This window comes from Streptomyces sp. NPDC058291 (assembly GCF_042880855.1).
Classification (GTDB): Bacteria; Actinomycetota; Actinomycetes; order Streptomycetales; family Streptomycetaceae; genus Streptomyces.
The window spans coordinates 37,422-94,557 of the sequence record NZ_JBHVYK010000015.1 but is presented as its reverse complement, the minus strand read 5'-3'; the positions used below and the strand labels follow the sequence as shown (position 1 = coordinate 94,557).

General features: G+C 71.6%; 48 protein-coding genes and 1 pseudogene (1 of these 49 running past the window's edge). 21 read left to right on the top strand and 28 right to left on the bottom strand.

All coding sequences use genetic code 11. From position 1 onward, the window contains the following. On the top strand, positions 1-634 hold the 3' portion of the coding sequence (locus ACFVYK_RS10695) for an ABC transporter (protein WP_389771276.1). It extends 38 nt beyond the left edge of the window; the window shows 634 of its 672 coding nt (coding positions 39-672); the start codon falls outside the window, past its left edge; its stop codon occupies positions 632-634. A gap of 76 nt (positions 635-710) precedes the next feature. Here ACFVYK_RS10695 and ACFVYK_RS10690 read toward each other — a convergent pair whose 3' ends face one another. The 8 genes from ACFVYK_RS10690 to zapE form a co-directional block, all read right to left on the bottom strand. Then, positions 711-899 (bottom strand): hypothetical protein, encoded by a 189-nt coding sequence (locus ACFVYK_RS10690; protein WP_389771274.1) that lies wholly within the window; start codon positions 897-899, stop codon positions 711-713. Between the two features lie 120 nt (positions 900-1,019). Then, positions 1,020-1,919, bottom strand: a complete 900-nt coding sequence (locus tag ACFVYK_RS10685) for a polysaccharide deacetylase family protein (protein ID WP_389771272.1) — start codon at positions 1,917-1,919, stop codon at positions 1,020-1,022. Positions 1,920-2,366: 447 nt separating this feature from the next. Beyond that, positions 2,367-3,734 (bottom strand): alkaline phosphatase PhoX, encoded by a 1,368-nt coding sequence (locus ACFVYK_RS10680; protein ID WP_389771270.1) that lies wholly within the window; start codon positions 3,732-3,734, stop codon positions 2,367-2,369. A 247-nt stretch (positions 3,735-3,981) separates the two neighbouring features. Next, entirely contained in the window at positions 3,982-5,064 is a 1,083-nt protein-coding gene (locus ACFVYK_RS10675) for a slipin family protein (protein ID WP_389771267.1), read from the bottom strand. A gap of 143 nt (positions 5,065-5,207) precedes the next feature. Continuing rightward, positions 5,208-6,731, bottom strand: a complete 1,524-nt coding sequence (locus ACFVYK_RS10670) for a SulP family inorganic anion transporter (protein WP_389771264.1) — start codon at positions 6,729-6,731, stop codon at positions 5,208-5,210. After that, entirely contained in the window at positions 6,728-7,309 is a 582-nt protein-coding gene (locus ACFVYK_RS10665) for a carbonic anhydrase (protein ID WP_389771262.1), read from the bottom strand. The genes ACFVYK_RS10670 and ACFVYK_RS10665 overlap by 4 nt, the downstream gene beginning before the upstream one ends. A 94-nt stretch (positions 7,310-7,403) precedes the next feature. Then, positions 7,404-7,817 carry a hypothetical protein gene (locus ACFVYK_RS10660; protein WP_389771259.1) on the bottom strand — a complete coding sequence of 138 codons (414 nt, stop codon included), beginning with the start codon at positions 7,815-7,817 and terminating at the stop codon, positions 7,404-7,406. 184 nt (positions 7,818-8,001) lie between these two features. After that, positions 8,002-9,108: a cell division protein ZapE gene (zapE, locus tag ACFVYK_RS10655; RefSeq protein WP_389771256.1), complete on the bottom strand. Its 1,107-nt coding sequence runs from the start codon at positions 9,106-9,108 to the stop codon at positions 8,002-8,004. A 37-nt stretch (positions 9,109-9,145) separates the two neighbouring features. On the opposite strand from zapE, the gene ACFVYK_RS10650 reads away from it, so the two are divergent. From ACFVYK_RS10650 to msrB, 4 genes are all read left to right on the top strand, one after another. Then, complete coding sequence (locus tag ACFVYK_RS10650; protein ID WP_389771253.1) at positions 9,146-9,973, top strand: pyrimidine reductase family protein; 828 nt, start codon at positions 9,146-9,148, stop codon at positions 9,971-9,973. A gap of 258 nt (positions 9,974-10,231) precedes the next feature. After that, a complete protein-coding gene (locus tag ACFVYK_RS10645) occupies positions 10,232-10,705 on the top strand; it encodes an indole-3-glycerol phosphate synthase (protein ID WP_389771250.1) in 474 nt (157 codons plus the stop codon). 181 nt (positions 10,706-10,886) lie between these two features. After that, positions 10,887-12,272 (top strand): UDP-N-acetylmuramate--L-alanine ligase, encoded by a 1,386-nt coding sequence (gene murC, locus ACFVYK_RS10640; protein WP_389771247.1) that lies wholly within the window; start codon positions 10,887-10,889, stop codon positions 12,270-12,272. A gap of 13 nt (positions 12,273-12,285) precedes the next feature. Then, positions 12,286-12,696 (top strand): peptide-methionine (R)-S-oxide reductase MsrB, encoded by a 411-nt coding sequence (gene msrB, locus ACFVYK_RS10635; RefSeq protein ID WP_389771244.1) that lies wholly within the window; start codon positions 12,286-12,288, stop codon positions 12,694-12,696. A gap of 196 nt (positions 12,697-12,892) precedes the next feature. On the opposite strand, the gene ACFVYK_RS10630 is transcribed toward msrB, so the two are convergent. The 3 genes from ACFVYK_RS10630 to ACFVYK_RS10620 form a co-directional block, all read right to left on the bottom strand. Continuing rightward, positions 12,893-13,894, bottom strand: a complete 1,002-nt coding sequence (locus tag ACFVYK_RS10630) for a YbhN family protein (RefSeq protein ID WP_389771324.1) — start codon at positions 13,892-13,894, stop codon at positions 12,893-12,895. A gap of 557 nt (positions 13,895-14,451) precedes the next feature. After that, positions 14,452-15,885, bottom strand: a complete 1,434-nt coding sequence (locus tag ACFVYK_RS10625) for a sensor histidine kinase (protein WP_389771241.1) — start codon at positions 15,883-15,885, stop codon at positions 14,452-14,454. After that, positions 15,882-16,574, bottom strand: coding sequence for a response regulator transcription factor (locus ACFVYK_RS10620; RefSeq protein ID WP_389771238.1), 693 nt, complete (start codon positions 16,572-16,574; stop codon positions 15,882-15,884). Before ACFVYK_RS10620 ends, ACFVYK_RS10625 begins: the two co-directional genes overlap by 4 nt. 152 nt (positions 16,575-16,726) lie before the next feature. Here ACFVYK_RS10620 and ACFVYK_RS10615 point away from each other — a divergent pair, with 152 nt between their 5' ends. From ACFVYK_RS10615 to ACFVYK_RS10605, 3 genes are read left to right on the top strand one after another with little or no spacing between them, the layout of a single operon-like run. Next, positions 16,727-18,064, top strand: coding sequence for a ferric reductase-like transmembrane domain-containing protein (locus tag ACFVYK_RS10615; RefSeq protein ID WP_389771236.1), 1,338 nt, complete (start codon positions 16,727-16,729; stop codon positions 18,062-18,064). A gap of 10 nt (positions 18,065-18,074) precedes the next feature. Next, entirely contained in the window at positions 18,075-18,494 is a 420-nt protein-coding gene (locus tag ACFVYK_RS10610) for an FMN-binding protein (protein ID WP_389771233.1), read from the top strand. A 22-nt stretch (positions 18,495-18,516) separates the two neighbouring features. Then, the gene (locus tag ACFVYK_RS10605; protein ID WP_389771321.1) at positions 18,517-19,239 is read left to right on the top strand and encodes an FAD:protein FMN transferase; all 723 of its coding nucleotides are present in this window, start codon (positions 18,517-18,519) and stop codon (positions 19,237-19,239) included. 321 nt (positions 19,240-19,560) lie between these two features. On the opposite strand, the gene ACFVYK_RS10600 is transcribed toward ACFVYK_RS10605, so the two are convergent. Together ACFVYK_RS10600 and ACFVYK_RS10595 are read right to left on the bottom strand one after the other, a co-directional pair. Next, positions 19,561-20,007 (bottom strand): hypothetical protein, encoded by a 447-nt coding sequence (locus ACFVYK_RS10600; protein ID WP_389771230.1) that lies wholly within the window; start codon positions 20,005-20,007, stop codon positions 19,561-19,563. A gap of 447 nt (positions 20,008-20,454) precedes the next feature. Further along, the gene (locus tag ACFVYK_RS10595) at positions 20,455-22,581 is read right to left on the bottom strand and encodes an ArnT family glycosyltransferase (RefSeq protein WP_389771227.1); all 2,127 of its coding nucleotides are present in this window, start codon (positions 22,579-22,581) and stop codon (positions 20,455-20,457) included. Between the two features lie 741 nt (positions 22,582-23,322). Between ACFVYK_RS10595 and ACFVYK_RS10590 the strand changes: the two genes are divergently transcribed. From ACFVYK_RS10590 to ACFVYK_RS10580, 3 genes are read left to right on the top strand one after another with little or no spacing between them, the layout of a single operon-like run. Next, positions 23,323-24,477, top strand: coding sequence for an ABC transporter ATP-binding protein (locus ACFVYK_RS10590; RefSeq protein WP_389771224.1), 1,155 nt, complete (start codon positions 23,323-23,325; stop codon positions 24,475-24,477). Beyond that, on the top strand, positions 24,474-25,190 hold the full coding sequence (locus ACFVYK_RS10585) for an ABC transporter permease (protein ID WP_389771221.1): 717 nt from the start codon (positions 24,474-24,476) through the stop codon (positions 25,188-25,190). Before ACFVYK_RS10590 ends, ACFVYK_RS10585 begins: the two co-directional genes overlap by 4 nt. Further along, entirely contained in the window at positions 25,187-25,855 is a 669-nt protein-coding gene (locus ACFVYK_RS10580; RefSeq protein WP_389771218.1) for an ABC transporter permease, read from the top strand. The genes ACFVYK_RS10585 and ACFVYK_RS10580 overlap by 4 nt, the downstream gene beginning before the upstream one ends. A 222-nt stretch (positions 25,856-26,077) precedes the next feature. Here ACFVYK_RS10580 and ACFVYK_RS10575 read toward each other — a convergent pair whose 3' ends face one another. The 4 genes from ACFVYK_RS10575 to ACFVYK_RS10560 are packed head-to-tail and all read right to left on the bottom strand — an operon-like array spanning position 26,078 to position 31,019. Continuing rightward, entirely contained in the window at positions 26,078-26,677 is a 600-nt protein-coding gene (locus tag ACFVYK_RS10575) for an ATP/GTP-binding protein (RefSeq protein WP_389771215.1), read from the bottom strand. Further along, positions 26,664-27,107 carry a DUF742 domain-containing protein gene (locus tag ACFVYK_RS10570; RefSeq protein WP_389771212.1) on the bottom strand — a complete coding sequence of 148 codons (444 nt, stop codon included), beginning with the start codon at positions 27,105-27,107 and terminating at the stop codon, positions 26,664-26,666. The genes ACFVYK_RS10575 and ACFVYK_RS10570 overlap by 14 nt, the downstream gene beginning before the upstream one ends. 31 nt (positions 27,108-27,138) lie before the next feature. Beyond that, a complete protein-coding gene (locus ACFVYK_RS10565) occupies positions 27,139-27,615 on the bottom strand; it encodes a roadblock/LC7 domain-containing protein (RefSeq protein WP_389771209.1) in 477 nt (158 codons plus the stop codon). After that, entirely contained in the window at positions 27,612-31,019 is a 3,408-nt protein-coding gene (locus ACFVYK_RS10560) for an ATP-binding protein (RefSeq protein ID WP_389771206.1), read from the bottom strand. The genes ACFVYK_RS10565 and ACFVYK_RS10560 overlap by 4 nt, the downstream gene beginning before the upstream one ends. 401 nt (positions 31,020-31,420) lie before the next feature. Between ACFVYK_RS10560 and ACFVYK_RS10555 the strand changes: the two genes are divergently transcribed. Both ACFVYK_RS10555 and ACFVYK_RS10550 read left to right on the top strand, forming a co-directional pair. Then, positions 31,421-32,380, top strand: coding sequence for an ABC transporter substrate-binding protein (locus tag ACFVYK_RS10555; protein ID WP_389771203.1), 960 nt, complete (start codon positions 31,421-31,423; stop codon positions 32,378-32,380). Between the two features lie 171 nt (positions 32,381-32,551). Beyond that, positions 32,552-34,588, top strand: coding sequence for an aromatic amino acid ammonia-lyase (locus tag ACFVYK_RS10550; protein WP_389771319.1), 2,037 nt, complete (start codon positions 32,552-32,554; stop codon positions 34,586-34,588). A 28-nt stretch (positions 34,589-34,616) separates the two neighbouring features. Here ACFVYK_RS10550 and ACFVYK_RS10545 read toward each other — a convergent pair whose 3' ends face one another. Next, entirely contained in the window at positions 34,617-35,993 is a 1,377-nt protein-coding gene (locus ACFVYK_RS10545; RefSeq protein ID WP_389771200.1) for a glycoside hydrolase family 43 protein, read from the bottom strand. Between the two features lie 211 nt (positions 35,994-36,204). Between ACFVYK_RS10545 and ACFVYK_RS10540 the strand changes: the two genes are divergently transcribed. Further along, positions 36,205-36,621: an ankyrin repeat domain-containing protein gene (locus ACFVYK_RS10540; protein WP_389771197.1), complete on the top strand. Its 417-nt coding sequence runs from the start codon at positions 36,205-36,207 to the stop codon at positions 36,619-36,621. Positions 36,622-36,695: 74 nt separating this feature from the next. Here the strand turns inward: ACFVYK_RS10540 and ACFVYK_RS10535 are convergent, their stop codons facing one another. From ACFVYK_RS10535 to ACFVYK_RS10505, 7 genes are all read right to left on the bottom strand, one after another. Continuing rightward, entirely contained in the window at positions 36,696-37,313 is a 618-nt protein-coding gene (locus ACFVYK_RS10535) for an ATP/GTP-binding protein (protein WP_389771194.1), read from the bottom strand. After that, positions 37,300-37,656, bottom strand: coding sequence for a DUF742 domain-containing protein (locus tag ACFVYK_RS10530; protein WP_389771191.1), 357 nt, complete (start codon positions 37,654-37,656; stop codon positions 37,300-37,302). Before ACFVYK_RS10530 ends, ACFVYK_RS10535 begins: the two co-directional genes overlap by 14 nt. A 1-nt stretch (position 37,657) precedes the next feature. Beyond that, a complete protein-coding gene (locus ACFVYK_RS10525; protein WP_389771188.1) occupies positions 37,658-38,092 on the bottom strand; it encodes a roadblock/LC7 domain-containing protein in 435 nt (144 codons plus the stop codon). Between the two features lie 11 nt (positions 38,093-38,103). Beyond that, entirely contained in the window at positions 38,104-40,848 is a 2,745-nt protein-coding gene (locus ACFVYK_RS10520) for a nitrate- and nitrite sensing domain-containing protein (RefSeq protein ID WP_389771185.1), read from the bottom strand. A gap of 65 nt (positions 40,849-40,913) precedes the next feature. Beyond that, positions 40,914-41,927 (bottom strand): substrate-binding domain-containing protein, encoded by a 1,014-nt coding sequence (locus tag ACFVYK_RS10515; protein ID WP_389771182.1) that lies wholly within the window; start codon positions 41,925-41,927, stop codon positions 40,914-40,916. Between the two features lie 687 nt (positions 41,928-42,614). Further along, positions 42,615-43,112 (bottom strand): DUF6114 domain-containing protein, encoded by a 498-nt coding sequence (locus tag ACFVYK_RS10510; RefSeq protein ID WP_389771181.1) that lies wholly within the window; start codon positions 43,110-43,112, stop codon positions 42,615-42,617. Next, entirely contained in the window at positions 43,112-43,777 is a 666-nt protein-coding gene (locus ACFVYK_RS10505; protein WP_389771316.1) for a DUF6230 family protein, read from the bottom strand. The genes ACFVYK_RS10510 and ACFVYK_RS10505 overlap by 1 nt, the downstream gene beginning before the upstream one ends. A gap of 678 nt (positions 43,778-44,455) precedes the next feature. Here ACFVYK_RS10505 and ACFVYK_RS10500 point away from each other — a divergent pair. Beyond that, positions 44,456-45,097, top strand: a complete 642-nt coding sequence (locus ACFVYK_RS10500) for a Tat pathway signal sequence domain protein (RefSeq protein WP_389771178.1) — start codon at positions 44,456-44,458, stop codon at positions 45,095-45,097. A 180-nt stretch (positions 45,098-45,277) separates the two neighbouring features. Here ACFVYK_RS10500 and ACFVYK_RS10495 read toward each other — a convergent pair whose 3' ends face one another. Next, the gene (locus tag ACFVYK_RS10495) at positions 45,278-46,231 is read right to left on the bottom strand and encodes a lytic polysaccharide monooxygenase (RefSeq protein WP_389771175.1); all 954 of its coding nucleotides are present in this window, start codon (positions 46,229-46,231) and stop codon (positions 45,278-45,280) included. Between the two features lie 653 nt (positions 46,232-46,884). On the opposite strand from ACFVYK_RS10495, the gene ACFVYK_RS10490 reads away from it, so the two are divergent. Then, positions 46,885-47,535, top strand: a complete 651-nt coding sequence (locus ACFVYK_RS10490; RefSeq protein ID WP_389771172.1) for a ScbR family autoregulator-binding transcription factor — start codon at positions 46,885-46,887, stop codon at positions 47,533-47,535. A gap of 46 nt (positions 47,536-47,581) precedes the next feature. On the opposite strand, the pseudogene ACFVYK_RS10485 reads toward ACFVYK_RS10490, so the two are convergent. Next, a pseudogene (locus ACFVYK_RS10485) lies at positions 47,582-47,659 on the bottom strand (2-oxo acid dehydrogenase subunit E2); the annotation flags it as partial. A gap of 45 nt (positions 47,660-47,704) precedes the next feature. On the opposite strand from ACFVYK_RS10485, the gene ACFVYK_RS10480 reads away from it, so the two are divergent. From ACFVYK_RS10480 to ACFVYK_RS10465, 4 genes are all read left to right on the top strand, one after another. Continuing rightward, positions 47,705-49,033, top strand: coding sequence for a damage-control phosphatase ARMT1 family protein (locus ACFVYK_RS10480; RefSeq protein WP_389771170.1), 1,329 nt, complete (start codon positions 47,705-47,707; stop codon positions 49,031-49,033). A gap of 158 nt (positions 49,034-49,191) precedes the next feature. Continuing rightward, positions 49,192-51,363, top strand: coding sequence for a germacradienol/geosmin synthase Cyc2 (gene cyc2, locus ACFVYK_RS10475; RefSeq protein WP_389771167.1), 2,172 nt, complete (start codon positions 49,192-49,194; stop codon positions 51,361-51,363). Between the two features lie 762 nt (positions 51,364-52,125). Further along, positions 52,126-53,253, top strand: a complete 1,128-nt coding sequence (locus ACFVYK_RS10470; RefSeq protein ID WP_389771166.1) for a M24 family metallopeptidase — start codon at positions 52,126-52,128, stop codon at positions 53,251-53,253. 49 nt (positions 53,254-53,302) lie between these two features. Then, positions 53,303-54,289, top strand: coding sequence for a phosphotransferase family protein (locus ACFVYK_RS10465; RefSeq protein ID WP_389771164.1), 987 nt, complete (start codon positions 53,303-53,305; stop codon positions 54,287-54,289). A gap of 285 nt (positions 54,290-54,574) precedes the next feature. Here the strand turns inward: ACFVYK_RS10465 and treZ are convergent, their stop codons facing one another. Next, a complete protein-coding gene (gene treZ, locus ACFVYK_RS10460) occupies positions 54,575-56,320 on the bottom strand; it encodes a malto-oligosyltrehalose trehalohydrolase (RefSeq protein ID WP_389771162.1) in 1,746 nt (581 codons plus the stop codon). Between the two features lie 162 nt (positions 56,321-56,482). Here treZ and ACFVYK_RS10455 point away from each other — a divergent pair, with 162 nt between their 5' ends. Next, on the top strand, positions 56,483-57,034 hold the full coding sequence (locus tag ACFVYK_RS10455) for an FHA domain-containing protein (protein WP_389771160.1): 552 nt from the start codon (positions 56,483-56,485) through the stop codon (positions 57,032-57,034). Positions 57,035-57,136: the final 102 nt, after the last annotated feature.

Sequence of the window (57,136 nt, the reverse complement as noted above, 5' to 3'; positions counted from 1 at the left end):
GCGGTCGCAACGCTGGCTTCCCCCGTTTCTGCTGTACGCGGTCTTCCTCGGCGTCGGCGTCCAGGGCGGCCAGCCGCTCCTGGACTCACTCGCCTACGCCGCCGCGTTCCTGCTCCCCGTGGCTGCCTGGCTGGTGCGGATCTGCGTCGCCAACGAGCCCCCGGCCGCGCGTGCCGTGGTCGCTGCTGCGGTCGGTCCGGCGCGCGCCCACCTGGCGTCTGTGCTGGTCGCGCTGACCTCGGCCGTCGCGCTCGGCACGGTCACGACGGCGATCGTCACCCTGATCAGCGACCCCGTCGGCAGCGACCACCAGAAACGCGTTCCCGTCCTCGAAGCCGCCGGCGCTGGACTGCTCGCCGTCCTGACCTGCACCCTGCTCGGTGCGGCCGTCGGCGCGCTCACGGCGTGGCCCGTACTGCGCTCGACCGGCCGGGCGGTACCCACGCTGCTGCTGGCCGCTCTGCTGGCGCTGGTCGTGAGTGGTTCGCCGGCGCACGCGGCCGTCAGCGGCCTGGTCGGCGGCTCTCACACGGCCACGGTCCACACCCCGGTGCTGCCCCTGGCCGCCGCGGCCCTGTTGAGCGCCGCCGCGATCACCACGGCTTGCGCGCTCACTTCCCGACGATCACCTTGAGGAAGGAAGGATAGGAAGGATAGGAAGGATAGGAAGGATAGGGAGGGTGGGGAGGGGCGAGCGGAACCGGAAGCGGTTACCCAGAGCAGGCTGTCCGTTGCGCCTCCTGCCACTCGCAGACCGGGCACAACGTGATCCCCCTGTGCGACTCCGGATATTCCGTGGGCTTCCTGCAGAGCACGCACTCCGCATACGGCGGCCCGTCAGCCTTGGGCGGGGTCATCGCGTCGATCAGGCAGTATTCCTGACCCGTGTCGTCACTCATGCTTCCAGCGTACGAAAGTGTCTCGCCCGTGAGGCCGGCCGGTGAGGCCGGCCTACGAAGTCGGCGGCCCTTGAGGCTGACCCTGAGGGTTGTCCGAGTCCGGCGAACGAGTCGCAGCATTCAGCGTCGTGCGCCGGCCGTTCCGATGAGTTCCGACACCTTCACGAGGCGGTACCCCCGACGGCGCAGCTCCGGTACGACCGTCCGCACCACCTGCTCGGTCGTCGGGGCGGCGCTGCGGGTGCAGTGCATGACGACCACCGAGCCGGGCTTCACGCCCTGCAACACCTGTTGCGCCACGGCGTTCGCGTCTGTTGCGAAAGCGTCACCACTCACCACGTCCCACTGCACGGCGGTCACACCCGTGCCGCTCACCGCGCGCAGCGCCCGCCGGTCGTAGCAACCGCCGGGGAAACGGAAATACGGCATGGCGTCCGGTACGCCGGCCTTGCGGAACGCGGTGTAAGCCCGTTCCACGTCGGCCCGCATCCGGTCCTCGGGGACGGTCGGCAGCCCGTAGCAGTCGCCCGTGAAGGCGTAGTGGCTGTAGGAGTGGTTGGCGATCTCGAAAAGGGGGTCACGGCCGATGGAGCGGGCCTGATCGGGGTACTCCTCGGCCCAGCGGCCGGTCATGAACACGGTGGCCGGCACCTTCAGGGTCCGCAGCGCCGTGATCAGCCCGGGGTTGTCGAAGTGCTCGCCCGCTGCCGCTCGGCCACCCTGGTCGGCGGTCATGTCGGCGTCGAAGGTGAGGGCCACCGTCTTGCCGGCCGTGCGGGGGGCGTTACGGAAGACGGGGGTGAGGCCGGCCGGCCCTGGGGCGAGCGTCGGCGGCCGGGAAGGCGTGAGGGGGGTGTGCGAGGGACTCGGGGAGGCGAGGCCGGGGGTGGCGGCGGCATGGGGCGAGGTGGTCGGGCGGGGAGCCCGGGATTGCTGAGAGGTCCCGCAGGCGGTGAGAGCTCCGAGGGCTGTGCCGAGTGCGCAGACGGCGATCAGGCGGCGAGATACGGGGGTGATCATCGTATGAAGATATGAGGAATGCGCGGGTGTCCGCGTTGTTATATGACCGCGTTGCGGCTCCATCACCCGCCCGGCCGCCCACCCGCCCGGCCGCCCACCCGCCCGGTCGGCCACCCGCCCGGCCGGCCAGCCGGGCGAAACCGGCGAAGAACCCGAGCCATGAGCGGAGCTCGACGAACCTTGCGATGACATCGGGGGCGTAGGCATCCTCGATGGGCTTGGCGCACTCCGACGTCGGTGCAGCGACCTGCTGCCGGTCATCCCGAGCGAGGCTGACGGTAACGGCTTTCGAGAAGCGTCAACGCCCCAGTCTCGTGCTGGTGCTGGTGCTGGTGCTGGTGCTGGTGCTGGTGCCGGAGCGGTGTCGGCATCGGAGCAGTGCGACGCGGCCCGGGCCGCCCCTGCGATGCTCCACGCGGCCCGCACAGCCCGCTCCGCTGACCATGCCTAGCGCCGCCAGGGACCCGTCACGGCGAATGTCGTCCCTGGGGTGTAGCAGTTGACGTACATGGTCTCGCCGTCGGGAGAGAACGTGACGCCTGCGAACTCGCCCCACTCCGGGGCCTCGGGCGTCCCGATGTTCTGGCGGCCCCGCGCCATCGGATACACCTCGCCGGCCCTGGTCACGCCGAAGACGTGCTGGGCGCCGTTGCCGTCCTCGCAGACCATCAGACCGCCGCTCGGGGCGAGACAGATGTTGTCGGGGGACTCTCCGGGGAGCTGCAGGTCCGTGTCCGGGCCGAAGACGACGACCAGCGTGAGGCGACGACGCTGTGGGTCATAGCGCCAGATCTGGCCGAAGTGATCGGCTGCGGAGCCGTCCGAGCCGCGCGCGAACGAGGAGACGAAGTACACGCACCGCCCACCCCAGTAACAGCCCTCCAGCTTCTGGGCGTGCGTGATGCCCTTCGGGCCGAAGTCCTGCAGCCGGACCGGGGTTTCCACGGCGAGCGGGTCCGGTACGTTCACCCACTCGACACCGTCGAAGACCGCGCCCGTGGTCTGGATGGAGGACAGGTCCGCCACGCCGGGGACGCGCATCGCCTGCAGTCGGCCACCTGCCCGGAGGGAGCCCACCCCGCCCAGCGGTTTCTCCGGGAGGAAGCGGTAAAAAAGACCGAACGGCTTGAGAAACGCGTCCTCCGTTTCGTAAACGATTCCGCGGTGCGGGTCGACCGCGATCGCCTCGTGCTGGAAACGGCCCATCGCGGTGAGCGGGACGGCCCCGGTGCGGTGCGGGTCGGACGGATCGACCTCGAAGATGAAACCGTGGTCCTTTGCGTAACCGTTTGTGCCTGCCTTGTCCTCGGTCTCCTCGCAGGTCAGCCAGGTATGCCAGGGAGTGGGCCCGCCCGCGCAGTTGACGGCCGTGCCGGCGATGGCGACCCGCTCGGCAAGCACCTTGTTGCGGGAGTCCAGCGTCAAGGCCGTACAGCCGCCCTTGCCGGCCGGGTCGTAGGTCAGCCCTGCCACGGTGGGAACGGGGTGTGCGGCGGTGGGACGGTTCTCGTGGTTGCGCACCAGGTGCACCCGTCCACCGCGGCCGGGCAGGGCGGTCATGCCGTCATGGTTCGAGGGCACCGGACCCTCGCCGGAGCGCAGGGGGTCGCCCTCGCGGGACAGGACCCGGTAACGGAATCCCTTGGGCAGGTCGAGGAGTCCGTTCGGGTCGGGGGCCAGGGGACCGTAGCCCTCGTGACCGAGGCTCTGCGCGGACGCGGTTCCCGCGAAGAGGTCGGAGAGAGCGCCGGTGAACGCGATGCCCACCCCCAGGGCACCGCTACGAGCGAGGATCTGACGTCGTGTCGCAGACATGGAAGAACCTTCCTGCTGGCGGACAGGAACTGTGATCCCGCTGTGTCTATCACCCGGAGAGCGCCCCGGGAACCACGCCCGTAGCACGTGTCACCCGTCGGCGGCCTGCGGGGGAGCCGACCGGGGATACGGTGAGAGATCTGGGGGCGGGGTGACTGCGGTAGGCGCGTTCGTTGCGCAAGCGTGCTCTGCGCTTTTCTCCGACCGTTGCCACGAAAGCGGTTGCCGTCGTCTTTCCCGGTGGTTGTTACGAAAGCGGTTTCCGCTCCCCCTCCCGCGCCCGTTGCGATACCGCTTGCTGGGGCTTTTCCGGCGACTGTTGCGAAGGCGTTTTCTCCTCGCCCTCCAACGACCACCGCGACACCACTCCCCGCACCGCCTCCGCAAGGTCCCGAGTCAGCTCTTGCTGCCCCGATGCCCCCGCCGATGCCTCGGTCGACGCCCCCGCGGAAGCCTGCTCCCCGACGTGGGCTCGCTGACCCGCCCCCTCGGGCCCCGGCCACCTCCCCACCGACTGCTGCGCGGGCTGCTGCTGAACCGGTTGCGGCAGCGGTTGCTGTGCCGGCGTCGGTTGCTGTGCCTTCTCCAGGAACCGCAGGAGTTCCACCGGGAAGGGCAGGACGAGCGTGGAGTTCTTCTCTGCGGCGACCGCCACCACCGTCTGCAGGAGGCGCAACTGCAGTGCGGCCGGTTGCTCGGACATCTCCTTGGCCGCTTCGGCGAGCTTCTTGGAGGCCTGGAGTTCGGCGTCCGCGTTGATGATCCGTGCCCGCCTCTCGCGGTCCGCCTCGGCCTGGCGCGCCATCGAGCGCTTCATGGTGTCGGGCAGGGAGACGTCCTTGATCTCGACGCGGTCGATCTGCACGCCCCAGCCGACGGCCGGGCTGTCGATCATCAGCTCCAGGCCTTCGTTGAGCTTCTCCCGGTTCGACAGGAGGTCGTCGAGTTCGCTCTTGCCGATGATCGAGCGCAGCGATGTCTGGGCCATCTGGGAGACGGCGAACCGGTAGTCCTCGACGTTGATGATCGCGGCCGCGGCGTCCACCACCCGGAAGTACACGACGGCGTCGACCCGCACGGTCACGTTGTCGCGGGTGATGCCCTCCTGGCCGGGGATGGGCATCGTCACGATCTGCAGGTTGACCTTGCGCAGCCGGTCCACGGCGGGGACGACGAGGGTCAGACCCGGCGGGCGGACGTCGCCGTGCAGCCGGCCGAGCCGCAGGACCACTCCGCGCTCGTACTGCTTGACGACCCGTGCGGCGGCGCCCAGATACACGGCGGCTCCGGCGGCGACCGCCGCGGCCGCGCCCAGCAACTCCTGGAGCATGACGACCCCCTCGACAAGAGGCTCGTGACAGCGGGTGGCGCCCGCCGTTCTGTCTGCTCCTGCCAACGATAGGCCCGCTGTCCGGCCCGGGGCCATGTTTCGTGCCCCGGACCGCACGACGGGTTCCGCCGGCGCGGGCCGGGCTATCCGGTCGTCACCGGTTGGGCGGCGACCTTCACGGGCTCCGTCACCTTCACCGGTTCGGTGCCGGCCGCGCTGTGCCGTTGCGCCCAGGTCTCCAGGGCGGTACGGCAGGCGTGGTCGAGATGGTGCAGGCCGGAGAGGTCCACCTCGACCGGGCGGTCCTGCGGAAGGGCCTCCAGGCTGTCGAGGATCTTCGGCAGGCGCAGGAAGGTCGCGTTGCCCGACAGGTACGCCTGGACCGGGCCCGCTCCCTTGTCGACGATCTCCAGCTTGAGGTGCGAGGCCTCCCAGGCGGTCTTGACCACGGCCAGCGCCAGACCGATGAGGACGCCCTCGAACATGCTGACCGCGACGATCGACACGGCCGTGACGACGAGGATCAGCGCCTCGCCGCGGTGCTCGCGCCACAGTCCCGCGACCGTCCGCAGGGGCACGAGCTTGGCCCCCGCGTGGACGAGGATGCCGGCCAGCGCCGGGATGGGGATGTAGGCCAGCGCGCCCGGCAGGAGGGCCGCGAACAGCAGCAGCCACACGCCGTGCAGCACCCGCGAAGCCTTCGTGCGCGCGCCGGCCTGCACGTTGGCGGCGCTGCGCACGATCACCGCGGTCATCGGCAGGGCGCCGAGGATCCCGCAGATCGTGTTGCCCGCGCCCTGGGCCATCAGTTCCTTGTCGTACTCGGTGCGCGGGCCGTCGTGCAGCCGGTCCACGGCCGCCGCGCTGAACAGCGACTCGGCGGACGCGATCAGGGTGAACGCGACGACGGTGCCGAGCAGGCCGACGCCGGCCAGTTCACCGAAGGAGCTCAGCGGCGGGGGCTGCAGGGAGCCCAGCAGGCCCTGGACCTCGACGGTGGCCACCGGCAGGTCCAGCAGCAGCGCGGCGAGCGTCGCCAGGCCCACCGCGGCGAGCGGGCCGGGCACCGTGCGCACCTTCGCCGGCAACCGCTTCCACAACACCAGCACGGCGATGGTGCCGGCGCCGAGGAGGAGCGAGGCGGACGCGTCGGCGTCGCCGACGGCGTCCACGAGCGCCCGAGGCAGTCCGACGATCTTGTCCAGGCCGGATTCGGGGGCCTTGCCGCCGACCATCGAGTACAGCTGCCCGGCGATCAGCACCAGGCCGATTCCGGCCAGCATGCCCTCGACGACCGAGACCGAGATGGCCCGGAAGTAGCGGCCGAGTTTCAGGGCGCCCATGGCGAGCTGCAGGACGCCCGTGGCGAGGACGATCACTCCGAGGGCGGGCAGGCCGAACTCCTGTACCGCTTCGTAGACCAGCACGGTCAGACCGGCCGCGGGACCGGACACCTGCAGGGAGCTGCCCCGCAGGAGACCGGTCACGATGCCGCCGACGATGCCGGTGACGAGTCCGAGCTCGGCCGGCACGCCGGAGGCCACGGCCACGCCCACGCACAGCGGGAGCGCGACCAGGAAGACGACGAGGGATGCGGCGAAGTCCTGCTTGAGGTGGGGGAAGCGGGATATTCGCCCGGACGCGCGGTCGTTCGTCGCGGCGCTCACAGGGCCTCGAAGGCGTCGGTGTCGACGCGGTGCTCGCGCACGGCGCCGGTGTGGACCTCGTAGTACCAGCCGCGCACCCGGAGCCGGCCGTCGGCGAGCCGCTTCTCCACGCAGGGGTAGGAGCGCAGGCGCAGCAGCTGGGCGAGCACGTGGTTCTGCACGGCCCGCATGACGGTCGGGTCGTCGGGGTCGGCGGCTCCCGGCTCGTCGGCGGCGTGCGCGAGCCAGTCGCGTACGGCGGGGACGCCGTCGAGGTCGTCGCCGCGCACCAGCGCGCCGACGGCGCCGCAGTGGGAGTGGCCGCAGACGACGACGTCGCTGACGCCGAGGACCTCGACGGCGTACTCGATGGTGGCCGCCTCGCCGGTGGGGCGGTCGGAGCCGTACGGGGGCACGATGTTGCCCGCGGTGCGCAGTTCGAAGAGCTCGCCGGGGCGGGCGCCCGTGATCAGGGCGGGGACGACGCGCGAGTCGGAGCAGGTGATGAACAGGACCTGCGGGGACTGGCCTTCGGCGAGTTTGGCGAACTCCTCAGGGCGCTGTCCGAACGTACGGGCGTTGTCGATGAGGGGCTGCATGACGTGGTGACTCCTCCTGGCGCGCCGTGGGGGCGCGTCGGATGTGCAGGACACAGGACAGGTGGGGGGGGAACTGCTGTTCTGCTCTGCTCGCTCAGCAGCGGAAGACCTGGAGTCCCGCCGGGGAGTGGTCCGCCGAGGATCTCGACGGGCGATGATGGTGCTCGCCGGGCCGGACCGGCTGGTGCGCGGCCGCGGGGTCCTGTGAGAGCAACACCCGCTGGGGCTCCTGGGGTGTGGAGGCCGCGGAGGCGCTCGTGGTGGCGCGGTTGCGGTCGCGGGTGCGCAGTGGGTCGGCGGGACCGCCGGAGCGGTCGCAGTCGCCGTGCGTGACCGTCTCGTCGCGCATCGGCTTGACCGAGGAGGTGATTCCGGGCCTGCTCTCGGCCTCGGCCTGACGCGACGTGTGCGCGTGTGCGAAGGAGGGTGTGGGTGCGAAGAACGGGAGGACGAGCAGGGCGGCGGTGAGGATCGAGATCACGGCCCGGGCCGTCGTACCACGGAACATGCGCCTCCCTCCGGCCACTTCGCGTCTCTAGTCCAGACCAACGCTTGGTCAACGACTGGTCAAGAAACACGTTAACCCTGCAAGGTTGTTTGCAGGGTTAACTCCACGTTTCCAGATGAGGTGCGCCTCAAAAAAGGGGGATCGGTGGCCGGATATCGACTGTTGACGTGACGCCCATGATCGTCTAAGGGGTCACGACGAGCCGTTCGGCGTCGCGGGCCAGCGCCGTGAGGCGGGAGATCGCGCGGAAGTACTTCTTGCGGTAACCGCCGTTCAGCATCTCCTCGCTGAACAGCCGGTCGAAGGGGAGGCCGGAGGCCAGGACCGGCACCTCGCGGTCGTAGAGCCGGTCGGCAAGCACCACCAGCCTGAGCGCCGTGGACTGGTCGGGCACCGGCCGCACGTCCGTGAGGCAGACCGCCGTCAGGCCGTCGGTCAACGCGCCGTAACGGCTCGGGTGGACCTTGGCGAGGTGCTCCAGCAGATGCGGGAAGTCGTCGAGCGAGGCGCCCTCGGCCGCGTACGCAGCCCGGGTCACCTGCTCGTCGGAGAACGGCGCCGGCGCCTCGGGCAGACCGCGGTGGCGGTAGTCCTCGCCGTCGATGCGCAGAGCGCGGAAGTGCGCCGACAGCCCCTGGATCTCGCGCAGGAAGTCGGCGGCCGCGAACCGGCCCTCGCCGAGCTTGCCGGGCAGGGTGTTGGAGGTGGCGGCGAGCGCGACGCCCGCCTCGACCAGCTTGCCCAGCAGCGTCGAGACGAGAACGGTGTCTCCCGGATCGTCCAGCTCGAACTCGTCGATGCACAGCAGACGGTGCCCGGACAGGGTGCGCACCGTCTGCTGGAAGCCGAGGGCGCCGACGAGGTTGGTCAGCTCGACGAACGTGCCGAACGCCTTGAGGGCGGGCTCGGCCGGGGTGGCGTGCCACAGGGAGGCCAGGAGGTGGGTCTTGCCGACGCCGTAGCCGCCGTCCAGGTAGACGCCGCGCGGTCCGGCGGGCGTCCGGGGCTTCTTCGCCCGGCCGAGACCGAGGAACCCCCGTCGGGCGGCGCCCGACGCGTGCGCCCCGCCCAGTCCCGCCGCGAAGGTCTCCAGCACGCCGACCGCCTCGGTCTGGCTGGGCTGGTTCGGGTCCGGGATGTAGGTGCTGAAACGGACCGAGTCGAAACGCGGCGGCGGCACCATCTCCGCCACCAGCCGGTCCGCGGGGACATGCGGCTGACGGGCGCAGAGGGACGCCGGAGCCGCGTCGGCTATCGGGCTGAGACCTGGGGCGGAGGAGGAGGACGACACGGTTGCCCATGCTACGGGGCGTGCCAGACTGCCTGACATGCGACGGCTGTTCCCTGTGACCGACCAGACAGCGCCGACCCGCTCCGCCGGAAGCCCGCTCGGGGTCTCCGGCGAGGGGGACGAGACGGCTTCGGACCGCGAGTGGAGCCTCGACGAGCTCGCCGACGCCTACGCCTACCCGGAGCCCGGACCGGGTGAGCCGCAGCCGTGGCTGCGGGCGAACATGGTGTCCACCCTCGACGGCGCGGCCCAGCACGAAGGACGCTCGCAGCCCATCTCCACCGCCGCCGACATGCGGATCTTCGGCACGCTGCGCGGGCTCGCGGACGTGGTCGTCGTCGGAGCGGAAACGGTACGTCTGGAGGGCTACCGTCCCGCACGCGCGCGGGCGGAGTTCGCGCAGCGGCGCGAGGCGGCGGGGCAGGGGCCGGCGCCGGCGGTCGCGGTCGTCACGGCCGGCCTCGACCTGGACTTCTCGCTCCCGCTGTTCACCTCGCCCCTGGTCCCCACCCTGATCCTCACGGGCGCCGCCGCGGCGCCCGACAGGGTCGCGGCCGCGGAACGCGCGGGCGCGCGCGTGGTGATCGCCGGCGACGGCATGGGCGTGGAGCCGGACCGCGCGGTCCGGGCCCTCGCCGACCTCGGACACACCCGGTTGCTGACCGAGGGCGGCCCTCGGCTGCTGGGGCAGTTCGTGGCCGCCGGGGTCCTGGACGAGCTCTGTCTGACGGTCTCCCCGATGCTCGCCGTCGGCGACGCGCAGCGGATCGCGGGCGGGCCCTCGCTCGCCGTGCCGCGGCGTTTCGTCCTGGCGTCCCTCCTGGAGGAGGAGGGTTTCCTGTTCGGCCGGTACCGGCGGCCGTGACGCCGGACAGGAGTCGACGACGGGGTCGAAGAGCGGGCCGAAGCGGGCCGGACACGGCCGGACGCGGGCCGGATTCGCGTTCGATCGTCGCCGGAGGTCCCGAATCGGCGGAATCAACCGTTCCGTTTCGATTCCGGCGGGCACACTGAGTTTCGCAGCCTCCCGTGCGAGCACGGGGAAGGATGGTTTCCTCAGGGCCGTGAACGGCCCACGGAGGACAGAGGGCCACGGGGGTCCTCGAAGGAGAATGGGGCGCTGGTGTTCACAAGCGTGTTGATGATCGAGAAGGCCCTGACGTCCGCCGACGTGGAGTTCGTCACCACCTTGCACGGGGACGATCCGGTCTCCTTCCACGTGCTGCTCCAGCCGCGGGGCGACCAGGCGGACCGCCTGCTGCGGGCCATCGACGACGTGGCCCTCGGCGAACTGGACGAGGCGGCGCGGGAGAACGAGACGCCGGAGGGCGACGAGGCCACGGGCTTCGGCGTGCGGGCCCTGGAGGTGTCCCTGCACGCGCTCCAGGCCTCCGGCAGCCAGGCGGTGGGCCGGCTGGTGGAGGACCATCCCCTGGACGCGCTGAAGTCCCTGGTCGCCGAGGTCGGGGCGGACGAGGTGATCGTGCTGACCGATCCCCACTACGTGGAGGAGTTCTTCCACCGGGACTGGGCCTCCCGCGCGCGGCACAAGGTGGGCGTGCCGGTGCTGAAGCTGTTCTCGCACAGCAAGGCGTGAGGCGCGGGGCGTGGCGCGCATGACGTGACGTGACGTCGTGTGGTGTGGGGTGGGCCGAGGCACGGGCCGCGCGGGGAGCCGGCGAGGCCGGGCCCGCCGCGGCCCGAGTCGGCCGCGACGGCCCCCGCCCCATAGGGTGGGGACGCACTGGACCGTCGTAGCGCACCTTGGGAGACAGCACATGGCACCCGGCCTTCCTACCGCCATGGACCGACCGCACTTCATCGGCATCGGCGGGGCCGGCATGTCGGGGATCGCGAAGATCCTGGCCCAGCGCGGGGCGAAGGTGGCCGGCAGCGACGCCAAGGACTCGGAGACCGCGGCGGCGCTGCGGGCGCTCGGGGCGACCGTGCACATCGGGCACGCCGCCGGGCACCTGGCCGACGACGCCAGCTGCGTCGTCGTCTCGTCGGCCATCCGCGCCGACAACCCCGAACTCGCCCGCGCGGCCGAGCTCGGCATCCCGGTGGTCCACCGCTCGGACGCGCTCGCCCGGCTGATGGACGGGCTGCGCCCGATCGCCGTCGCCGGCACGCACGGCAAGACCACCACCACGTCCATGCTCGCCGTGTCGCTGTCCGAGCTCGGGCTGCACCCGTCGTACGCGATCGGCGGCGACCTGGACGCACCCGGCTCCAACGCGCTGCACGGCGACGGCGAGATCTTCGTCGCCGAGGCGGACGAATCGGACCGCAGCTTCCACAAGTACGCGCCCGAGGTCGCCATCGTCCTCAACGTGGAACTCGACCACCACGCCAACTACGCCTCGATGGACGAGATCTACGCGTCCTTCGAGACCTTCGCCCGGAAGATCGTGCCCGGCGGCACCCTGGTGATCACCGCCGACCACGAGGGCGCCCGCGAACTGACGCGGCGCGTCGAGGGCGTGCGGGTGGTGACCTACGGGGAGGCCGCCGACGCCGACGTGCGGGTCCTCTCCGTCGTCCCGCAGGGCCTGAAGAGCGAGGTCACCGTACTGCTGGACGGCGAGGAGCTCACCTTCGCGGTCTCGGTGCCCGGCCGCCACTACGCGCACAACGCCGTCGCCGCGCTGGCGGCGGGCGTCGCCCTGGGCGTCCCGGCCAAGGAACTCGCCCGGGCCCTCGCGGCGTACACGGGCGTCAAGCGCCGGCTGCAGCTCAAGGGCGAGGCGGCGGGCGTCCAGGTCGTGGACTCCTACGCCCACCACCCGACCGAGATGACGGCCGACCTGGAGGCGATGCGCGCCGCGGTCGGCGACGCCCGCATCCTCGTCCTCTTCCAGCCGCACCTGTTCTCCAGGACGCAGGAGCTCGGCACCGAGATGGGCCAGGCGCTGGCACTGGCGGACGCCTCCGTCGTCCTCGACGTCTACCCCGCCCGCGAAGACCCCGTCCCGGGCGTGACCAGCGACCTGATCATCGACGCGGCGCGCGCCGCGGGCGCCGACGTGACGGCCGTCCACGACAAGGACGAGGCGCCGTCCGTGATCGCGGGAATGGCGAAGGCCGGTGATCTCGTTCTCACCATGGGCGCGGGAGACGTGACCGACCTGGGCCCGCGCATTCTGGACCGACTTTCGCAGTGAGGGGCTGAGGCTCATGTCGTACGACGTCGAGAAGCCGGACGAGCAGTGGCGGGCGGAGCTGACGCCGGCCGAGTACGCCGTCCTGCGCCAGGCGGCGACCGAGCCCGCGTTCACGGGCGAGTACACCGACACCAAGGCCAAGGGCGTCTACTCCTGCCGGGCCTGCGGCGCGGAACTGTTCACCTCCGACACGAAGTTCGAGTCCCACTGCGGCTGGCCGTCCTTCTTCGACCCCAAGGACACCGACGCCGTGGAGCTGATCGAGGACCGCTCGCACGGGATGGTGCGCACCGAGGTGCGCTGCGCCCGCTGCGGCTCCCACCTCGGACACGTGTTCGCGGGCGAGGGGTACGCGACCCCGACCGACCAGCGGTACTGCATCAACAGCATCTCCCTCCGGCTCGCGGTGGACGACGAGAGCTGACGACGGCGCCGCCCGACGTCGTCGCCCGACGGCAGCCGCCGCGGGCGACGTCGAGGCCCACGGCAACCGCGGTGGGCGACGGCCAGGGCCGACGACGGCGACGGGCAGGGTGACGACGGCGGCGGGCAGGGTGACGACGGCGGCGGGCAGGGTGACGACGGCGGCGGCCGACGGCCGCGACGGCGCCTGACGACGCTCACAGCAGCTTTCGCTGCACCAGCGCCGACAGGACCAGCGTCCCCGGCAGCAACGGCACCCACACCGTCAGCACGCGGTAGCCGATGACCGTCGCCGTGGCCAGGGGCAGCGAGGCGCCGTACCCGGCCAGTGTGAACACCAGAGCCGCGTCCACCGGGCCGATGCCGCCGGGCGCGGGGACGGCGCCGGCCGCGGTGCTCGCCGCGAGGAACGCGAACAGCAACTGCGGCCAGGACAGGGGCAGATCCAGCGCCGTCCCCACCGACGCCACCACGCTCGCCTGGATCAGCGGCGCCGCGACCGCTCCGCCCCACAGCGGCAGGAAGCGGGAGGGACGGGTGTGCAGACGCCGGGCGTCGGTGAGCGCCGTCCGGACGAAGTCCAGGGCGGGCCGCCGCAGGGGCCGTACGAGAACGTAGAGCGCCGCGGCCGCCGCAGGCGCCAGCAGGAGGCCGACGGCGGCCAGGACCAGGGTCCGGCCCTCCGGGAGAAGCCGGGCAGGGGGCGCGGCGGCGGGCGCGGCCAGCACGAAGATCAGCACCAGGGGCGTCTTCGCCACCGCTCTGACCAGGGAGTACAGAGCTATCGAGGCAGTGGCCCGGGGCAGCGGGACCCCCTGACGCAGCAGAAACCGGACGGTGACCGCGTGGGCGCCGATGCTCGCGGGCAGCACATGGTTGGCGGCGCCCGCGGCGATCTGCGAGGCCAGCAGCAGGCCTGGCGGCAACCGCTCGGGGAGCGCGCCCTGACGCACACAGGCGGCGGCGACCGCGCTCAGGTAGCTGAAGAACAGCCCGGCCAGCAGCCACCAGGGGTCGGCGGTGGCCAGCCGGGCGGCGCCGTCGTGCACGGCGCGCCAGTCGAGCGCCGCCCATGCCGCGAGAAGGAGCAGCGGAAGCAGGCCGAGGGCCAGGCGCGCCGCGGTCGCGCCCCGCGGGCGGCGACGGACGTCCGTGAGCTGGTGCGGGGACGCGGTCCCGTCCGGGGGCAGCAGGGGCAGCAGGGGCACGGCGCACGTCGTCCTTCCGCGTCGGGACCGCGCGGCGGCGGTGTGACGGATCGTGGGCGAGCCTGGGGAGGGGACGAGGGACGGTTCCCTCCGAGAGCGACTTCCTTCGGGAGCGGTTCCCCCGGAGCGGTTCCCTCGGGAGCTGTTCCCCTTCGGTGTGGCGGTGCGGTGTCCGGAGGCCGACGGAGTGCGGGCCGACGGGGCGACCGCGGTGGGCGGGCCGGGAAAGGGGCACAGGGCTGGGCGCAGTGAGGTGCGGTGAGGCTGTGTCATGTCTGCCCGCCCGCCCCGGGGTTCATCCCGGACGCCGGCCGAGGTTCACCCGGCTCGCAGCGCCGACGGCCCTTCCCGGACGCGTCGAGCAGGCGGGGCGGGTGGATGGATGGGTGGCAGGGAGCGGGGGCGGAGAGCGGCCGGGCGGGGTGGGCGGTCGGTCGGTGGGCGCCCGGGCGGGTGGGCGGCCGATCGGTGACGGCCGGGGCTCGTGCGGCGGATCGGCCGGGCCGACGGCGGTCTGCGTGCTGTGGCCTTCCACTCGTCCCGGCCGGTCACACGGGCAGCGTCATCGTGAACACCGTGGTCGTCGCCGTGGGGCTCAGTTCCAGCGAGCCGCCGTGCGCCAGGACCAGGGCGCGGGCGACCGACAGGCCCAGGCCGCTGCCGCCGCGATCGCGGCTGCGGGCCTTGTCGACACGGTAGAAGCGGTCGAAGACGCTGTCGCGGTCCTCGGGCGGGATGCCGGGGCCCTGGTCGGTCACATGGACCCGGGCCGCGTCCGGCGACACGGTCACCTCGACGCGGACCGGAGTGCCCGCCGGGGTGTGCACGGCCGCGTTGGTGAGGAGGTTGTCCAGGACCTGACGGATGCGATGGGGGTCCATCCGCAGCGGGACGGCGGCGGGGCCCGGCGTCACGGTCAGCGGGTGGCCTGGACGGCCGGCCCGAAACGCGTCGGCCGCCTGCCCGACGAGCTCCACCAGGTCGGCGCTCTCCATCCGCAGAGGCGTCTCCACCTCGGCCGCGTCCAGGCGGGCCAGCAACAGCAGATCGTCCAGCAGGACGCCCATCCGGGCCGCCTCGGCGCGCAGCCGCGCCAGGTGCCTGTCCCGCTCCTCGGGCGCGTTGGCGGCCGCGTACTGGAAAAGGTCGGCGTAACCGCGTACTGACATCAGGGGGGTGCGCAGCTCGTGCGAGGCGTCGGCGACGAAACGGCGCAGCCGCTGCTCCGCCTCCGCGCGCACGGCGAGGGAGTCGTCGATGTGTTCCAACATCGTGTTGAAGGCCGTGCGCAGCTCCTCCACCTCGGGGCCGCCGCCGAGGGCGTCCGCGCGCAGCGGGAGTCGGGAGGCCGACTCGGTCAGGTCGTGGGAGGCGATGCCGTGCGCGGTGTGCGCCATGTCGCTGAGCGGTTTCAGCCCGCGCCGCAGGAGCGCCCGGCCGAACACCACGAGCGCCAGCAGCGCCAGACCGAAGGTGACGGCCTGAATCGTGATCAGCTGACCGACGGTGTCCTCGAGATCGTCCATGGGCGCGCCGCTGACCAGCACCACCCCGGGCTCCACCTCACAGGCGCGCAGTCGGTACTTCCCCTTGCCCGCGAGGTGCGCGGTGCTCAGCACCTCCGCGTCGGCGGCCGTCTGCGCCTTGGCCAGCGCGGTGAGCTCGTCGATGTCCCCGGGCACGTCCCCGGGGTCCTCGGGCTTGCGCAGCACGGGCGCGCCGTCGCGTACGTCGTAAACGGCGTAGTACCAGCCCCAGTACTTCTTCCCGGTCAGCGAGCCGGAGTCCACGATGCTCTTGGACTGGGCGACCTGCGCGATCCCGAGCTGGTCGTCCAGCTGAGCCGAGAGATAGTCGCGCATGTACGTGGTCAGGGCAGTGCCGACCACCGCGAACACCACCAGCGACAGCGCGCCCAGACCGAGCGCCAGCCGGGTGCCGAGCCGCAGCCCGCGGTAGGACCGCCAGTGCCGGGCGATCACTCGGCCGCCTGTCGGATCACGTATCCGAAACCGCGTACCGTCTGGATCAGCGGGTCGTCGCCGGTCGCGTCGAGTTTGCGGCGCAGCCGGCTGACGACCAGTTCGACGACGTTGGAACGACCGCCGAAACCGTATTCCCAGACATGATCGAGGATCTGCGCCTTGGTGAGCACGGTCGGGGACTTGCGCATCAGATAGCGCAGGACTTCGTACTCGGTGGGCGTGAGCGTCAGCAGCTTTCCGTCGCGCCGGACCTCACGGGTGTCCTCGTCCATGACGAGATCCGCCACCCGCAGCACCGAACGCTGGAAACCGGGCCCGGTGCTGCGCCGCAGCACCGTCCGCAAGCGGGCCATCAGCTCTTCGACGGCAAACGGTTTCACCAGGTAGTCGTCCCCGCCCCGGGTCAGCCCGGCGACCCGGTCGGCGATCCCGTCGCGGGCTGTCAGGAACACGACCGGCACCATGGTTCCGGAGCGCCGCAGACGGTCGAGCACGCCGAAGCCGTCGAGGTCGGGCAGCATCAGGTCGAGCACCACGATGTCGGGATGGAAGTCTGCGGCGCGACGCAGCGCCTCCTCTCCCGAGTTCGCGGTGACCGCGTCCCAGCCCTCGTAGCGGGCGACCGTCGCCACGAGATCGGCGATCGGCGGGTCGTCGTCCACGACGAGGAGTCGTACTTTTTCCACCCGCTCATAGTGCGTCACCCGCCGCGCGACGCCGGCCCCGCGTCTCTCCAGCGCGCGGATCGATAGGATCTTGAAAGTTGTACGACAGGAAAACGACAGCACAGCACGGACAAGCTCTGTGTTCTGAGGCCCCGATCGAGGAGTTTCCGTCCGTGACCACCGTCCAGTCGCCACCCGTGCCCCCCACGGCGATACGTCCGAAAGCGGTGGCCCGCACCGGCCTGTACGCCGTGCTGGCCGCCAACGCGGTTGCCGTGACCTCTTTCGCCGTGCAGGCGGGGTTCGCCTCCAACGCGCTGGTCGTCGTCGGCCGGTTCGCAGGCCTGTACGCCGCCCTGCTGATGGCGTTCCAACTGTTGCTGGTGGCCCGGCTGCCCTGGCTGGACCGCCGCATCGGCATGGACCGGCTGACCAACTGGCACCGCTGGACCGGCTTCGGCCTGCTGTGGACGCTGGTCGGGCACGTGGTGTTCATCGCCTTCGGTTACGCCGAGTCCTCCTCGATGAACCCGGTGAACCAGCTCGTCGACCTGGCGGAAACAGTCGAAGGCGTTTTCCGCGCCGTGGTCGCGATGGGACTGATCCTGGTCGTCGGCGGTGTCTCCGCCCGCTGGACCCGCCGCCGGCTCGCCTACGAGACCTGGCACTTCATCCACCTGTACACCTATGTCGCCGTCGTGTTGGCCTTCACCCACCAGGTCGCGGCCGGGACGACGTTCACCACGTCGTCCACCGCGACGGTGTACTGGTACACGGTGTGGGGCGTGGCCCTCGGCTCGGTGCTCCTGGGCCGACTCGCCCTGCCTCTGTGGCGGAACTGGCGGCACCAGTTGCGCGTCGAGGCGGTCGTGCCCGAGGCCGACAACGTCGTCAGCGTGTACATCACCGGCCGCGACCTCGACAGGCTGCCAGCCCGGGCCGGACAGTTCTTCCTGTGGCGGTTCCTGACCAAGGACCGTTGGTGGCAGGCGAACCCCTTCTCCCTGTCGGCCGCGCCCGACGGCACCCGGCTGCGGCTCACCGCCAAGGCGGCCGGCGACGGCTCCGCGGGCCTGCGCCACCTCATGCCCGGCACCCGCGTCTTCGCCGAGGGCCCCTACGGAGCCTTCACCGCGATGCACCGCACCCGCCCGGAAGCCCTGCTCATCGCCGGCGGCGTCGGCGTCACCCCGATCCGCGCGCTGCTGGAGGAGATCCACGGGCACGCGGTCGTCGTCTACCGGGTGGCCGGCGAGCGCGACGCCGTCCTCTACGAGGAGCTGCGCGAGCTGGCCGTCGCCAAGGGCGCCGAGCTCCACCTGGTCACCGGACCGCCGGTGCCCGACCGGCTGGCGCCGCGCGAACTGGCCGCGCTCGTACCGGACATCGCGCAGCGGGACGTCTTCCTGTGCGGACCGCCGCCGATGATGAACGCGGTCCTCGGCACGCTGCGCGAGCTCGGTGTGCCCAAGCCCCAGATCCACTTCGAGCGCTTCAGCCTGGCGGGATGAGAGAGACATCGTGAAGCGAGCCGTACCTGTCCTGGTCCTGTCCGTGGCGGGCCTGATCCCGGTCTGGCGCTACGAGCCGTCGACCGGGACGACGTCCACCACCGAGGCCGCCTCGACGCCCTCCGTGTCCTCCTCCGGTCCGTCCTCCGGCTCCGCCTCGTCCTCGGGGTCGGTGGTCGTCACCGGCACGACCGTGACCACGGAGAAGGGCGACGTGCAGGTCCAGGTCACCTACGACGGCGACAAGATCACGGCTGTGACCTTGCTGAAGCAGCCGAACCACCCGCAGACGACCGCCGCGGTACCGCAACTCGTTGCGGAAACGCTTACCGCGCAGAGTGCGGACATAGACACCGTTTCCGGCGCGACCCTGACAAGCGACGGTTACAAGGAGTCCCTCCAGGCCGCGATCGACGCGAAGGCCGCCTGACGTGCGGCGCGTCGAGCAGGTCATGGGCTTCCCGGTCTCCCTGCGGATCGACGACCCCGGCGTTCCCGAGGAAGCCGGGGAGGCAGGGGACGCCGTGTTCGCCTGGCTGCGCGAGGTCGACGCACGGTTCAGCCCCTTCAAGGACGACAGCGAGGTGTCCCGTTACGACCGGGGTGAGCTGTCGGCCGACGAACTGAGTGCCGACCTCGTGGAAGTTCTCGACATCTGCGAGCGCTACCGGGCGGACACCGCGGGCGCCTTCGACGTCCGGCTGCCCGGCCGCGGCCTCGACCCCTGCGCGGTGGTCAAGGGCTGGTCCGTGCAGCGGGCGGCCGGGCTGCTCACCGGCGCCGGGCGCAGCCGGTTCTGTCTCAACGCCGGCGGCGACGTGGTCGTCTCCGGCGGACCCTGGCGGGTCGGCGTACGGCACCCCGAGTTCGCCGACCGACTGTGCGCCGTCCTCGACCTCACCGACGCCGCGGTCGCGACCTCGGCACGGTACGAACGCGGCGACCACATCCTCGACGGCCGCACCGGACGGCCGGTCACCGGCATCGACAGCCTCACCGTCGTCGCGCCGACCCTGACCGAGGCCGATGCCGTCGCCACGGCCGCCTTCGCCTTGGGCGCGGAGGGCGTCGAGTGGGCGGCCGGGCGGCACGGCTGCGAGGTGTACGCCGTGCTGCCCGGCGGGCGGGTCCTGCGCAGCAGCGGCTTCCCGACGGCGGAGACAGCGGCCGCGTGAGCGTCGAAGCGGGGGCGCTGGGAGCGGCCGTGTGGCTCCTCGGATGGGGCGCGGCCGTCCTCGCCTGGACGTCGGGCCGGGCACCACGCGACACCCACCGTCGCGCCAACGCCGGTGCCGCTGAACGGGGTTGAGGATGCGAGGAGGGCGACCGGTGTTTCTGCAAACCGGTCTGTCCGGTGCGATGTTGTGTTTCTGCGACGCCGGTGTCTGTCTGGCAGTGCCTGGGCCTGTGCGGGCGCGGCTGCCCGGGTTGGTGGGTGCTGGGTTCGCGAACGCGATCTGCTCTCCATCGCTTGCGGTTGCGGCGATGCGGGCGGCTCAGAAGGTGTCGAGCGCGCCCACGGCCGCACGGATGTGGGCCGGCCCAAGACGCGGCCGCTCTCCGGCGCACCACCAGGAGAGCCGCCCCTCCCCCTCGCGCGCATGCATGCCCAGGTTGTGTTCGACGCACAGGGGCCACGCCTGCCCCAGACGCTCAGCGACGGTATCCTGCGCGGCGTCGGCGACGATCGCCAAGGCATGAGCAAAATCTTCGGCCACCTTCGGGTACAGGTGACCGCCGTGCCACTCGCCATTGGCCAGCGCAACGTAGACATACTCCGGCTCGCCCTCCTCGTAGGAAGGCTGGGCCACCAGTTGCAGGGGCCCCTGCTCAGGAAGAGTCACTGCCAGGTCCCGGTTGAGGAGCGGAAGCGCCTCGTCCCACAAGGGGTACTCGCCCAGCGAGACGCGACGGAGCCCGGGACCGTCGAAGAGAGCATGCATAGGGCCATCCTCCACTACGGACGGCCGAACGCCGGTCTCGACCTGCTGCCCGCCAAGCCGGTCTGGGCCAACTTCTCCGGACTCGCCGACGGCATCTCGGGGATCCGCGATCGCGCACCAGGTCGTTACTTGCCGGCTTGCGCCGGCAAGCGCTTCTGGAAACGGATACTCAGCGATTCTCCGATCGTCGGTCGGTCACCGGTCACTGGCCCTCGTTGCGGGGTGCCCTGTTACTGACGTCGGTCACCGGTTTCCGGAAGTTACCGCGGGGCTGCGTCACCCGGGCACGGCGTCGATCCGGCGCCCGAGGGCGAGAACAGCAGGAAGGCGGGCACCGGTGCAACCGGTGCCCGCCTTCCGCCTGCACGACGATGCGGTATGGCCCGCGCGTGCCGGGCGTGGTGCGTGGCGTGCGTGGGTGCGTGCCATCCGTGCCATACCGGGTTCTCAGCTGACGTCGGAGGCGTCCAGGCGGTACAGACCGCTGTAGTCGGATTCGGCCGTGCCGTTCGCCTTCACCCAGGTGGAGATCCCAGAGCCGGTCGAGCCCTGGCGGCTGTCGCCGACGACTATGTAGTGCAGTTTGCCCGACTTCACCAGGCTCTTGAGTTCGGCGAGCGTCATCGCGTTGTCGGTGCCGGACCAGCCGCCCATCGAGATGACCGGCTCACCCGACCCCAGGATGACGGATGCGGCCGTCTGATCGGTGGCCACCGCCAGCAGCCAGCTCGCGCCGTCTCGGTTCTTCTTCAAATACGTGATCATGGCGGACGACACCTCACCGCTACCGCCCATGCCACCGCTGGTGCGGCCCCCGGCGGTGCCGGATCCAGCCGAACCGGACTCCGTCGAACCGGACTCCGTCGTACCGGACGCGCCCGAGCTTCCGCTCGTCGAGCCGCTGTCGGTCGACGGAGGCCCGCCCATGGACTGGCCGTTGCCCGAACCGTTCGTCATCTCACCGGAGTTCATGCCGGGCCCACCGTTCACGCCGGCCGGCCGCCGGCCGTCGCCCATGCCGCCCATGCCGCCGGTGTTCGGGCCCGCCGTCGGGTTGGTGCCGTTGGTGGCGGTGACGGCGGCCGAGACCGAGTAGGCGGCCGGACCGGCGAGCAGGGCCACGACGGCCGCCAGGGTCGCGAGGCCCGTCAGCCGCTGTCGCTTCGTGAACCGGCCGACCAGCAGCCCGATCACCGCCGCGGCGCCCGCCACGCCGGCCACGTTCTCGGCGACCGTGTACAGCGTCCCGGAGCCGGAGACCCGCTGCAGCAGGACGACCGCCCACACCGAACTCGCCGCGACGGCGACGGGCAGCACCCAGCCCCACCTCGCCGCCGCGCCTTCCCGGAACGCCTGGTGGAGCAGCACGCCGCCCGCGCCGGCCAGGGCCGCGACGCCGGGGGCCATGGCGGTGACGTAGTACGGGTGGAAGGTCCCTTCGGCGAGGGCGAAGGTGAGGTAGTGCAGGACGAACCAGCCGCCCCACAGCATCAGCGCGGCCCGTTTCGCGTCGGTGCGGGGCGCCCGGCCGCGCAGGATCAGACCCGCGGCCAGGGCGATCGCCGCGAAGGGGATGAGCCAGGAGATCTGACCGCCCATGATGTCGTTGAACATCCGGTACAGGCCGGCCTCGCCGCCGAAGCTCGCGCCGTTGCCCTGCGAGCCGACCGACGAACTCGCGCCGAAGATGCGGCCGAAGCCGTTGTAGCCGACGACCAGGTCCCAGACCGTGTTGTCGGTCGAGCCGCCGATGTAGGGGCGGGCGGAGGCCGGGATCAGATCGACGACCACCATCCACCAGGCGCTGGACACGAGCAGCGCGACCGTGCCGACGGCAAGGTTGCGTATGCGCTTGCCCAGCGAGGCGTTCGCGGCCCACAGATACACCAGGAAGAAAGCCGGCAGGACGACGTAGGCCTGCATCATCTTCGTGTTGAACGCGAAACCGACGGCGACGCCGGACCAGACCAGCGGCATCAGCCGACCGGTGCGCACCGCTTTCAGCAACGTGGCCGCGGCCAGCAGCATGAGGAAGACGAGGATCGGATCGGGATTGGTGTCACGGGTGATGGCGACCGTGATGGGGGTGAGGGTCAACGCCAGCGCGGAGACCGTGCCCGCCACCGCGCCGAAGTCCCGCTTGATCAGCCGGTACAGAAGCGCTACGGAACCGGTTCCCGCAGCGATCATCGGCAGCATCAACTGCCAGGTTCCGTAACCGAAGGCACGGGCGGACAGCCCCATCACCCACAGGGCGAACGGCGGTTTGTCGACCGTGATGAAGCTGCCGGCGTCGAGGGCGCCGAAGAAGAACGCCTTCCAGCTCTTGGTGCCGCTGTAGACGGCGGCGTCGTAGAAGGTGTTGCCGGTGATCGAGGAGAGGTTCCAGGCGTACAGGGCCGTGGCCAGGACGAGGATCGCCCACAGGGCCGGGCGGGCCCAGCGGGGATCCTCGGGGGCGCCGGTGAACAGGCGCCTGGCGCGGGAGGCGGGCCCTCCGTCGGACGGCGGGCCCGCCCGGTGGCGGGGGCCGTCCTCGCGGACGGGGGCGGGGGGCGGGGCGAAGGTCGTCATGACGCGTACTCCAGGTGGGTGTTCGCCCCGGCGGGCAGGAGGGTGGAAGGGGCGGCGGCGCGTGCGTCCGGCACCCGAGGGGTGCTCCTCGGCCGTGGCACGGCGAAGATTGCGGGTGCGGCCGGTGAGGGCGCGGCGGAGCGTCCGGCCGGTGCTCCCGAAGTCGGCGACGGTCGTTGGGACGATGACGTCCCGGGTGTCGGGGGCGTCGGCCCGGTCGACCGGCGCACTGCCGGAGCCGCAGCCGGGGTTGCCGGTCCAACCGGCCCCGGATCAGCTGTCTCGGTGCGCAAGGACGAGGCTGCGTTCGCCGCGCGCGGGGCGAGGTTCGTCTCGTTCATGGCCCTGACGATCGGGGCCGCGTCTGGGGGATCTCTGAGCCGCTCCTGAGGGAAGAGTGAGAATCAGCGGACTCACAGGGGGCGCACAGGCAGAAACCGTTTCGCACGACGGTGACGTCGTCGACCCGGGCGTGAGGCCCGCCGTCCTGGCTGAAATCCTCTCGTACGCGCTTGCTCCGAGTTGCTCGCCGAGGAAGCTGTCCGCCCGGTCGGACAGCCACGAAACACCGCTGTCACATCCGAGCGGGACCGGTGGGCATCGAGGCGAGCGAGCGACGCGACCGGCGGGTCGGCGGCGGACTGCTGATCTGGTAAGCGGTCTAGACTCTCCCCACAATGATCCGAACTCGATCGGTCGAGTACGGGCGGAAATTGCCAGACCCGAAGGGTATTCGGCGTTTTGATACGGATAGATTCAGTCACCAAGCGGTACCCGGACGGCACGGTGGCGGTCGACCGGCTCTCCCTCGACATACCGGACCGTTCGATCACCGTCCTGGTCGGCCCCTCGGGTTGCGGCAAGACGACCACCCTGCGGATGATCAACAGGATGGTCGAGCCCAGCGAGGGCACGATCCTCATCGACGGCGTGGACACCCGGCAGCAGCCGGTCAACACCCTGCGCCGGGGCATGGGTTACGTCATCCAGAACGCCGGACTCTTCCAGCACCGCACGATCGTCGACAACATCGCCACCGTGCCCCGGATGCTCGGCTGGAGCAAGGACAAGGCCCGCGCGCGGGCTCGTGAACTGATGGAGCGAGTGGGGCTCGACGCCTCCTTCGCCAAGCGGTACCCCTACCAGCTCTCCGGCGGCCAGCAACAGCGCGTCGGCGTGGCCCGGGCGCTCGCCGCCGATCCGCCCGTGCTGCTCATGGACGAGCCCTTCTCCGCCGTCGACCCGGTCGTCCGCAAGGGGCTGCAGGACGAACTCCTGCGCATCCAGGCTGAGTTGGGCAAGACCATCGTGTTCGTCACGCATGACATCGACGAGGCCGTCAAGCTGGGCACGATGGTCGCGGTGCTGCGCACCGGCGGCCGGCTCGCCCAGTTCGCACCGCCCGCGGAGCTGCTGTCCGATCCCGCCGACGCGTTCGTCGAGGACTTCCTCGGCGCCGACCGCGGCATCCGACGCCTGTCGTTCTTCTCCTCCGCCGGGCTGCAACTGCTCACCGCGCCGGTCGTCGCGATCGACGCCACCGCCGAGCAGATCGCCGCCCGCGGCGCGGCCGACGCCCCCTACGTGCTCGTCACCGGCGTGGACGGCCGCCCGCTCGGCTGGAGCGAGCCCGAACGGCTCACGGCCGGACAGATCGACGTCGCCGGACTGCTCGCGTGCGGAAGGCCGTTCGTCGCGGGACAGGACTCGCTGCGGGCCGCGCTCGACTGCGCCGTCCTGTCGCCCACCGGCTGGGCCGTCGCCGTGGACGCCGAAGGCCGGGCCGCCGGAGTCGTCTCGCAGGCGTCCATCGCCGAGGCGATCCGCGGCGCCCACGCGGCAGGCCGTGACGAGCCGCAGGCCACCCGGGTCGGCGTCCAGAAGGTCATCCGGTGAACCGCTTCTTCGACATCCCGAGCGACCTGCAGCACGACTGGCTCGGACTCATCGGGCTGCACCTGCGCGAGGCTCTGCTGCCGGTGCTGGCCGGGCTGCTGCTCGCGCTCCCGCTGGCCCAGCTGTGCGTGCGGCTGCGCTGGCTGTACCCGCCCGTGCTGTGGGTGACGACCGTGCTCTACGCGATCCCGTCCCTGGCCTTCTTCGTCGTCCTCATCGACTACACCGGGCAGACCGAACTCACGGTGATGATCCCGCTCACGATCTACACCCTCGTGGTGCTCGTGCCGGCGATCGTCGACGGCGTCCGCTCGGTGCCGCAGGAGACCCTGGCCGCCGCGACCGCCATGGGCTTCGGCCCCGTACGCCGTTACCTCCAGGTCCAGTTGCCCATCGCGGTGCCCGCGATCATCGCCGGACTGCGGGTGGCCACCGTGTCCAGCATCAGCCTCGTCAGCGTGGGCATGCTGATCGGCAACCAGGGCGCGCTCGGCAACCTGCTGCACGACGCGCAGATCTACAACCGGCCCGAACTCGCCTGGAACTCCGTGCTCACCAGTGCCGCCCTGGCGGTCCTGGCGGACGTCCTCCTGGTCGTCGTGCGCGTCTTGCTCACCCCCTGGATGCCGAGCGGCCCGAGCCGCGGCAGGTCGAAGGACGCCGGCGCCCGACCCGAACCGGCCGTGCCCGCACTGGAGGACGCAGTCCGGTGAACGTACTCAATTTCGTCAGCGCTTTCTTCAGCGACAGCGCGCACTGGCACGGTTACGACGGAATCCCCACCCGCCTGTGGGAACACGTGCAGTACTCCCTGGAAGCGCTTGCATTCGCGACCGCCATCGGGCTCCCCGTCGGGCTGGTGACCGGTCACTACGGACGCGGTGGAAACGTCCTTTCTCTCGTCGCCACCGCGGCCAGGGCGCTGCCCACCTTCGGCCTGCTGGTGGTGACGACCATCGTGCTCGGGTTCGGCATGCTGCCCGTGATGATCCCGCTGGTCATCCTCGCCGTCCCGCCGATCCTGGTCACCACGTACGAGGCGGTGCGCTCCGTCGACCCGTCCCCGGTGGACGCCGCGCGCGGCATGGGCATGCGCGAGACCGACGTCCTGCTGCGCGTCGAACTGCCCGTCGCCCTCCCGCTGATCTTCGGCGGCATGCGCTCGGCGGCCATCCAGATCGTCTCCACGGCGACCATCGCCGCGTACGTCAGCCTCGGCGGCCTCGGCCGTTACATCGTCGATGGCCTCTACCAGCACGACTACGAGAAGGTGGTGGGCGGCGCCGCCCTCGTCGCCGGTCTGGCACTCGTGACCCTCGCGGTGTTCTGGGCGGCGACCGCGGCGGCCGTCTCCCCAGGGGTGCGCAGGAGCAACTAGGGACGCCGGGAGCGGGACGCTGGTAGTCCGCGACGCCAGTGACGCCAGTGACGCCGGTGACCGCTGCTACCGCGGCGGCGTCCGCGAACGGCGTCCTGGCGACGGACCGGAAACGGCGGAGCCGTGGTGCGGAGAAACACCTTTCTCCGCACCACGGCTCTGCCGTTTCCATGCCGTTTCTGATCTGAGGTCTCGCGGATTTCGGTCGGTCCGACCGACTCGTCAGCGTTGAGAACGTTCCAGAGCCTGTTCCAGCACCACGAGCAGAGCGTCCCGCACCGAGCCGCGCTCGCGGGCGTCGAAGACGAGCAGCGGAACGCCGTCCGACACGTCGAGGGCCCAGCGAACCTCGTCCAGCGTGTGCGCCACCTGGCCGTCGAAAGCGTTTACGGCAACGGCGAACGGGATCTGCTTGTGCTCGAAGTAGTCGACGGCGGCGTAGCAGTCGTCCAGCCGGCGGGTGTCGACGATGACCAGCCCACCGACCGCGCCCTCCACGATGTCGTCCCACATGAACCCGAACCGCTCCTGTCCGGGCGTGCCGAACAGATACAGCTTCAGGGTCGGGTCGATGGTGATGCAGCCGAAGTCCATCGCGACCGTCGTCGTGGTCTTGCGCGGGGTGTGACTGAGGTCGTCCACACCCGCAGCGACCTCGGTGATGGCCGCCTCGGTGGTCAGCGGCTCGATCTCGGAGATCGAGCCGACGGCGGTCGTCTTGCCCACGCCGAAGCCGCCCGCGATCACCAGCTTCACCGGCAGCGGCGGCCGTACGGCGGACTGGCCGGCCGAGGCGCGGACCAGCGGTTCAGTCGGTGTCACGAAGTACTCCACGGGAGTCGGGGATGGCCCGCAGGCCATCGATAACCCTGCGCAGGACGGACGCGTCGTGGGTGACGCCGGAGTCGGGCACGTGCACCGACAGCTGCCCCGCCGTCCGCAGGTCCTCGGCGAGGACCCGCACCACGTTCAGGTGCAGCCGCAGCCGGGCCGCGATCTCCGCGATCGACTGCGGCACGCGGCAGGCGGCGACGATGTCGTGCTGCTCGAAGAAGAGCCGGTCGAGTGCGTCGATCCCGTCGGTGGTGGCCACCAACTGGGTCTCCACGGGCATCGTCCGGCCGGACGACGCCTCGCCCGAGCCGCCCGCGACCCGCCCGGCGGTGACCAGGAAGGGCCGGACGGCGGGCGCGGGCCCGACGGGGGCGACGCCGTCCTCGCCGGCCCCGCGCGGGGTGCGGCCGTCCGCCATCGGTGTTCGCTTTCTCTACGGTGGCACGCGGTCAACGCGTACGCGTGGCGCCGACGCTGTTCTTCAGCTCCAGGACGAGCTGCGGACTGAGCGCGGCGCCGGCCCGGTTGGCGAACACCGTCATCTCGTAGGCGATGTTGCCCAGCTTGGCCTCCTTGTCGGTGACGACGCCGAGGACGGCGCCGCTGCCGATCGCGGAGACCAGGACGTGACCGCCCTCCAGGTCGATGATGACCTTGTTCAGGCCCCCCAGGCCGTAGTTGCCGGAGGCGCCCGCGGCCAGGCTGGTGATGCCCGAGACGATCGCGGCCAGCCGTTCGGAGTCGGCGTGCTCGCGCAGCTCCGACACGGCGATCAGCAGCCCGTCGGAGGACACCGCGATGGCGTCCACCACTCCCGCGGTCTCGGTGGCGAATCGGTTGAGCAGCCAGGTGAAGTCGGCTGCGGCGGCCCGCAGATCGGTCGGCCTGGCGTCTCCGGCGGGAGTGTCACCTGTCGACGTGCTCACTGCTCGGCTCCTTCCGGAAGGTGGTTCTGGTGGTGCGGTGTGTCCCGGACGGCGATCGGGTCGGCGATCGCCTCGCTCCGGTCGGACGCGTCTGACGGGGCGGACGGGTCGGACGGCGCTGTCCGGTCGGTCCGGTCAAGCTGGTCGGGCTGGTCAAGCTGGTCGGGCTGATCGGGCTGATCGGGCTGATCGTCGGGACGGTGGACGCGGTGGTGGTCGGGGCGGTGGTCGTTCCGGGGCCCGACCGGGGCCTCAGTGGATCTGTTGCCGGGAGCGGGCCGGCCGGCGTCGGCGCGGATGCCGGCCGGGGTCGGGTGTTCCCCCGTGTCGCCGCCGCTGTCCCGGTGCGCCCGGGCCACGGCCGCCTCGAACTCCTCCAGTGCGCTGCGCACGGCGTCGGCGTCGGCGGGGCGGCCCGCGGGGCGCCCCGCCCGATGGGCGGCGGCGTCGACGGTCGTCCGCAGCGTGGCGCCGCGCACCCGCCGCCGAAGCGGACGGGCGCCGTCGCCGCCGACGGCCGGCGCGTCGACGCCGGTCCGCGCGGAGGCCTTCGGCGCTGCCTCGCCGGACGACCCTGCCGTCAGGGCTTCGGAGCCCGCCCGGGAGGGAGAGGCGCCGACGGTAGCCGCGCGACGGTGAACGTCCGGTTCGGCCGGTCGAGCCGGTTCGGCCGTCGGAGCCGGTCGGGTCCGGTCGGCGCGATCAACCTGCTCCGTGCGGTCCGTCCGGTCCGTCCGGTCCGTCCGGTCCGTCCGGTCCGTCCGGTCCGTCCGGTCCATTCGGTCCGTTCGGTCGGTCAGATCCGTCCGGACGGTCAGATCCGTTTGGTCGGACCGGTCGACATCGGTAGTGATCGCCTCCGTGTGAGGGGCGGGGAGACCCGGGCGTTGTGCGGGGGCGGCGCTGTCGTCGGGGCCGGTCGTCGTGCGGGCGTGAGGCGTCGGATCCGTGGCGCGGGCGTGGAGCGTGGGCTCCGTCGTACCGGTGGGGGCCGAGTGCTCCGTGGGGTGGGTGCGGACCTCGCGTGCGCGGTAGGTCTCGGCTGTCCCGGACGGCGTCGTGCGGGCGGAGACGCCGGCTCCGGTCGTGCCTCTGGGCTCCCCGGACTCGTCCGTACGGGCATGGACGGCGGGCTCGGCCGGATCGGCGGGGCGCGTGTGGGGCGCGGGCTCGGCAGGCGCGGCGCCGGTCGTCGGGCGTCCTGGGCCGGACCTCGCAGGGAGCGCGGGCTCGGGCTCGCGGCCGGCGGGAGACGGGTCGCGGCGGGGGACCCGGCGGGGCAGCTCGGCCGGATCGTCCTCGCGCGTGGCCCAGGACGGGACCGAGGCGGACGGGGAGGGGCCGGCCGCGGGAGCCGAGGGAACGGCCGGTGCGCCGGCGGACGGGGCGTCGGCCGCGCCGGGCTTGCCCGCCGGGTGCACCTCGCTCATCGTCAGGAGCAGCGTCGAGGGGATCAGCACCTCGGCCGTCACGCCGCCGCCGGGGGTGCGCGACAGGGTGACGTCGACGTCCCAGCGGCGGGCGAGCGCGCCGACCACGAACAGGCCCAGCACCTTCGTCGGGACGACGTCGAGGCGTTCGCGGCGCACCAGGCGGGCGTTCTCCTCGGCGAGACGGTCGGCGCTCATGCCCAGGCCGTGGTCGCAGACGGTGATCGACGCGCCGTCGTCGTCGGAGCCCACGACCACCTCGACGGGGCTGCCCTCGGGCGAGAACGACACGGCGTTCTCGAGGAGTTCGGCGATCATCAGCGTCAGGTCGCCGATGATGTCGGGCTCCACCAGGGCCTCGGTCACGGCCCGCAGCCGCACGCGCTGGAATCCCTCGATCTGGCCGAGGGCGGCGCGCACGACGTTGGTGAGCTCGGTCGGTCCGGAGTCCAGGCCGGTCTCGCGGATGCCCGCCAGCAGCATCAGGCTGTCGGCGTTGCGGCGCAGGCGCACCGCGATGTGGTCGATGGAGTAGAGACGCGCCAGCAGCGCCGGGTCGGTCTCGCCCCGCTCCACCGCGTCGATCAAGGCAAGTTGACGTGTCGTCAGGTTGCTGACGCGGCGGCCGACGTTGCCGAACATCTCGGCCACGTTGCGCCGGCTGAGCACCTGGCGTTCCAGCAGCGCGGCCGCGGTCGTCTGGACGTTGTTGAAGGCCTCGGCGAGTTCGCCGATCTCGTCGTCGGCGGTGACCGGCAGCTCGCGCAGCCGCGGCGGGCCGGACTCCTCGGCGTCGTCGTCGGCGACCCGGGCGAGTTCGCGGCCGGCGACGTGGGCGACCTCCTGGGCCGCGTCCGTCAGCGCCAGCACCGGGCGGACCACGGAGCGGCGGACCAGGATGGAGAAGGCGATCCACAGGGCGAAGCAGAGCAGCGCCAGACCGAGCAGCAGGCCCGCGCGCCACTGGGCGCTGGAAGCGGTGTCGTCCGCCCGGTCGGCGATCTGGCCGATGAGGGAAGCGGTGGTCTTCAGCCGGATCTCGGCCTGTGAGCTGTATGCGGGGTAGGAGGCGAGGGCGTCCCGGAACGACGCGCGGATCGCGGACTTGGACTCCGCCTGCAGCGCGCTCGGGTCCACGGCCAGCTCGGCGTAGTCCTGACTGATCGACGCCTGCGAGGAGTTGTGCTCGATGCCGCCGAACTCCTCGGACTGCGCCTCGTCGGCGAACCGGTCGAAGCGCTGCGCCTGGTAGGTGAACAGTTCGTAGGAACCGACCGCGCCGGTGAACTCGATGAGCGCGTTGCTGTCGCCCGTGCGCGCGGAGAACACGCCGGTCTCGTAGGCGCCGTGCGCGGCGTCGGCGCGCAGCAGCGAGTCGAGGAGGTTGCCGGTGAAGGTGGTGGCCAGCGCGGAGTTGCGGTCCAGGTTGAGGCCGTCGATGAGGCCGTCGGCCGCTCCCGAGTACGCCGGGTCGATGTTGTCGGCGGGCAGATAGCCCTGCTCGATGGTGGACCGCAGCCCGGCGAGGCTCTGAACCTCCTTGAGGGCCTGTGCCTCCGAGTCCGGCAGCCGGCCGCCGAAGGCGTCCAGCACCTTCTGCACCTGCGCGTCCACGACGAGTTGGGACTGGCGGTATCCGTCCGTGGAGGGGGCGCCGGAGTCGAAGGCCGCCTCGTGCCGTACGGAGAGCAGGATCGCCTGCTGGTGTTCGTCCTGCAGGTCGGCGACCAGCTGGGCGACCTCGGTGCTGTCGCGCACCAGCCTGGCGGCGTCCTCCGCGCGGTTGGACTCCTGCACCAGGTCGACGATGAGGTACGTCAGCAGGAGGGCGATCACGGTCAGCGGGATACCGACCAGTACGTTCAGCTTGCGCTGGAAGGGCCATCGGTCGGCGAAACCCCGCAGGCCCCGACGGGCGAAGAACGATGCCGAGGGTGCCGACCGGGCGGACGCGTCCACCTCTTTCGTGGACACCGGGCCTCCTTCAAGAGGGTGTTGCGAGCGAGCAAGAGGGGTCTCGCATGTGTGCATTTTCGTGCACACACGTGTCCTTGTGTGATGACACTGGAGCGGCCCCCGTACACCGCTGTGGCCTACGCCGACTGCTGTGGCGGAGGCCAACTCCGGCGAGACTATCGCCTCTTCGAACGGTCGAGCGCGCCCCCCCACGTCAAGAATCCATTACGAAGCGGCTTGCGAACGCCCTCTCGGAGTCCTGCGGGAGGTACACAGGTGATCTACCGATCCGCACACAAGTGATCACAGATCGAAGCCAATCGGTGATCCTGCCGCTCTTGACTGATCAAGAAGCGGATGGATTGGATCAGGTCAGAGTGTTTGAGTTCTCATCAACCCCACAGCCCGGAACGGGAACCGTGACTTCCAACACCCACAGCAGCAGGTCCCTCAGGAACCACCCCGGTGCGGCGGCCATCGCCCTCGCCGTGATGACGGCCCTGCTCGCGGGATGTTCCTCTTCGTCCGACGACACCTCCGACCCGCTCGCCGGCGACAAGGCGGCCGGTGACACCGTGGTCGTCGGCTCCAACAACTTCGCCGAGAGCATCCTGATCGCCGACATCTACGGCGAGGCTCTGAAGGCCAAGGGCATCAAGGTGTCCTACAAGCCCAACATCGGCAGCCGGGAGACCACGTACGGCCTGCTCAAGAACGGTTCCATCACCGTTCTGCCGGAGTACAACGGCTCTCTCCTGGCCTACCTCGACGCGAAGGCCGCGCAGACCTCGCTCGCGAACGTGAACACCGCGGTGAAGGCCAAGCTCGACTCCAAGCTGACGCTGCTGGAGTCGTCGCCGGCCGAGGACAAGGACTCCGTCACGGTCAACGCGGCGACCGCGGAGAAGTACGACCTCACCGCGACGTCCACGCTCGCCGACCTCAAGGACGTCGCGCCCAAGCTGGTCCTCGGCGGTTCGCCCGAGTTCCAGACCCGCCAGCAGGGCCTGCTCGGCCTGGACTCGGTGTACGGGCTGAAGTTCAAGTCCTTCAAGGCGCTCGACGCGGGCGGCCCGCTGACCCAGGCCGCGCTGAAGAAGGACACCGTGCAGGCCGCGGACATCTTCACCACGGACCCGACCATCACCAAGGAGAAGTTCGTCGTCCTCCAGGACCCGAAGAACCTCTTCGGATTCGCGAACGTGACCCCGCTCGTCTACAAGAGCGGGCTCTCGAAGGAGGGCGTCGACGTGCTCAACGCCGTCTCCGCCAAGCTCGACACGAAGGCCCTGCTCGACCTGGACTCGCAGGTGCAGTTGGAGAGCAAGGACCCGCTCGACGTCGCCAAGGCCTGGCTGAAGTCGGCCGGCCTGGGCTGAGGCTCCGCGGCTTGAGCGACCGAGCGACTGAGCGACTGAGCGACTGAGCGACTGTGCCAGTTAACGAATCAACGAATGAACGAGTGAACCGCTGATCCGTTGGACGTCACCGCAACCGAGACCGCGACGGAAGCCGCGACCGCGAACGGACCGATTCGGGTACCCCCGCGCCTGGCGGGTGCCCGGGTCGTCCTGGACGGAACCGCTCTCACCGTCGGCGAGCTGATCGCGCTCGCCGACGGTGAAGCCGTGCCCGCGGTGGCCCCCGAGGCCCGCGAACGGGCCGAACGCTCCTGGCGGACCGCGCAGCGGCTCGCCGCCGGCGGGCGGCTGTACGGCCGGGGCACCGGCGTCGGCGCGCAGCGCTCGGTGCCGGTCGGCGAGGACGACGAGGCCGCGCACGGCCTGCGCCTGCTGCGCAGCCACGCGGGTGGAGCCGGCGCGACGCTCCCGGCCCGCCAGGTGCGCGCGATGCTCGCGGTGCGCGCCAACCAGTTGCTCGCCGGCGGCTCCGGCATCCAGCCCGCCTTCATCGACGCCCTCGCGGACGCCCTGTGCTTGGGAGTCCACCCGGCCGTCAACGAGTACGGCGGGATCGGCACCGGTGACCTGACGGCCCTGGCGCAGACGGGCCTGACGCTCATCGGTGAACGCCCCTGGACGCGCCCCGAGTCCCCGGGACCGGTACGGGGGTCAGGAGCGGTGCGGGGGTCGGAACCGGTACAGGGATCGGGGCCGGTACGAGAGTCAGGGCCGGTCGGAGAGGCAGCCCGGCCGGGGGAGGTCGCCGACACGACCGATTCCGGGGTTCACGCTGGATCCGTTGCTGCAAGCGTTGCCACTGCCACTGCCACTGCCACTGCCATTGCTGCTGCCGAGCCGGTCGCCACGGCCGTTGCTGATGCCGTTACTGAATCGGTTACCGGGGTTGCTGCGGAGGCCGGGCTCGGCGGCGCCGTTTCTGCCGTTGCTACAGCTCCTGCTTCTGTTACCGCTACCGCTGCTTCTCTTACTCCTCTTACTCCTCTTGCTTCCTCTGCATCCGTTGCTGCTCCCGCTTCCCCAGCTGTTGCCGGCGACGGGCCCGCTGCCGGATCCGTCGCTCCGGTGCAGTTCGTGATGGTCCCCGTTGCCCGTTCCGCCGACGTGCCCCTCGACGCGCGTCCCGCAGCGGCCGCCCGGAGCACCCCTGGCCAGGTTCCTGCCCCTGCTGCCGGCCCTGCGCCTACCCTTGCCCCTCACGCCGCCGTGACCGCCGCCGGGACTCCCGCCCCCGTCGCGCTGCGGCCCGGTGACGCCTTGGCGCTGCTCAGCAGCAATGCCCTCGCGCTCGGGCAGGCCGCGCTCGTCCAGAGCGAGCTGGACGTGCTGCTGCGGGCCACGCACACCGTCGCCGCGCTGTCCCTCGCGGCGGTGTCCGGCTCACCCGAGGCGTACGCGGCTCCCGTGCACGCCCTGCGTCCCTATCCCGGCGCGGCCCGGGCGGCGAGCGAGGTGCGGCGGCTGCTCGGGCTGGCCGACCGTCCACCACACCGCTCGGGCGGACGCATCCAGGACCCGTTCGGCTTCCGGGCCTTTCCGCAGGTCCACGGTTGCGCGCTGGACGCCTGCGAGAGACTGCGCGAGATCGTCGAGGTGGAGATCAACTGCCCCTCCGAGAATCCGCTGATGGACGCCGACGCCGCCGCGGCCTACCATCACGGCGGCTTCTTCGCCGCGCCTATGGGACTGGCCCTGGACGCCGCCGTCCTCGCCCTGCTGCAGACGGCCCAGCTCTCGGCCGCCCGTCTGGCGGCGCTCGGCGACCCCGGACTCACCGGCCTGCCCGCGTTCCTCGCCGCGGGACCCGCGAGCAGTTCGGGCACGATGATCCTGGAGTACACCGCCAACTCGGCTCTGGCGGAGCTGCGTTCGTCCGCGACGCCCGCCTCGGTGGGCCACGCCGTCCTCTCCCGGGGGCTGGAGGAGGCCGCCAGCTTCGCCGGCCAGGCGGCCCGCCAGGCCCTGCGCGCGACGGAGGCCTACGCCACCGCCCTCGCCTGCGAACTGGTCGTCGCGGTGAGGGCGTTGAGCTTGCACCCGGAGCCGCCCCGCGTCGCGGCGCACACCGTGGCGGCGGCGGCCCTGCCCGCCGACACACAGGACCGCCCCCTGACCGACGACGTGACCGCGGCCGTCCGACTGCTGCCCGTGCTGGCCGACCTGTGAGGCGGACGCCGCGCCGTGCCGTCCCCGGTCAGTAGCCCACGAAGAACGTGGCGTCCTGTTGCTCCGTCGCTGTCGATATCGGGTCGATGCGCAGCACGTAGTTCGCGTGCCGGAGGTAACGGGTCGGGTTGTTGTACGAACGGAACGACGACCAGCCGGCGTCCGCGAGGCCTGCCGTGCGGTAGAAGGTCGCGTCCCCGGCGAACGTCGACGTGCCGTCGTTGACGTCGAGTCGGAGCTGGTAGTCGTAGTGCCGCAGATAGCGGGTCGGGTAGTTCACCGACCGGAAGGAGACGCCCGCGCTGTCCGCGAGGCCCGGCACGAGCGTCCACTGCGAGTCCTTGTACGGCTCGACGGGGTACTCGTCGATGCGGGCGACGTAGTCGGAGTGGCGCAGGTATCTGGCGGGGAAGTTGTAGGACTTCAGGCGGTTCCAGGCGGGGGCGCCCCACGTGGCGACGAGATTGGCGTACTGGGCCGAGGTGATCGTCGTGACGCCGCAGTGCTTGGAGTTGACCGGCTGGGTGTAGGTCTTCTGGTCCAGCGCGGTCCAGGTGCCCGCCGCCAGGTTCGTGGACTGCCAGGCGTAGAAGACGCCGTTGGGGGTGTACGTGTCCCCCCAGAGCCACCAGGTGTTCGAGGTGAGTGACTTGACCAGGGTCGGCGCCTCGGTTCCGCCGTGTGCGACGCCGGTGCTGAAGACCGTGAAGCTGCCCGGGTGGAGGGAGTTGGACCGGGCGCCGACCAGCGTCTGGTCCTTCTTGAAGTAGAGGTAGTTGACGCCGTTCACGCCCACGGCCATGTCGCCGTCGATCACGTCGTAGCCCGGGTCGAAGAAGACCTGGGGGGCCGAGGCCGTGACGAAGTCGGTCGTGTAGTTGACCATGATCACGTTGTGGCCGCTGCTGTTGACGGCGGAGTAGATGAGCGCGTACTGGCCGCGGCTCGCGTCCCAGAACGCCTCCGGCGCCCAGCTGTGGGTGTTCATGTCGTGCAGCTTCAGACGGTGGTAGCCGGTGAAGGTGCGCAGGTCGGTCGAGTTCCAGACGTGCACGTACTGGCTGACGTAGTTCCAGTCGGTGCCCTTGAGGTCGGTGGCCAGTACGACGAAGGTGCCGTCCTGCTTGCGCAGGATGAACGGATCGCGCAGGCCGCCGGCGCCCTCGGTGGGGGTGACCACGGGGTTGTTCTGGTTCAGCGGCATCCAGCGCAACCCGTCGGTGCTGACCGCGAGGTGGAGACCGTAGTCGGTGCCGTCGCCGAGTTTCGTCGACTCGGTGAAGTAACCCATCACATAAGCGGAGTCGGCCGCGTGGGCGGCCGGGGCGCCGAGGGTGAGGGCCAGCGGGACGGAGGCGGCCGCGCCGAGGAAGAGGCGGCGGGACGGGTCAGGGTTGGGGGTCATGTGTGCTCCAGGGGTGCTGGGGGTGCCCTTGCCGCCGACCGGTCATTCGATATATCGAACTAGGTTCGGCGAGTCGGTCAGAAAGTAGGGGTGGCGGGGGAGCAGGTCAATCACTGGGACACGCTTGGCGGTTTCCCGCCTCGTGCCTGTGAGCGGCCCAGGAAAAAAATTCCGCGATCTCCTCGGCAAGGCCGGGCTACTCTCGGTGACCGTGAACAGAAGACGGCAGAAGAAACTGACGGCTCGTCTCGTCGCGGCGGCCCGGTTCGGGACGGTTCACGACGTCGACCGGTTGCTGCGGGGCGGCGCGGACCCGGCGGCGGCCGACTCCGAGGGCACGACCCCTCTGTACACGGCCGGTGTTCAGGGCGCGGCCGAGGTCGCGCGCAGACTGCTGGAGGCCGGCGCGCCGCCCGACGCCGAGAGCGCCGGCCTCGGCGCCGAAGGGACTCCGCTGTGCGCGGCGTCCTGCTGGGGACACGTCGACACCGTGCGCATCCTTCTCGCCCACGGTGCGGACCCCGAGCTGCGCGAGGACCACGGCACCGGGCTGACGCCCCTCGAATGGGCGACCGCGGGACCCCACCCGGAGACGATCGCCGTACTGCGCGCGGCCGGAGCCCGGTGACGGGACCGGCCCGAGGAACGCGACGGGCCGCGACGGAGTGAAGGCGACGAGCGACGGGCGTGGCTCGGCCGAGGTCAGCGAGCCGGGGGCGAGGCGGACGCCCGCAGGGTGAGGTCGTCGATCAGCCGGTCGATCAGAGCGACCAGCACATCCCGGCAGGACTCCCGCTCCCGCGCGTCGCACAGCAACACGGGAACGTTTTCCGGCAGTGCCAGGGACTCCCTGATCTCCTCCGCGGGGTACGGGTGCAAGCCGTGGAAACCGTTCACTGCAACAACGAAGGGGATTCCCCTCCGTTCGAAGAAGTCGACCGCGGCGAAGCTGGACTCCGCCCTGCGTACGTCGATGAGGACCACCGCCCCCAGCGCGCCGACGGCCAGGTCGTTCCACATGAACCAGAAACGTTGCTGGCCGGGCGTACCGAAGAGATAGAGCACCAGGTCGTCCCCGATGGTGATCCGCCCGAAGTCGAGGGCCACCGTGGTGGACCGTTTCTCCTCGATGCCCTTCAGATCGTCGACGTCGAGACCCGCCGCCGTCAGCGGCTCCTCCGTGCGCAGCGGGGTGATCTCGCTGACCGCTCCGACCATGGTGGTCTTGCCGACGCCGAAGCCGCCGGCGACGAGGATCTTCACCGTGTCAGGGGCCGCCGCCGATGCGGTCGGGGGAGCGGCGCCGTCAGATCCGGCCAAGGCCGTCCCTCACTTTCTGCAGCAGGTCCACATCGTGCGCCCCGGTGACGGAGCGCGGCGGACGGGCCGTGATCAGTCCCGCCTCCAGCAGATCGCAGAGAAGGATGGCGACCACACTGACGGGGAGGTCGAGATGGGCCGCGAGCTCCGCCACGGCGACCGGCCGGACGCACAGCCGCAGGATCCGGCCGTGCTCCGGCTGCGGCCGCACCCTCCGTTCGGGCGGCGGGTCCACAGCGGTCACGGTGGTGATGAGCGTGAAGTCGGCGCGGCTGGGCCTGGTTCGTCCACCGGTGAGAGTGAACGGCCTGACGAGCCGGCCCGCTTCGTCGCCTCCGCTCACCTCACCCGCCGTGGGTGGGCCCAGCGGGACCGACATGGGCCCGCGGCGCCGCGCTGAGGTGCTCACCGATCTTCTTGACCAGCATGTTCATCTGGTACGCGACCACGCCGACGTCAGCGTTCTTCCCCGCCAGCACGACGAGATGGGCGCCCGGGCCGGCCGACGTCAGGATCAGGTAGCTGTTGGCCATCTCGATGAGCGCCTGGCGCACCGGACCGCCGCGGAAATCCATGCTGACGCCCTTGCTGAGGCTCATCAGGCCGGACGCGGTCGCCGCCAGCCGTTCCGCGTCCTCCCGCAGGAAACCGGTGGACTTGCTCACCACCAGGCCGTCCTCCGAGAGCACGACGGCCTGGTTGACGTCGGCGACCCGTTCCACGAGGCCGGTGAGCAGCTGGTCGAGCTGGGTGTTGGTGTTGGGGAGGGAGGGTGTCATCGCGGTGTCCTTCATGAGCGGTCGGCGGGCGGGATCGAGGTCTGGGGGGCGCCTGCGGCGGTGACCGGCGGGTCGGCGTCCTGCGCGGAGTCGGTCTGCCGCGGTTGGGCAGGCGGCTCGTCGGCGTCCGCGTCGGCGAGGGCCTGCCGGGTACCGCGCTGAAAACCGGCGAGAGAGGCGGCCGCGCGTTCCGCGGTGAAGTCGTCCGGGTAACTGTTTCCCCCGGTGTTCTCCGTGGATCCGGCGGAGGCGGCGTCGCCGCGCAACTCGGTGGCGAGACTGGTCTGCGGTATCCGACGGGGCAGCGGGACGTTCGTCCCGGGCGTGGCGGTCGGCGAAGCGGATGCGGGGGATGGGCCGCCGCCCGCGGACGGCGGTGAGGCAGCGGCGGCCGGCCCGGAGACGAGGCCGGCCGGAGTGTCCGCCGGAGCCGGCTGCACGGATGCCGCACCGGACGGCCCGCCCGCGGTGGCCGACGCGGCACGCCCAGGGCTGCTCGCCCCGGAGGTACGGGAGTCGGCCGTCGCGCCGGCAGTGCCCCGAACCGGCAGGGACGGCAGGTCCCGTTCAGGCCCGGGCCTGCTGTGCTCCAGATCCGGGCCGGGACGGGTAGCCCCCTCGTCGCCAGGCGTCGCTCGTGTCACGCCGGAGTCCTTCCGTGTCTCGACGCGAGCCTCCCCTGCCGCTTCGTCGTCCGTCCTGCCGTCGTGTGGCGGGTGCGACGGACGCCTTCCCCGGGAGGGGAGTCCTGTCTGCGGGGGAGGGGACCCGGCGGTCGACGGTTCGCCGGACAGCACGCCCGCCGGGGGCCGGGGGCCGGGCTGGTCCCGCACCACGATGTCGTGCGGGACCAGCACGATCGCGGTGGTGCCGCCGTACGGCGAGGAGCGCAGGGTCACGGCGATGCCGTGCCGCGTCGCGAGCCGGGCGATCACGAACATGCCCAGCCGGAGGTCGTCGGCGAGCGCCACGACGTCGAACTGCGGCACGACCGCCAACTGCTCGTTGAACGACGCGTAGTCGTCCTCGGTCAATCCCAGCCCGCGGTCCTCCACCTCGATGGCCAGCCCCTTGGCCACCAAGGTCGCCCGCACCCCGACCGGGGCCGGCGCGGGCGAGTAGGAGGTCGCGTTGTCGATGAGCTCCGCCAGCAGATGGATCACGTCCGCCACGGCGGGCGGTGCGATGAACACCTCCTCCTCGGTGTGCACCTCCACCCGCCGGTACTCGGCGACCTCTCCGACGGCGCTGCGCAGGATGTCCATGAGCGCCACCGGCTCCGCCCAGCTGCGTCCTGGCCGGCCGCCGCTGATGATGACGAGGTTCTCCTCGTAACGGCGCAACTGGCTCGCCGTGGAGTCGAGCTCGTACAGCCCGTTGAGGACGTCGGGGTCCTGGTGCTGACGCTCCAGGGCGTCGAGTTTGCTGAGCTGCAGATTCACCAGGTTCTGGCTCTGCCGGGCGATGCCCAGGATGACCTTCTGGAAACCGCGCCGGGTGTCGGCGAGTTCGACCGCGGTGTGCACGGCGGTGCGCTGGGCGGCGTTGAACGCCTCGGCCACCTGGCCCAGTTCGTCGCTTCCGTAGTCCAGGGGCGGGGTCTCCGCGTCCACGTCGACGGTCTCTCCCCGGTCCAGCCGGGCGACCACGTCCGGAAGCCGCTCGTGCGCCAGGCTCAGCGTGGCCATCCGCAGCCCGTGCAGTCGACGTGACAGGGAACGGGTGATCCGCCAGGACATGCCGATGCACACCAGCAGAGCGAGGAGACCGCCGGCGCTGAGTGAGGCGGCCTTGATCAGCAGGCCGCGGGAGTCGTCCGCGCTGTGCTGCAACAGGGTCTCGGTCTGTTGCCGGATCAGTTTCGCGTACTGATCGGAGACGTCGATGAGCGCGGCGCGCCATGCCTTCTGCACGTCCGGCAACACGATGTCACCGTTTTCCCTCTGTTTCGCGCGAGCGGCGAGCACCTTGTTCTCGACGGCTTCCAAGGTCTGCCACTGATAGCTCGTCAGAATCTTCTCCGTATCCGCTTTCGCGGCGCCGGTGAGCGAGGGGACGATCTGGTCCTGCACCAGCCAGCGCCGGCTGTTCACCAGCTGCCCGAACTGCGCCCAGGTCTTCTGGTCCATCCGGCCCTCGGGCCCGGCCAGGGTGAGCTGCAGGTCCTCCTCGGAGACGAGCTCGGCGGCGTGCTCCAGGGCCACGAGCGGCCCGGCCTGCGAGGTGAGGTCGCCGTTGTCGACCTGGGACAGCTCCTGGAATGCGTGGATCTGGTCGTCGATGATGGACGTGTACTGGTCCAGAGCCTGCGCTGCGGTGATGTCGACGGGGTCGTCCACCTGACCACGGTAGTACTCCAGGCTGCTGACGGAGGCGACGACCGAGTAAAGCCGGTCGCGGACCCGGGCGGGAGCCTTGTGGATGTCGTCCGCGCGGGAGACCAGCTGGGCGACCGCCGCGTCGGTCCTCGTGCGCTGGGCCTCGAGCGGCGCCCGGGACGCGCCGGGCCCGGAGGCCAGCCACACCGCCGACAGGCTGCGCTCCTGCTGCAGCGCGAGCGTCGCCTCGGTGCCCATGGCGCCGGTGGACCGGCTCAGTTCCGTCTGCGCGCGCAGACGGAGCCCCTCGGTGAACATCTGCGTCGTCGTCACGGCCCACATGGCGGTGAGAGTGACGCCGGGCACCAGCGCCAGGAGGATCAGGGAGAGACGTATGGAGCCGAGGCGGCGGCGTCTGGCGCCTGACCGTGCAGACATGGTCGTCCTAGGGGCGATCAGCGGGGGAGGGGGAGAGGGTGAGGGAGGGACGGGAAATGGCCTGGTCAGCGGGTTCCCGCGGCGGCGAAGCGGGCCACCTGGGCGACGTTGGTCCGGGTGACGAAGGCGGGGCCGGTCAACACGGGGGCGACGCCGCCGCCGCTGACGTTGCCGTTGGTCCGGTACAGCCACAGTCCGTCGACGGCCAGATAGCCCTGCAGATAGGGCTGTTGGTCCACGGCGAACTGCACTCGGCCGTCCCGGACGGCTGCGACCAGGTCCTTGTTCAGGTCGAAGGTGGCGATCTGGGCCTTGCTGCCCGCCGCGTCGGCCGCCTTGGCCGCCGCGAGTGCGAACTGGGCCCCGTTGGTGACGACTTCGTCGATGTCGGGGTCCTGCCGGAGACGGGTCGTCACGGCCGCGGTCACGGCGTCGATGTCCGTTCCGTCGACGTAGAGCATGTCCGTCTCACCGGTGAACGTCTTCTTGACGCCCGCGCAGCGCGCCTCCAGGGCGACGTTGCCCCGCTCGTGGATGACGCACAGGGCGTGTCCAACGTCCAGGCCGTCGAGCTTGTCGCCGACGGCGCGGCCCGCGACGCTCTCGTCCTGGCCGAAGTACTCCAGCAGACCTGCCGAACGCCAGGCGTCGATACCTGAGTTGAGGCCGACGACCGGGATGCCGGCCGCCTTGGCCGCGGCCACCGGAGCCTTCATGGCCTGCGGTTTGGCCAGGGTCACCGCGATGCCGTCGACCTGGTCGCGGATCGCGTCGCGCACCAGCTCGGCCTGCCCCGCGCCGTCGGAGTCGCTGGCGTAGGTCAGGTCGACGCCGTCCTTGGCGGCCGCCGCCTCGGCGCCCTTGCGCACCAGTTGCCAGAAGTCGTCGTCGGCGGCGCCGTGGGTGATCAGGGCGATCTTGATCCGGCCGGCCGAGCCGCCCGCCTGGTTCGTGGCCGAGGCGGACGAGGCGGCGTCGGTGCAGCCGGCGAGCAGGAGGCAGGACGCCGCGGCCAGGGCGGCGAGGCGCAGCGATCCGGGGATCACGGAGGTTCGGGGAGCGGGGAGGGGAGTGTTCATGGGGGGCTGCACCTCGCTGTGCGGCAGAGCAGAGGGACGGGCGAGCGCCGCCGATGCGAGGGGGTGGGCACCGGCGAGAGAGGATTCGTTGGCTGGGAGCCAACCGTGTGTGACTGCCGGCAGTCAAGTGAGCAGCCACCGGGGGTGAGGCGCCGGTGCCGCATTGTGATCCAGTGCCGTCGCGCTACGGACTAAGGCCGTCTAACGGCAGCTAGGTTGACTGTTGGTCAAGGTGAAGTCGCGGGCGGCCGGGATGTCATCGGGCACACCTGCGGACGGGGACTGCGGGTGCCCGCCATGGCACCGCGCTCCGCACGGCGCGACGAGGAGGGCGGTGAGCACCCCGCGACGCATGGAGCTCGACCCACGCCCCCACGACCCACGACCCGCGCCCACGACGACGTCGCCCCGTGCGGGGATCCGGGGGGTGCGGCGGGCGCGGCACGGGACGCAGGGCAGGCGTCCCAGGGCGGACGCGACCGGCGGGGCCGGGAGCGGCCCGCTGTGCGCAGGTCGTCCGGCCCCGCCGGTGAGGTGACGTACGGCCGTGCATCACGACCGCGAGTCGGACGCGTTGCCGCTTCTTTTCCGTGCTGTTCTTCGTTTCTTCCGGGCCGATGGCCGATGGCCGAGGCGGGTCAGGCGGTCAGGTCGGCTCCGCTACGAGAGCGGTTTCGCAACCTGAGCTCAGGCGGGCTTGCCTGCCTCGGGCAGGTGGCCGCCCTTGGGGACCGTCTCGACCGTTCGCTCGGACCACTCGGACCGCTCGGACCGCTCGGTCGGTTCGGTCCGCTTCTCCTCGTGCCGCTTGCGACGGCTCTGGCGCGGTTCCTGGTCGGGCACCCAGCCGAAGGCGAGGCAACTGCCCACGGCGCCCAGCAGGAGGCCGATGACGAAGCCGCCGATGTTGGACGTGAGCCAGGTGCCCAGCGAGAGCATGATCGCGATGATCGAGTAGAACAGCCGCTGGGTGGGGTTGAACAGGATCAGCAGACCGCAGAGCACCATCAGGGTGGGCAGGAGGTAACCCGCCAGCCCTTGCATGCCGACGTGCAGGATGACCGGAAGCGGTGCCTTCATGGTCACCAGGATCTCGGCGCCGCCCAGGACGAGCAGCGCGCCGCCTGCGAAGGGCCGGTGGCCCCTCCACCCGCGGAAGCGGTGCCGCCACTGGGTGAAGGTCATTACTTGCAGCCCTCGCTCGAGAAGCTCATCTTCAGACCGGGGAGCTTGAAGACGGCCGCGGTGGCCGCGTAGTTGTGCTGGTACAGGTTCTTGATGACGACGCTGTCGGCCTGCTGGCCGTAGACGCCCGCGGGGCCCTGGATCGGGACCTTGTCGAAGGTGCTGGAGTCGCGGCCGATCTCGATGTTGTTGAACTCGGCGTCGCCGGTGATCTGGTCGGAGTCGATGGCCAGGTTCTTCACGCTCACCGGGGTGTTCCCGCCGCCGGCCCTGAGGATCAGCTGGATCCCGCCGAGGTCGACGCTCTGGCACATGTTGGTGATCTTGCCGTTCTTCACGACCGAGGTGACGACCAGGACCTGGCCGCCGGTGTCACCCTGGTTGGGGCTGTTCTCGATCATGTTGTCCAGGCCGCCGAACTGTGCGAAGCCCTCGCCGTCGAGCCTGTCGGCGGTGACGACGAACGGCATGCCGGAGATCGCGAACTGCACCCCCAGCGCGCCCTGTGCGGTGAGGACCGCGAGTCCGGCGGCGACGAAGGTGGCGGGGACCGCCATCACGGCGGCCCGGCGCAGCCGGACCCGGCCGCGCCTCTGTGTGGAACCGCTTTCAGAGTTCTCAGGGGTGTTGTCGGCGGACGACGTGACGTCCGGGGACGAGGCCATGTCTGCTCCCATGCGCTAAGTCATGCGGGTTGGGCTTCAGTGGCACGTTGTCCTGGCGCGGACAGCGGCTGTCGCGCACGTCTCCTTGTGACTCCCGGAAGCCGTAAGGGCTTTCACGTTACGCAGCAGTAGCCATCGAGGAAGTTACCGATGGTTACACCATGCGGTCAAGGGAGATGTGGAAAAAGAGTGTTCATTATGTGCCACCTGAGGGACGCGGATCCGGACAGCGCTCTCGCATTTATCTGTCGGACCATCAAGTTCCTTTGCAGCTATTGACGTTGACCGGACAACAGGTCTACAACTCTCCCTGGCTCAGCCCGGATCCGTGGCGCCGGATCCGCAGCGCGGCGACATGCTCAGCGCTCCCGGACGTTCTGAGCCAGTACGGGCCCGCGGTGCGGGCTCGGTTTCTTCACGGCACCGGCAGGGCCGCTTCCCCCAGTGGTCTCGACCGGTCGCCTTCTCAGCCCGGTCCGGCCGGAGCACTCACCCGTGCCTCCGGCCGGTCGCCGGCCGCCTGCCGTTGCCGGTCCGTCACGTACGGAGAAGGCGTCACGGGCCGGCAGCGGTGGACGCCGAACGCGTCCCCCCATGTTGCTCCCATGTAACGCGCCGGTTCACCACGTATCGACCAACCCCTCTGCAACACACCCCCCTTCAGAAAGAGGCACCCGCATGCGCACCCGCTCTCGCTCCCTCCTCGCCCTTGCCGGTACTGTCGCCGCCCTCTCCCTCGCCGCCGCCACCCCGGCCTCCGCCGCCGGCGCCGTCCTGACGACCGCCAACGGCGACGTCGCCGTCGGTGACGTCCTCAACGCGTCTCTGGCCAGCGGCACGACGGCCGCGCTGTACTCCAGCGCGACCGGCACCAGCGGCGTCTCCTGTGCCTCGTCCGCGTTCAACGCCACCGTCACCGACAACCCGGCCGCGCCCGGCACCGCCACCGAGTCGCTCACCGCGCACACCTTCGGCAGCTGCACCGCCAACGTGGTCGGCGTGCTCGGCGTCACCGGCGTCACGGTCAACAACCTGGCGTACACCACCGCCGTGGGATCGGACGGCTCCGTCACCGTGACGCCGGCGGCCGGCTCCACCATCCAGACCACGGTCGTGCTGCGCACCCTGCTCGGCAGCATCAACTGCGTCTACCAGGCCCCGAGCCTGACCGGCGTCGCGAGCAACGCCGACAACAGCATCACCTTCACCAGCCAGCACTTCACCAAGACGTCCGGCTCGTCGCTCTGCTTCGCCAACGGCTACTTCACCGCGAAGTACGCCCCGGTGACCGACGCGGGCTCGGCCGTCACCGTCAACTGATCACCGTCGGACGCGGCTGATCCACCCAAGCCGCCCAGCGCGACCGGCGCTGCACGGCTGATCCAGGCACGGCTGGTCCGTGTACGGCTGGTCCGTGCACGGACACCTCTTCCGGGTGTGCGGACGACTGGCGTCCGCACACCCGGAAGTTCATGGGCCGCCCGCTCCGGTGACCCGCACTCAGCGCCGGCGCAGGCGCACGGCCAGGGCGGTTCCGCCGGTGAGTGCCAGCACCGCCGCGGCGCCGCCCGCCAGCACCGGCGCGGACGGCCCGGAGCCGGCCGCCGTGCCGGACGCCACCGGGGTGCTCTTGGGGGCGGCGGCCCGCGCGGACGCGGGGCCGGACGAGGCCGGCGCGGACACGCTGCCGGCCGCCGATGACGGCGTCGCACTCCGCGGCGTCTTCGGCGTGGCCGGAACCGGCGCCTTCGTCACCGGTGTGCTCGCCGGTTTGTTTCCCGGCTTGTTTCCTGGCTTGCTTTGCGAAACCGATGTCGAGAACACCACGTCCGAGCACGAGTAATAGGTGTCGGGCGTGCTGCTGTTCTGCCAGATCGTGTAGAGCATCTGTCGTCCGGTTCGGTCCGCGGGCAGTTTCGCCGTGAAGCGGTAGGCGCCGTTCGTCAGCGGCGGGTCCTTGACCTCGGCGAACGGCCGCTCCGGCAGATCAGACCAGGTAGGCGGTTTCGACGGGTTGTACCCGGGCTTCGTGAGATACAGCTTGAACGTGCCGGTGTGCGCGATCGTCGAGGCGTAGGTCATGCGCAGGGTCCCACCGGGCGACAGCCTGGTCGAAGGCCAGTCGGCGCGGGCCAGATCGAGCCCCTTGTAGGCGGCCAGTCCGCCGCTGCACAGCTGCCCGTCCGGGACGACCTGGCGGTCGCGGCCGTTCACGTTCGCCACCCGCAGGTTGTCCCATGCGGCGAAGGAGGCGCCGTTCGCGTCGACGGCAGCCCGGCAGGCGGCGGTCCGGGCGGCGGCGCCGCCCTCGGGGGAGCAGGCGTACACCCGGCTGACCGGATCCGTGGGAGCGCCGTGCGCCTGGGCCGGTCCGGCGGCCCACAGGCTCAGCAGAAGCGGGCTCACGGCGGCGGCCGCCAGGGCTGCGGTGCGGTGTGCGGTCGTGCGGGGCATCGGGGACGTCTCCTCGGCCGGCGCGGAACGGTCTGCCGTGAGTACGGGGATCCGGCTCCGCGCGTTCAGAGCGGCGGCCCCTGCGTCCGCGTCCGCGACCCGGCTGCGAACCGGTGCCGACCGCGGACCGACGCCGACCCGACCCCGGACCGACGCCGACCCGAGTCCGAACCGACTCCGACCCGAGTCCGAACCGACTCCGACCCGAGCCCGAGTCCCCCTTCGCGCTGACGCCGACCCGAGTCCGAACCGACTCCGACCCGAGCCCGAGCCCCTCTTCGCACTGACTCCGAACCGGCTGCGAACCCTGCCCGAACGGCCGGTAACAGACGGTCCGTTGCGTAACGTGAGCCGTCTCGTAACGGATTGCACGTGTCACCTTGCGCACCGCGGCACCCGAGCCTGCAGAAATCGGCGCAGAAACCGCGCATCCCGTCTCTTTCGATGGCCGTTCGGACTGTGCCACTGGTACGTTTTCTCTGGAGGTCCTGTCCTGCTGAAGGCGTCCTTCCTCGGGGTAAGTCGGGGCCTCGCGGGGGGAGTCGATGATGTCCGCAACCCGATCAGAGTTGCCTCACGGTGAGAAACTGTGTACGTGGGGTAACAAGAAACGGCACGACCCGTTCTTTACCGGCCCGGGAGAGTATCAGCCGATGGCGAGGCAGTTACGCGCCGAACAGACCCGCACGACGATCATCACGGCCGCCGCCGACCTGTTCGACCGGCGCGGCTACGAGTCGACAAGCCTCAGTGACATCGTCGCGCACGCCCATGTCACCAAGGGGGCCCTGTACTTCCACTTCGCGGCGAAGGAGGACCTGGCCCACGCCATCATGGAACTCCAGTCCCAGGCCGCCCGCCGGGTCGCCGGAGAGATCGACGACCGTGGGTGCGCATCCCTCGAAGCCCTGATGCGTCTGACCTTCGCTCTGACCAGGCTGTCGGTCGAGGGCCCGATCGCGCGCGCCGGCCTACGGCTCGCCACCGGGGGAGTGGCGGTCCGCCCGCCCCTGCCGCACCCGTTCACGGAGTTGCTGGACCTGATCTCGCGACGGCTCGGCGGCGCGGTCAAGGAGTCCGACATCCACTCGGACGTCGACGTCGACGCCGTGGCCCACTCCCTCGTGTGCTTCTTCGTCGGCACCCGCGTCGTCGGCCGCTCCCGTGAGCCCGCCGGCCGGCTGCCCCGGCGGATGTCCGAGATGTGGTACGTCCTCATCCGAGGGCTGGTACCCGTACCGCGCCGCCCGCGCTATCTGAGTCTCGCCACACGGCTGGAGCGGGAGGTCCTGGCGACGGTGTGAGACCGCCGGCCCCACACAACCGAGCAGCAGCGCTCCCCACACAACCCGTCCGGCCCTCCCTCGCCGTGGACACCAGTTCGCCGAGGGACTCGGCCAGCTGCGGCAGCGTCTTGGCGTGGGCGTCCGAGCAGCAGCGCTCCCTGCACGCCCGCGCGATACCGTGAGGCGCATGCGCCGTACCCCTGCCCCGCCCGTGATCCTCGGCAACGAACCCGGCTCGTTCCCCCGCAGTGTGCTGGCCGAGCGGCATCCGGCGATCATCCGGCAGGTGCGCGACGCCTTCCCCTACGGGCCCGAGATCCACCGTGCCCTGGACGCGCTGTCGGACTCCTGCGCCGGGGGCGTCATCGAACCGCTGCCCGACGACGCACACGACCGGGACCGCTGGCGGGACTGGGGGCTGGACGCCTATGTCGGCCGCTCCTGGTTCGACGTGCCCTGGCTGTGGTCCGAGAGCTGGTTCTACCGCCGGCTTCTCCACGCGGTCGGTTACTTCGGTCCCGGACCGTGGGCCGGCATCGACCCGTTCCGCCCCTTCAAGCTCGCCGAGCTCGACGCGGCCGAGACCGACGAGGAACTGGCGGCGCTCGACGCCCTCGCGGACCGATCGGCCGGGGAACGGGCCCGCGCCCTCCTGCACGGCTCCCTGTGGGGCAACCGGGCCGACCTCGGGTTCCGGTTGTCCGACGGCGAGGCCGAGGGACGGGCCGCCGTACCCGGCCTCGTCGCCGACGACAGCGAGGCGCTGTGGTCCCTGCTGGCGTCCGCGAAGGGCGGGGCAGCCGCGGACGACCAGGACCAGGACCGATGTCGGGACCGAAACCGATATCAGGATCAGGACGTCTATCAGGATCAGGACGGACCTCAGGACCGGAGCGGGGACGGAGGCCAGGACCGCAACCGCGACGCCCGAGGGGAGGCGGGCGTGACCCTGTGCCTGGTCGCGGACAACGCCGGACGCGAGCTGGTCCCCGATCTCCTCCTCGCCGCCCATCTCCTCGGCCACGGACAGTGCGACCGGGTCGTCCTGCACGTCAAGCCGTACCCGTACTACGTCTCCGACGCGACGACGGCCGACGTCGTCGACGCGCTGCGGAAGCTCGCGCGCGCGGGAGGAACAGCCGCCGAGCACGGCCGACGCCTGTGGGCGGCCATGGCCGAGGGCGTCCTGACGGTCCGCGCGCATCCGTTCTCCGCCGCGCCTCTGCCGTACGCGCGGATGCCCGACGACCTGCGGGCGCAGTTCGCGGCGGCGACCCTGACGATCGTGAAGGGCGACCTCAACTACCGGCGGCTGGTGGGGGACAACAGGTGGGCGCCCACCACGCCCTTCGCCGAAGTCACCGCCTACTTCCCCGGTCCGGTCGTGGCGCTGCGCACGCTCAAGTCCGACGTGATCACCGGTCTCGACGCCGTCACGGAGGCCGCACTGGTCGCCGCCGAAGGGCAGCGCTGGCGGACCGGCGGAACACATGCCCTGATCCAGTTGCGGAAGTGACGCCGGCAGGGCCTGTCGACTCGTGCTCCGGGGCCGCCCACCTCCCGACGGACACGTCAACTGCCGGACAGTTCCCCGCTTTCCGCCACATTCACGCGATGGTGTGATCATGTGCCGCCCCGCGGATGACGGTTCGGGGCCCCGGGTAGGGCCCGGCCATGACGCAACCGTTCGAACTCCCGCAGTTCTACATGCCGCACCCCGCGCGGCTGAACCCGCACGTCGAGCAGGCGCGGGCCCACTCCACCCGGTGGGCGCGCGACATGGGCATGCTGGAGGGGTCCGGGATCTGGGAGCAGTCCGACCTGGAGGCGCACGACTACGGCCTGCTCTGCGCCTACACCCACCCCGACTGCGACGGGCCCGCCCTGTCGCTGATCACCGACTGGTACGTGTGGGTGTTCTTCTTCGACGACCATTTCCTCGACATGTTCAAGCGCACCCCTGACCGCGCCGCCGGCAAGGCCCACCTGGACCGGCTGCCGCTGTTCATGCCGCTGGACCTGGCGACGCCCGTGCCCGGGCCGCGCAATCCGGTGGAAGCGGGCCTGAAGGACCTGTGGGCGCGCACGGTGCCTGCCATGTCCGAGGACTGGCGGCGTCGTTTCGCCGTGGCGACAGAGCACCTGCTCAACGAGTCGATGTGGGAGCTGTCCAACATCAACCAGGGGCGGATCGCCAACCCCGTCGAGTACATCGAGATGCGGCGCAAGGTGGGCGGCGCGCCCTGGTCGGCGGGGCTGGTGGAGTACGCGACAGCCGAGGTCCCGGCCGCCGTCGCCGGGTCGAGGCCGCTCAGGGTGCTGATGGAGACCTTCTCCGACGCCGTGCACCTGCGCAACGACCTGTTCTCCTACCAGCGCGAGGTCGAGGACGAGGGCGAGAACAGCAACGGCGTGCTCGTCCTGGAGAAGTTCTTCGACTGCACCACCCAGGAGGCCGCCGACACGGTCAACGACATCCTCACCTCCCGTCTCCACCAGTTCGAGCACACCGCGTTCACCGAGGTCCCCGCGGCGGCCCTGGAGAAGGGGCTCAGGCCCGACGAGGTGGCCGCCGTCGCCGCCTACACCAAGGGCCTGCAGGACTGGCAGTCCGGCGGCCACGAGTGGCACCTGCGCTCCAGTCGGTACATGAACGAGGGCGCCGTGGCGGGCGCGCCCTGGCAGCGGCTGACCGGCCCGGGCACCTCCGCCGCCGACGTCGGCGCGCTCCTCGCCTCGGCCGCCGCGGAACGCCTGCGCGCGTACGCGCACGTACCGTTCCAGAAGGTCGGCCCGTCGCTGCTGCCCGACTTCCACATGCCCTTCCAGGTGGAGCTGAGCCCGCACCTGGAGGCGTGCCGACCGCGCCTGAAGGCGTGGTCGCACCGCATGGGCCTCCTGGAGGAGGGGGTCTGGGACGAGGACAAACTCGCCGCCTACGACCTCCCGCTGTGCTCGGCCGGTCTCGACCCGGACGCCACTGCCGGGGCCCTGGACCTCAGTGCTCAGTGGCTCGCCTGGGGCACCTACGGCGACGACTACTACCCGCTCGTCTTCGGCGGCCGCCGCGACCTCGCGGCCGCCCGCCTGACCACGGCCCGTCTGTCGGCCTGCATGCCCGTGGACGGCGAGGCGGCCCCCGTCGTCCCCGTCAACGCCATGGAGCGCGCCCTGATCGACCTGTGGGCGCGCACCACCGCCGCCATGACCGGCGACCAGCGGCGCACGCTGCGCGACGCCGTCGACGTGATGACCGAGAGCTGGGTGTGGGAGCTGTCCAACCAGCTCCAGAACCGCGTCCCCGACCCGGTCGACTACCTGGAGATGCGCCGCGCCACCTTCGGCTCCGACCTCACCCTGAGCCTGTGCCGCATGGGCCAGGGGCCCGCCGTCCCGCCGGAGGTCTACCGCAGCGGTGTCGTCCGCGCGCTGGAGAACGCGGCCGTGGACTACGCGTGCCTCACCAACGACGTCTTCTCGTACCAGAAGGAGATCGAGTACGAGGGGGAGATGCACAACGCGATCCTCGTCGTGCAGAACTTCTTCGGCTGCGACTACCCGACCGCGCTCGGCATCGTCCACGACCTGATGACCCAGCGCATGGAGCAGTTCCAGCATGTGGCCGCACAGGAACTGCCCGTCCTGTACGACGACTTCGACCTCTCGCCCGAGGCCCGCGAGGCGATGGGGCACTATGTCGCCGACCTGCAGAACTGGCTGGCGGGCATCCTGAACTGGCACCGTGAGGTGGACCGGTACAAGTCCGGCTATCTGGCCGGCCGCACCCATGGCTTCCTGCCGGACCGCGTGCCGGCGGCCCCCGTCCCGTACCCGTCGCTCTCCTGACGGATCAGTCTCACTCGTTCGTGGCTCGTGGTGCGCCCGTGCGCCGGGTAGAGCACCAGGCGGAGGCGATCCATGGAACAGACAGCGTTGCGTCCCAAACCCATGCCGGGCCGGGAGTCCGGTGGCTGCGCCGGTCCCGGCGACCGGGTCCGCCGGCGCATGCCGCACGCGGGCGGGGCGGCAGGCTGACGACCCTGCTGTGCGGCCTGTTCGCGGCGGGCGAGCAGGTGCCCCGCGCGGCCGGTGCGTTCAGCCGGGGACCCGTTGGGGTGGGACGGGCGCCGGCCGATCGTGCACGATCGTGGCGCACCGCCTGGACCACGGGCCCCGGTGCAGCGCTCACCACGCCGCCCGCCGCCCTCGAGCTGCCGAAGGCGCGTCGCCGGCTCCGACACGCGCAGCGACTGTCGGCCGTGAGGACGGCGCGGGACGGCGCGGGACGGCGGGGACGGTGAGGACGGTGAAGGACAGCGGGGGCGGTGGAGGGCAGCGGGGGACGGCGGGGGACGGCGGGGGGCGCGGTGATGTCTGCGGTGATCGCGGCCGACCGTCGCCGCGCCTCGGGCCACAGGGCGGCCGATCGGGACGACGGAGGGGGCCGGCCAGGCCGTCGCCGTGGCCGGCCGGGCGCCGCAACATCGTCAACCGGCTCGCGGGAGCCCCGTCGGACGGGCAGGATGCTGCCCGTGGCCGTCACGTCGGCGTCACCCGGCCCGGACGACCGCCACACCTCAGTCGCCACGTCCTTTCTGGGAGGCCCGGATGACCGGCACCGCCCCCGCGCCCTTCACCGCCGACGACTATCGGGCCCGCATGACGCGCGCCGCGCGCGAGGCCGCCGACGCCGGCCTCGCCGGCCTCCTCGTGGCACCGGGCCCCGACCTCGTCTGGCTCACCGGCTACGCGCCCACCGCCGCCACCGAACGGCTCACGCTGCTCGTCCTCGCCGCCGGCCGGGAACCCGTCCTCGTCGTGCCCACCCTGGAGGCCCCCGACGCGGCCAAGGCGGCGGGCGCCCCGGCCCTCGCCCTGCGCGACTGGACCGACGGCAAGGACCCCTACGCCGTCGCCGCCGCCCTGCTCGACGCCGACGGCCGGTTCGGGATCAGCGACAACGCCTGGGCGATGCACCTGCTCAGTCTGCAGAAGGCCCTGCCCGCCGCCTCCTACGCCTCCCTCACCCAGGCTCTGCCCATGCTGCGCGCCGTCAAGGACGCGGCCGAGCTGGAGCTGATGGCGGCCGCGGGCGCCGCCGCGGACCGGGCGTTCGAGGAGATCCGGCGGATGCCCTTCGCCGGCCGCCGTGAGACGGAGGTCGGCGCGGACCTCGCGGACCTGCTGCGCAGGTTCGGGCACTCCCAGGTCGACTTCACCATCGTCGCGTCGGGGCCCAACGGCGCCAACCCGCACCACGAGGTCGGCGACCGCGTCATCGAGCACGGCGACATGGTCGTCCTCGACTTCGGCGGCCTCAAGGACGGCTACGGCTCCGACACCTCCCGCACCGTCCACGTCGGCGAGCCCACCGAGGAGGAACGCCGGGTGCACGACCTCGTCCGCGAGGCGCAGGAGGCGGGCTTTCGCGCGGTGCGGCCCGGCGTCGCCTGCCAGGAGGTCGACCGGGCCGCCCGCGCGGTCATCGCCGACGCCGGTTACGGTCCGCGCTTTATCCACCGCACCGGTCACGGCATCGGCGTCACCACCCACGAGCCGCCGTACATGATCGAGGGCGAGGAACAGCCCCTCGTGCCCGGTATGTGCTTCTCCGTCGAGCCCGGCGTCTATCTGCCCGGCCGGTTCGGGGTGCGCATCGAGGACATCGTCACCGTCACCGAGGACGGCGGCCGCCGTCTCAACGACACCACCCGCGAACTGGTCATAGTGGACTGAACCGCTCCCAGGAGTCCCCGGCACCCACCCGAACGGCAACGGCGCGATCATGACCCAGGCACCGACACCCACCGCGGACACCGTCCGCCGGCTGGTCCGCGCGCTCCTGAAGCAGTCCGGCCCGGGCGGCCCAGGCCCGGAGGTACGGCCCGTCGCCGAGGGCGGCCCGCAGACCACCTGGTGGGTCGGGGACCGCCATGTGCTGCACCTGGCCCCCGATCGGGAGGCCGCGCTGCGCCGCCGCCGCGAACTGCGGCTGCGCGACCTCGTCCGTCCGCACGTCCCCGTGGCCCTGCCGACCGCCGTCGCCCAGGGCGAGTGGTCCCCCGGCCTCATCTGCACCCTCGACACCAGGCTGCCCGGCGGCACGGCCGAGGAGCACGACGTGTCGGCCGTCGGCGAGGCCGATCTCGCCGGGCTGCTCGGCGGGCTGCGCGAGGTCCCGCCCCGGGCGGCCGAGGCGCTCGGCGCGCCGCGCACCGCCCCGCGCTCGCTGGAGGCGCTGCGCCGGATGGCGGTGACCGCCGCGGAGGGCCTGGCCCGGGCGGACGAGTTCGACCCCGCCCGTCTGCACCAGCTCACCCCGCCCGGCGCGGTCCAGCTGGCCGCCCAGCCCGCCACGGCCGTCCTGGTCCACCACGCCCTGCGCGGCGAGCACCTCGTGGTGAGCGCGGACGGCCGGGTGCGCGGCGTCCTGGACTGGACCGAGGCGGTCGTCGGGGACCCCGCGGAGGATATCGCCGGCCTCGCCCTGGCCGTCGGCTCCGGCGCCGCCGTGCGGGCCGCCACCCTCGCCGGCTACGGCGTACGGCCCTGTCTGCGCGGGCTGTGGCTGGCCCGCTGCGACACCGTCGTCCGCCTCGCCGAGCACGTCACGGGCCGCGGACCCGGCCCCCGCGACCCGGACGCCCTCTCCCTCTGGCGGACCCGGCTGGGACGCGCCTGGGAGGCGATCCTGCTGGAGCGCGTGACGGAACTGCGGGAGGACGAGGAGGACGCGGAGGGCGCGGAGCGCGCACCGGACGAGGAGCCGTGACCGTCCCGGCCGCCGCCGGGGAGGAGGAGCCGTGACCGTCCCGGCCGCCGCCGGGGAGGAGGAGCCGTGACCGTCCCGGCCGCCGCCGGGGAGGAGGAGCCGCGACCGTCCCGGGCGGCGCGCTCCCCGATCCCACCCCCGGATCCCACTTCCCGATCCCACCCCCGGATCCCACTTCCCGATCCCGCTCCCGGATCCCGCTCCCCGATCCGCAGTCCGAGGCGCGCTCCGCCTGCGGTGGGACCCCGCGCGCGGGGCGGCCCCGCCTCGTCCCGCGGGCGGAGGTCAGTCCTGTTCCAGGACCACGCACGAGTGGCCGGGCAGTTGCAGCAGCCCGTCCGGGCCCGGTGCGTCCACCGGCTCCCACGCGGCCAGCACGCGGGCCGGGCGCGGGCCCAGGGGGATCGCGGCCGGCTCCTTGCCGAGGTTGACGGCCACCCGGACGTCGCCGCGCCGGAAGGCCAGCCAGCGGGCCTGCGCGTCGTGAGCCACCTTGATGTCGGCCAGGTCGGGGTCGGTGAGGTCGGCGTGCGCGTGCCGCAGCGCGATCAGCTCGCGGTACCAGGCCAGCACGCGCGCGTGCGGCTCGCGCCGGGGCTCGGACCAGTCCAGGCAGGAGCGCTCGCGGGTCGCCGGGTCCTGCGGGTCCGGCACGTCCTCCTCGGCCCAGCCGTGCGTCGCGAACTCCCGCCGCCTGCCCCGCCGTACGGCCTCGGCGAGCTCGGGGTCGGTGTGGTCGGTGAAGTACTGCCAGGGCGTGCCCGCGCCCCACTCCTCGCCCATGAACAGCATCGGCGTGAACGGGGCGGTCAGCGTCAGCGCGGCCGCGCAGGCCAGCAGTCCGGGGGAGAGGCTCGCCGAGAGCCGGTCGCCCAGGGCGCGGTTGCCCACCTGGTCGTGGGTCTGGGAGTAGCCCAGGAGCCGGTGCGCCGGCATCCGGGCGCGGTCCAGCGGACGGCCGTGGCGGCGGCCCCGGAAACCCGAGTACGCGCCGTCGTGGAAGAAGCCGCCGGTGAGGGTCTTGGCGAGCGCGGCGAAGGGATCGCGCGCGAAGTCGGCGTAGTAGCCCTGGGACTCGCCGGTGAGCGCCGTGTGCAGTGCGTGGTGGAAGTCGTCGTTCCACTGTGCGTGCAGGCCCAGGCCGTTCTCCCGGCGGGGGGTGATCAGCCGCGGGTCGTTCAGGTCGGACTCCGCGATCAGGAACAGCGGCCGGCCCGTCTCGGCGGCGAGGGCGTCGACGGCCGCCGACAGCTCCTCCAGGAAGTGGCACGCGCGCGTGTCCGCGAGCGCGTGCACCGCGTCCAGCCGCAGACCGTCGAGCCGGTAGTCGCGCAGCCAGGCCACAGCGCTGTCCAGCAGATAGGCGCGCACCTCGTCCGAGCCGGGCGCGTCCAGGTTGACGGCCGCCCCCCACGGCGTGTGGTGGGTCTCGGTGAAGTACGGCCCGAACTCGGGCAGGAAGTTGCCCGAGGGGCCGAGATGGTTGTGCACGACGTCCAGGACCACGCCCAGACCGAGCTCGTGGGCCCGGTCGACGAAGCGCTTCAACGCCTCCGGACCGCCGTACGGCTCGTGCACCGCCCACGGCGACACGCCGTCGTATCCCCAGCCGTGCCGGCCGGGGAACGAGCACAGCGGCATCAGCTCCACATGGGTGACGCCGAGCTCCGCGAGATGCCCGAGCCGCCCGGCGGCCGCGTCCAGGGTGCCCTCGGGGGTGTACGTGCCCACGTGCAGCTCGTACAGGACCGCCCCCGGCAGCGGACGCCCGGGCCACTGCGTACGCCAGGCGTAGCGGCTCTGGTCGACGACCGCGCTGAGCCCCTCGGGGCCGTCCGGCTGACGGCGCGAGCGCGGGTCGGGCCGGACGGGGCCGTCGTCCAGCGCGAAGCCGTACCGCGCGCCGTCCCCGGCCTCCGCCTCGGCGGTCCACCACCCGGATCGCTCCGGATCGCGCTCCATCACGCGCGCTGCGCCCTCGCACTGGAGCGTCACACGTTCGGCCTGCGGTGCCCACACCTCGAACTGCACGGACGGTTCCCCTTCGTCTGTTGACCGTGATGGAGCGCGTCGTCGCCCATCGTGCCTGAAGATCGATCCGCTTCGGGAACACTCCCATTGTCGCCACCCGCGGGCGGGGGCGTTCTCCCGTCTTCTGGACACCCGGGGTTTCGCTGACCGACAATCACCAGCGTGACGTCGTCCTTCGAGTTCAACACGTACCCCGCGCGGCTGTCCGACGTGGAGCGCGACCGGGCGCTGAAGGTGCTGCGTGACGGCGCCGCCATGGGGCGTCTGTCGCACGACACGTTCATCCGGCGCATGGAGCTGGCCCTCGCCGCCCGCCGCTCGGACGAGCTCGCCGTCCTCACCGCCGACCTGCCCAGGGAGAGCCGTTTCTCCCGCGTCGTCTTCGGCTCCGTCGAGGCGGTCTCGGGCTTCACCGTGCGGCTGCGCCGGGCCTGGCAGGCCGAGCGGCTGCCCAAGCTGCTGCTCCCGCACCCCGGCACCGAGCAGGCGCTGCGCATCGGCCGCGACCCGGTGAACGGCCTGCGGCTGACCCACGAGAGCGTCTCGCGGGTGCACGCCGAACTGAGCCGCCGGGGCGGGATGTGGGTCCTGCGCGACCTCGGCTCGACCAACGGGACGACCGTCAACGGACGCCGTGTCATCGGCGCGGCCGTGGTCCGCGAGGGCGACCAGGTCGCCTTCGGCCGGACGGCGTTCCGGCTCTCGGCGAACTGAACACGCGCACCTCCCGCGCGCCCGGCTGCCCCCTTCCCGCGAGCCCCGCCCCCTTCCCGCGAGCCCCGCCCCCTTCCCGCGAGCCCCGCCCCCTTCCCGCGA

Coding starts and splice junctions, on each gene's coding strand:
- murC (WP_389771247.1), top strand. CDS start 10,887: ATGGCACCCGGCCTTCCTACCGCCATGGACCGACCGCACTTCATCGGC.
- msrB (WP_389771244.1), top strand. CDS start 12,286: ATGTCGTACGACGTCGAGAAGCCGGACGAGCAGTGGCGGGCGGAGCTG.
- ACFVYK_RS10520 (WP_389771185.1), bottom strand. CDS start 40,848: ATGTCTGCACGGTCAGGCGCCAGACGCCGCCGCCTCGGCTCCATACGT.
- ACFVYK_RS10600 (WP_389771230.1), bottom strand. CDS start 20,007: ATGCATGCTCTCTTCGACGGTCCCGGGCTCCGTCGCGTCTCGCTGGGC.
- ACFVYK_RS10605 (WP_389771321.1), top strand. CDS start 18,517: ATGGGCTTCCCGGTCTCCCTGCGGATCGACGACCCCGGCGTTCCCGAG.
- ACFVYK_RS10500 (WP_389771178.1), top strand. CDS start 44,456: ATGCGCACCCGCTCTCGCTCCCTCCTCGCCCTTGCCGGTACTGTCGCC.
- ACFVYK_RS10685 (WP_389771272.1), bottom strand. CDS start 1,919: ATGATCACCCCCGTATCTCGCCGCCTGATCGCCGTCTGCGCACTCGGC.
- ACFVYK_RS10515 (WP_389771182.1), bottom strand. CDS start 41,927: ATGAACACTCCCCTCCCCGCTCCCCGAACCTCCGTGATCCCCGGATCG.
- ACFVYK_RS10480 (WP_389771170.1), top strand. CDS start 47,705: ATGCGCCGTACCCCTGCCCCGCCCGTGATCCTCGGCAACGAACCCGGC.
- ACFVYK_RS10495 (WP_389771175.1), bottom strand. CDS start 46,231: ATGCCCCGCACGACCGCACACCGCACCGCAGCCCTGGCGGCCGCCGCC.
- cyc2 (WP_389771167.1), top strand. CDS start 49,192: ATGACGCAACCGTTCGAACTCCCGCAGTTCTACATGCCGCACCCCGCG.
- ACFVYK_RS10505 (WP_389771316.1), bottom strand. CDS start 43,777: ATGGCCTCGTCCCCGGACGTCACGTCGTCCGCCGACAACACCCCTGAG.
- ACFVYK_RS10525 (WP_389771188.1), bottom strand. CDS start 38,092: ATGACACCCTCCCTCCCCAACACCAACACCCAGCTCGACCAGCTGCTC.
- ACFVYK_RS10490 (WP_389771172.1), top strand. CDS start 46,885: ATGGCGAGGCAGTTACGCGCCGAACAGACCCGCACGACGATCATCACG.
- ACFVYK_RS10675 (WP_389771267.1), bottom strand. CDS start 5,064: ATGCTCCAGGAGTTGCTGGGCGCGGCCGCGGCGGTCGCCGCCGGAGCC.
- ACFVYK_RS10660 (WP_389771259.1), bottom strand. CDS start 7,817: ATGTTCCGTGGTACGACGGCCCGGGCCGTGATCTCGATCCTCACCGCC.
- ACFVYK_RS10650 (WP_389771253.1), top strand. CDS start 9,146: ATGCGACGGCTGTTCCCTGTGACCGACCAGACAGCGCCGACCCGCTCC.
- ACFVYK_RS10465 (WP_389771164.1), top strand. CDS start 53,303: ATGACCCAGGCACCGACACCCACCGCGGACACCGTCCGCCGGCTGGTC.
- ACFVYK_RS10470 (WP_389771166.1), top strand. CDS start 52,126: ATGACCGGCACCGCCCCCGCGCCCTTCACCGCCGACGACTATCGGGCC.
- ACFVYK_RS10570 (WP_389771212.1), bottom strand. CDS start 27,107: ATGGCGGACGGCCGCACCCCGCGCGGGGCCGGCGAGGACGGCGTCGCC.
- ACFVYK_RS10690 (WP_389771274.1), bottom strand. CDS start 899: ATGAGTGACGACACGGGTCAGGAATACTGCCTGATCGACGCGATGACC.
- ACFVYK_RS10595 (WP_389771227.1), bottom strand. CDS start 22,581: ATGACGACCTTCGCCCCGCCCCCCGCCCCCGTCCGCGAGGACGGCCCC.
- ACFVYK_RS10665 (WP_389771262.1), bottom strand. CDS start 7,309: ATGCAGCCCCTCATCGACAACGCCCGTACGTTCGGACAGCGCCCTGAG.
- ACFVYK_RS10510 (WP_389771181.1), bottom strand. CDS start 43,112: ATGACCTTCACCCAGTGGCGGCACCGCTTCCGCGGGTGGAGGGGCCAC.
- ACFVYK_RS10545 (WP_389771200.1), bottom strand. CDS start 35,993: ATGACCCCCAACCCTGACCCGTCCCGCCGCCTCTTCCTCGGCGCGGCC.
- ACFVYK_RS10680 (WP_389771270.1), bottom strand. CDS start 3,734: ATGTCTGCGACACGACGTCAGATCCTCGCTCGTAGCGGTGCCCTGGGG.